At 33.5% G+C, this 57,671-nt stretch carries 37 protein-coding genes and 1 pseudogene (1 of these 38 only partly in view); 28 read left to right on the forward strand and 10 right to left on the reverse strand.

Translation table 11 applies throughout. The annotated features are described in order from the left end of the window. The 4 genes from PL77_RS01915 to PL77_RS01930 form a co-directional block, all read left to right on the forward strand. A protein-coding gene (locus PL77_RS01915; RefSeq protein WP_044201148.1) for an Hpt domain-containing protein crosses the window boundary here: on the forward strand, positions 1 to 214 show its 3' portion. The gene continues 134 nt to the left of window position 1, outside the view; the window shows 214 of its 348 coding nt (coding positions 135-348); the start codon falls outside the window, past its left edge; it ends in the stop codon at positions 212 to 214. A gap of 329 nt (positions 215 to 543) precedes the next feature. Beyond that, positions 544 to 1,926 (forward strand): MATE family efflux transporter, encoded by a 1,383-nt coding sequence (locus PL77_RS01920; RefSeq protein WP_044201151.1) that lies wholly within the window; start codon positions 544 to 546, stop codon positions 1,924 to 1,926. Positions 1,927 to 2,010: 84 nt separating this feature from the next. Further along, positions 2,011 to 2,526, forward strand: coding sequence for a hypothetical protein (locus tag PL77_RS01925; RefSeq protein WP_044201153.1), 516 nt, complete (start codon positions 2,011 to 2,013; stop codon positions 2,524 to 2,526). 34 nt (positions 2,527 to 2,560) lie between these two features. Next, positions 2,561 to 3,007 (forward strand): DinB family protein, encoded by a 447-nt coding sequence (locus PL77_RS01930; protein ID WP_052444097.1) that lies wholly within the window; start codon positions 2,561 to 2,563, stop codon positions 3,005 to 3,007. A gap of 53 nt (positions 3,008 to 3,060) precedes the next feature. Here the strand turns inward: PL77_RS01930 and PL77_RS31295 are convergent, their stop codons facing one another. Next, positions 3,061 to 3,984: a DUF4178 domain-containing protein gene (locus tag PL77_RS31295; RefSeq protein ID WP_063768987.1), complete on the reverse strand. Its 924-nt coding sequence runs from the start codon at positions 3,982 to 3,984 to the stop codon at positions 3,061 to 3,063. 325 nt (positions 3,985 to 4,309) lie between these two features. Further along, positions 4,310 to 5,764 (reverse strand): hypothetical protein, encoded by a 1,455-nt coding sequence (locus tag PL77_RS01940; RefSeq protein ID WP_253273950.1) that lies wholly within the window; start codon positions 5,762 to 5,764, stop codon positions 4,310 to 4,312. 317 nt (positions 5,765 to 6,081) lie between these two features. On the opposite strand from PL77_RS01940, the gene PL77_RS01945 reads away from it, so the two are divergent. The 10 genes and pseudogenes from PL77_RS01945 to PL77_RS30120 all read left to right on the forward strand — a co-directional run bounded on the left by PL77_RS01945 (position 6,082) and on the right by PL77_RS30120 (position 26,294). Then, entirely contained in the window at positions 6,082 to 7,236 is a 1,155-nt protein-coding gene (locus PL77_RS01945; RefSeq protein WP_082026355.1) for a 2-isopropylmalate synthase, read from the forward strand. A 1,097-nt stretch (positions 7,237 to 8,333) separates the two neighbouring features. Beyond that, a pseudogene (locus PL77_RS01950) lies at positions 8,334 to 8,576 on the forward strand (DUF423 domain-containing protein); the annotation flags it as partial. 127 nt (positions 8,577 to 8,703) lie between these two features. Next, on the forward strand, positions 8,704 to 10,401 hold the full coding sequence (recJ, locus tag PL77_RS01955; protein WP_044201157.1) for a single-stranded-DNA-specific exonuclease RecJ: 1,698 nt from the start codon (positions 8,704 to 8,706) through the stop codon (positions 10,399 to 10,401). Positions 10,402 to 10,473: 72 nt separating this feature from the next. Next, on the forward strand, positions 10,474 to 11,331 hold the full coding sequence (locus PL77_RS01960; protein WP_253273951.1) for a rhomboid family intramembrane serine protease: 858 nt from the start codon (positions 10,474 to 10,476) through the stop codon (positions 11,329 to 11,331). Between the two features lie 209 nt (positions 11,332 to 11,540). Beyond that, positions 11,541 to 12,458 (forward strand): rhomboid family intramembrane serine protease, encoded by a 918-nt coding sequence (locus tag PL77_RS01965; protein ID WP_044201162.1) that lies wholly within the window; start codon positions 11,541 to 11,543, stop codon positions 12,456 to 12,458. A 271-nt stretch (positions 12,459 to 12,729) separates the two neighbouring features. Beyond that, entirely contained in the window at positions 12,730 to 14,187 is a 1,458-nt protein-coding gene (gene gatB / locus PL77_RS01970; RefSeq protein WP_044201165.1) for an Asp-tRNA(Asn)/Glu-tRNA(Gln) amidotransferase subunit GatB, read from the forward strand. Between the two features lie 189 nt (positions 14,188 to 14,376). Next, positions 14,377 to 15,474 (forward strand): TlpA disulfide reductase family protein, encoded by a 1,098-nt coding sequence (locus PL77_RS01975; protein WP_052444099.1) that lies wholly within the window; start codon positions 14,377 to 14,379, stop codon positions 15,472 to 15,474. Between the two features lie 367 nt (positions 15,475 to 15,841). After that, the gene (locus tag PL77_RS01980; RefSeq protein ID WP_044201166.1) at positions 15,842 to 17,386 is read left to right on the forward strand and encodes a M28 family peptidase; all 1,545 of its coding nucleotides are present in this window, start codon (positions 15,842 to 15,844) and stop codon (positions 17,384 to 17,386) included. 916 nt (positions 17,387 to 18,302) lie between these two features. Next, entirely contained in the window at positions 18,303 to 18,608 is a 306-nt protein-coding gene (locus tag PL77_RS01985; RefSeq protein WP_156152211.1) for a hypothetical protein, read from the forward strand. A gap of 372 nt (positions 18,609 to 18,980) precedes the next feature. Next, entirely contained in the window at positions 18,981 to 26,294 is a 7,314-nt protein-coding gene (locus PL77_RS30120; RefSeq protein ID WP_052444100.1) for a fibronectin type III domain-containing protein, read from the forward strand. Between the two features lie 62 nt (positions 26,295 to 26,356). On the opposite strand, the gene PL77_RS02000 is transcribed toward PL77_RS30120, so the two are convergent. Then, complete coding sequence (locus PL77_RS02000) at positions 26,357 to 27,241, reverse strand: SIR2 family protein (protein WP_044201169.1); 885 nt, start codon at positions 27,239 to 27,241, stop codon at positions 26,357 to 26,359. Between the two features lie 302 nt (positions 27,242 to 27,543). On the opposite strand from PL77_RS02000, the gene PL77_RS02005 reads away from it, so the two are divergent. Continuing rightward, positions 27,544 to 28,293 carry a ThiF family adenylyltransferase gene (locus PL77_RS02005; RefSeq protein ID WP_082026356.1) on the forward strand — a complete coding sequence of 250 codons (750 nt, stop codon included), beginning with the start codon at positions 27,544 to 27,546 and terminating at the stop codon, positions 28,291 to 28,293. 9 nt (positions 28,294 to 28,302) lie between these two features. Here the strand turns inward: PL77_RS02005 and PL77_RS02010 are convergent, their stop codons facing one another. Beyond that, complete coding sequence (locus tag PL77_RS02010) at positions 28,303 to 29,229, reverse strand: M90 family metallopeptidase (RefSeq protein ID WP_044201172.1); 927 nt, start codon at positions 29,227 to 29,229, stop codon at positions 28,303 to 28,305. A gap of 235 nt (positions 29,230 to 29,464) precedes the next feature. Here PL77_RS02010 and PL77_RS02015 point away from each other — a divergent pair, with 235 nt between their 5' ends. Beyond that, positions 29,465 to 29,881, forward strand: a complete 417-nt coding sequence (locus tag PL77_RS02015) for a hypothetical protein (protein WP_156152212.1) — start codon at positions 29,465 to 29,467, stop codon at positions 29,879 to 29,881. A gap of 117 nt (positions 29,882 to 29,998) precedes the next feature. Here PL77_RS02015 and PL77_RS02020 read toward each other — a convergent pair whose 3' ends face one another. Together PL77_RS02020 and PL77_RS02025 are read right to left on the reverse strand one after the other, a co-directional pair. Continuing rightward, the gene (locus PL77_RS02020) at positions 29,999 to 30,877 is read right to left on the reverse strand and encodes a pirin family protein (RefSeq protein ID WP_082026357.1); all 879 of its coding nucleotides are present in this window, start codon (positions 30,875 to 30,877) and stop codon (positions 29,999 to 30,001) included. A 92-nt stretch (positions 30,878 to 30,969) separates the two neighbouring features. After that, entirely contained in the window at positions 30,970 to 31,758 is a 789-nt protein-coding gene (locus PL77_RS02025) for a helix-turn-helix domain-containing protein (protein ID WP_216595869.1), read from the reverse strand. 233 nt (positions 31,759 to 31,991) lie between these two features. Between PL77_RS02025 and PL77_RS02030 the strand changes: the two genes are divergently transcribed. The 3 genes from PL77_RS02030 to PL77_RS02040 all read left to right on the forward strand — a co-directional run bounded on the left by PL77_RS02030 (position 31,992) and on the right by PL77_RS02040 (position 34,995). Further along, positions 31,992 to 32,702: a Crp/Fnr family transcriptional regulator gene (locus PL77_RS02030; protein WP_044201176.1), complete on the forward strand. Its 711-nt coding sequence runs from the start codon at positions 31,992 to 31,994 to the stop codon at positions 32,700 to 32,702. Positions 32,703 to 32,818: 116 nt separating this feature from the next. After that, positions 32,819 to 33,472, forward strand: coding sequence for a recombinase family protein (locus PL77_RS02035; RefSeq protein ID WP_044201178.1), 654 nt, complete (start codon positions 32,819 to 32,821; stop codon positions 33,470 to 33,472). A 164-nt stretch (positions 33,473 to 33,636) separates the two neighbouring features. Next, the gene (locus PL77_RS02040) at positions 33,637 to 34,995 is read left to right on the forward strand and encodes an MFS transporter (RefSeq protein ID WP_253273952.1); all 1,359 of its coding nucleotides are present in this window, start codon (positions 33,637 to 33,639) and stop codon (positions 34,993 to 34,995) included. A gap of 1,212 nt (positions 34,996 to 36,207) precedes the next feature. Here the strand turns inward: PL77_RS02040 and PL77_RS02045 are convergent. Beyond that, a complete protein-coding gene (locus tag PL77_RS02045) occupies positions 36,208 to 37,683 on the reverse strand; it encodes a Do family serine endopeptidase (RefSeq protein WP_253273953.1) in 1,476 nt (491 codons plus the stop codon). Positions 37,684 to 38,417: 734 nt separating this feature from the next. On the opposite strand from PL77_RS02045, the gene PL77_RS02050 reads away from it, so the two are divergent. Together PL77_RS02050 and PL77_RS32445 are read left to right on the forward strand one after the other, a co-directional pair. Continuing rightward, positions 38,418 to 38,750, forward strand: a complete 333-nt coding sequence (locus tag PL77_RS02050) for a co-chaperone YbbN (protein WP_044201181.1) — start codon at positions 38,418 to 38,420, stop codon at positions 38,748 to 38,750. Beyond that, complete coding sequence (locus PL77_RS32445; RefSeq protein WP_256380322.1) at positions 38,740 to 38,871, forward strand: hypothetical protein; 132 nt, start codon at positions 38,740 to 38,742, stop codon at positions 38,869 to 38,871. The genes PL77_RS02050 and PL77_RS32445 overlap by 11 nt, the downstream gene beginning before the upstream one ends. A 57-nt stretch (positions 38,872 to 38,928) precedes the next feature. Here PL77_RS32445 and PL77_RS02055 read toward each other — a convergent pair whose 3' ends face one another. Both PL77_RS02055 and PL77_RS02060 read right to left on the reverse strand, forming a co-directional pair. Next, positions 38,929 to 39,198, reverse strand: coding sequence for a hypothetical protein (locus PL77_RS02055; RefSeq protein ID WP_044201182.1), 270 nt, complete (start codon positions 39,196 to 39,198; stop codon positions 38,929 to 38,931). A gap of 231 nt (positions 39,199 to 39,429) precedes the next feature. After that, the gene (locus tag PL77_RS02060) at positions 39,430 to 43,455 is read right to left on the reverse strand and encodes an AAA domain-containing protein (RefSeq protein ID WP_052444101.1); all 4,026 of its coding nucleotides are present in this window, start codon (positions 43,453 to 43,455) and stop codon (positions 39,430 to 39,432) included. A gap of 145 nt (positions 43,456 to 43,600) precedes the next feature. Between PL77_RS02060 and PL77_RS02065 the strand changes: the two genes are divergently transcribed. After that, the gene (locus tag PL77_RS02065) at positions 43,601 to 44,632 is read left to right on the forward strand and encodes an FAD:protein FMN transferase (protein WP_044201184.1); all 1,032 of its coding nucleotides are present in this window, start codon (positions 43,601 to 43,603) and stop codon (positions 44,630 to 44,632) included. An 86-nt stretch (positions 44,633 to 44,718) separates the two neighbouring features. On the opposite strand, the gene PL77_RS02070 is transcribed toward PL77_RS02065, so the two are convergent. Next, positions 44,719 to 45,846: a linear amide C-N hydrolase gene (locus tag PL77_RS02070; protein WP_044201186.1), complete on the reverse strand. Its 1,128-nt coding sequence runs from the start codon at positions 45,844 to 45,846 to the stop codon at positions 44,719 to 44,721. Positions 45,847 to 47,017: 1,171 nt separating this feature from the next. Between PL77_RS02070 and PL77_RS02080 the strand changes: the two genes are divergently transcribed. The 6 genes from PL77_RS02080 (at position 47,018) to PL77_RS02105 (ending at position 57,592) form a co-directional block, all read left to right on the forward strand. Further along, complete coding sequence (locus PL77_RS02080; RefSeq protein WP_044201189.1) at positions 47,018 to 49,375, forward strand: carboxypeptidase-like regulatory domain-containing protein; 2,358 nt, start codon at positions 47,018 to 47,020, stop codon at positions 49,373 to 49,375. 78 nt (positions 49,376 to 49,453) lie between these two features. Next, on the forward strand, positions 49,454 to 49,732 hold the full coding sequence (locus PL77_RS02085) for a class I lanthipeptide (protein ID WP_044201191.1): 279 nt from the start codon (positions 49,454 to 49,456) through the stop codon (positions 49,730 to 49,732). A 112-nt stretch (positions 49,733 to 49,844) separates the two neighbouring features. Continuing rightward, positions 49,845 to 51,050 carry a lanthionine synthetase LanC family protein gene (locus PL77_RS02090; RefSeq protein WP_156152213.1) on the forward strand — a complete coding sequence of 402 codons (1,206 nt, stop codon included), beginning with the start codon at positions 49,845 to 49,847 and terminating at the stop codon, positions 51,048 to 51,050. A 9-nt stretch (positions 51,051 to 51,059) separates the two neighbouring features. Then, positions 51,060 to 54,086, forward strand: coding sequence for a lantibiotic dehydratase (locus PL77_RS02095; RefSeq protein ID WP_044201195.1), 3,027 nt, complete (start codon positions 51,060 to 51,062; stop codon positions 54,084 to 54,086). A 1-nt stretch (position 54,087) separates the two neighbouring features. Beyond that, positions 54,088 to 56,277 (forward strand): peptidase domain-containing ABC transporter, encoded by a 2,190-nt coding sequence (locus tag PL77_RS02100; protein ID WP_082026359.1) that lies wholly within the window; start codon positions 54,088 to 54,090, stop codon positions 56,275 to 56,277. A gap of 1 nt (position 56,278) precedes the next feature. Further along, positions 56,279 to 57,592: an HlyD family secretion protein gene (locus tag PL77_RS02105; RefSeq protein ID WP_044201199.1), complete on the forward strand. Its 1,314-nt coding sequence runs from the start codon at positions 56,279 to 56,281 to the stop codon at positions 57,590 to 57,592. The last annotated feature ends 79 nt before the right edge of the window (positions 57,593 to 57,671 follow it).

Below are 57,671 nucleotides of genomic sequence, written 5' to 3' on the forward strand. Positions count from 1 at the left end.
CCAAGAAGACTGGAAGTCTGCGTATAAAAACCTTCATAACTTCAAGTCTACTCTTAACTTCATTGCTATTCAGGAGATCAAAGATCAAGTATTGGTGATGGAGAAGATTGCAAAAGAAGAGACATCTGTGAGTACATTAAAAGAGAAGTACAAAATACTTTTTAACGAGTGCAAGCTATTAGTTGAAGAAATTAAAGAAACTTTATCACAGTAAAACTAATTCCTCCCTTTTATTCTTACATTAGAGTAGAAGGGATTTTTGTTTTAATAAATCTTATCAAAAGGTGTGCTTTATTATAGTTTGTGATATATTTGCCTTCCGAAAAAATAGAAGTGTGTAAATTGTTTAAATTTCTCTTAATCAGAGAAATCATACATGCTTTGAATATAGATTTTCTAAACAACGACTTTATTATCTTGTGGAATGCTAGTTAAGTTTTTCACCTTAAAGCCCAGCTGTTCAGCTGCCAAAATAACTAAGCAGGAGAGGTAATAAAGGGGAAGGTCTCGTCTGTTTCAATTCAATTTTTAAAAATTAAGAAAATGCAATTGAAAAGACATTGGAAGGAATACAACCCTCTATTCTCAACAATTTTAAAACTCGGTTGGCCTGTAATTTTAGCCCAAGTAGGTCAAATCTCTGTAGGATTAGTAGACAACATGATCATTGGTCAACTTGGTAGAACACCATTGGCGGCAGCATCGTTTTCGAACACTATCTTCAACTTAGTCCTACTTTTTGGTATGGGCTTTACCTTTATTCTAACCCCCAAAATTGGGGAGGCAATAGGACTTAACAATTATAAGAAGGCAACGAGCGCACTCAAAAACAGTTTTATGGCTAATGGAATATTGTCATTGCTATTGCTGGTATTATTAGTAGTGCTCTATTTCTATATGCCCTATATGGGACAGCCTGAAACAATTATTGCCTCATCTCAAGCTTATTTGATCATTTTGATGATCTCTTTGATTCCACAGATGATTTTCTTGACTTTCAAACAACTCTTTGAAGGAATTGGAGACACTAAGATGGGGATGAAAATTACCTTAGTGGGTAATGTAGTAAACATTATTGGCGACTTTATTTTTGTCTTTGGTTTATTTGGAGCACCAAAAATGGGATTGATAGGAGCTGGTGTAGGAACGCTTTTAGCAAGACTTACAATGGCAGGAGGTGCAATTTATGTTTTTTATGCTTACGAGAAATACAACGCTTTTGCCTCACTGTTCAATGAAGTAAAATGCACACTGCAAGAGGTGAAGGAGTTTTTTACAAATGGTGTTCCTATGGCTTTTCAACTATTGATGGAAAGTGCAGCTTTTTCCATTTCTACAATCATGATGGGATGGATTTCGGAAGTAGGATTAGCCGCTCATCAAGTAGCCATAAGTTTGAGTACACTTGGGTTTATGGTATATCAAGGAATCGGAGCAGCAACAGGTATACTGGTAAGCCAAAGTTTCGGTAAAAGAGATTTTAAAGAGGTGAAAAAAGTGACTTATGCCTCGCTAATTATTGTGGTATTGATGTCTTTTGGAGCCGTGATATTTTTCCTTACAGGAAGATCTTGGATGCCGCATTTATTTACAGATGATCAAGAAGTAATACAATTTGCACAGTTATTTATGATTTGGCTGGCCTCTTATCAGACCTTTGACGCCATAGAAATTGCCTACGCTGGAGCATGTAGAGGATTGCACGATTTTAAAGTACCGATGTGGTTTATCTTCTCTTCTTACTTTATCATCGCAATTCCTTTTTCTTATATGTGTGCATTCCATTGGGGACAAGGTGAGCAAGGTATTTGGATGGGGTTCCCATTAGGATTAGGTATTATATGTTTATTCTTTGTAAAAAGATTCAGCCACAGACTCAAAAAAGTGGAAGAACAACATATTCCTTTTGAAAGAAAAATTGCTTAAAGATATTGAGGTCTGAAATGAAAGTTTCAGGCCTTTTTTGTAATCTGTTTTTTTATCTTTGTGAGTATAGGTAAACTATTAGTTATGGATTTCTATTTTAAACTTAAACATTGGCAAGTATTTTCTATTCAAGTTATTGGATTAGTACTATTGTATGTGTCATTTTCAGACCCTTTTCTGACTAAAGTTGTTCATTCTGTTTCTTTTCTTTTGATTCATCTTTGGGTAATTATTATTGGTTTAGAAACAAATAACTATGTTTCCGAGGCGGAGGAAAAAAGTAATGCCTTTTTTCTTATAAATGTTATGTTGGTTATTGGCGTTTATATCTTTTTGATAATGTCTGGAATTAATAATGTCACCTTGACTGGATGGTATGCATTAATAGGTTTTTATTTCATTTTTGCATTTCTTCAAATTTATATTTTTGGAGCAAATTCTTTAAATAGACTCTATAGATCCGCAGGTAGAAAAGAAGTAGAATCTTCAATATCATTATTTTTTATGTTACTATTTTGGCCTGTAGGAATTTGGGCCATTCAACCAAAACTTAATAGAGTTGTTGAAAAAATAGAATTGAAAGAAAGTGAGGAAGCTTAATTTTTTTAATTCTAGGGATAATCATTGACTAATTATGAAGAACATCACAACAAAACTGGAACAACTTGTTCACCAAGGTGTTGAATTTTTATCTAAAGCCTCAGTATTGGACTTGACAACAAAGACAAGTCCTGAGAAGTGGTCAAAAAAAGAAATTTTAGGTCATCTTATTGATTCGGGGGTGAATAACCTTCAGCGATTTACTGAAATTCAATTTGAAAATAAACCTTTCAAAATAGTAAGTTACAAGCAAGATGAGTTAGTAAAAGCAAATGATTATCAGAATGCCGATATTATGGAACTGCTTGCTTTTTGGAAAGCAATAAATAATAGGATTAAAATAATGATGGAAAAGCAGACTTCTGAAACATTGGCTTATCCTATTTTGCTTGGGAATGAAGAAGTAAAAGATTTAGAGTTTTTGATGAAAGATTATGTAGTGCATTTGGAACATCATCTTCATCAAATTATAGATAACTAGAACAAAAAATACCCTTGCAGTTTTGAAGAATTGCAAGGGTCTTTTTTTAGCTTCTAAATTTTATAAGGAAGAATATCTGTAATGTTATTTTCATCAATGACTTTTCCTTGGAAAGCTTTGAGTTTATTTCTGTACGATTCTATTTTAAGTGTAAGTGTACGATCTTCATTAAAGTAGTGCCATGTTTTCATGGATTCTCCCACAGGTTCTGAACTAGCTTTAGAAACCTTGAAAACTAACCCTTTTTCAACGTTATCTTTAAAGAATCGGTGTCCATTGAAGTAGAGTATATTGGCAGGGGTGCTTTGCACTCTAATTTTCTTTTCTAACTCTGGGTCGATTTGGAAAACATTCACGGCTTTACTCCAAAGTACTTTTTTGAAATAACCTTCGTTCGAATACCTCAGGAACTTTTCTTCTAAGTCATGCTGACAGATAAAGAAACGCTCAGAGTTTTTGTCTTCAAAATCTTGTTGATATTCATCTACAATCTGCCATGTTTTTCCATCAAGGTCAAACATAAAACCTTCTTTTAAGTGATCTAATGTAGGAAGCGTAGGATCAAACTCTGGTAGATTTAACGCCTTAGGTTTGATGCTTACTTTAGTTGGAGAGTACTTGTACTTTTTCTTCTTAATACCATACTTCAGGGCAATATCTCTAAATATTTCCTGTGCTACTTTCCGGTTGAATTGCTTCACTTCTGATGGAATTGTAAATAGTAATACAAGCCACCAAATACCAAAGCCACCTCCTGTAATCCAGAAAAGAAATTGCTCTAACCATTTTCCAACATAACCTAAGGATACATTGAGTGGAAAAAAATGCAATAAATACATAATCACTTTAGAACGCTTAAACTTCTTCATCTCCTGATAGAATTCATATTGAGCCTCTTCAGGCATATCTTTAAATTCTAGAATCATGGAGTAAGGAAGGTATTTTAGGTCTTTTTGTGATAAAATTAAATTTGACATCTAGTATTGTGTTTTGATAGTGATTTTTCCATGTATGTGTTCATAAGAATTAAGGTGTCACTTATTTGAAATGTATCTAACTTATTATTAGGTAATTAAACAAAAAAATGACTTAATGTAAAATGAAAATAATGGAAATGTAAGTTAATTGTATAAATAAACTAGACGTGAAAATGTTTCATGGAGTTTCATAATAGTACTACAAATGTACTTTGTGATGAAGATAAATAAAGGGTGATGTAATTTGAGTAAATATTCAGTGAGTGGATCACTAAAACTTCTCAAATCATATCACCCTTATTTTGTGCTTTGATATTAGCATAAATTAGGCAGGATAATCTTCACCGATTAGTATTCTGGCTTTATCCTGAATTACCTCTTGAACTGTCTTTTTCTCAATTTTTCCCTCTAGCCAAGAAATAATATCAAAATACATAAATGGATGTTTTTCGAATTGATCATTTTCCAAGGGCTTCAATAAGTCTTTTAATTCAATAAAAGCATTGGTTAGCTCATGATCATTCATATTTCGGGATAGCTTTTTCAAGAATTTCATAATATAAATCTGAAACTTGAAAAGGTTGTCTTTACGCAACATGAAACGATAAGTCGACTTTACATAATAATCAACCAAGTCAGTATTTCCCATTTCATAATGACAGATTAGATTGACGATTCGAGCATAAACGTGTACATCTTCACGCACATCCATTTCTAATGCGTCAGAATTAATAATTCTATTAAGCCACTTAGAGGATAGTCTAAAATCACTTGCTCCAAAATAAAGGCAGGCAATTTTGTAATATAAAATTAGTCTAGAGTGCTTGTTGAGCTTTTCAATAAAGAACTCGATGTTATTTAGAAGTAAATTGACTCTTTGAACACCCCCTGTAAAATCACCCAGCATAAACAAGCGGTTAAACTCATGTACGTAAGAGTATTTTAAAAGCTTCATTTTGATATTCTCACTCAATTCAATCTTATCGTTGGAGCGGATTTTTCTGAAGAGTGATTTGGTCTCATTGAACTCTTTATATTTATAGAGTTTGTATTGCCCTATTAATAAGTTGTTGATGGTTCTGATATAAACGTCTAATCGAGATGGGATCAGATCAGTATCATTATGAAAAATGTTAAGGCATTTTTGAGCATAATCATAGCCTTTTTCTACCTCATGTGTAAAATAGTAAAAGCCGATATATAGTTCATAAAGTGATAATTTCTCATTGATGGAAAACTTATCTTCATCAATAGAAAGGATATCATTGTTGACGAGGTCATTGACTTTCTTTAAATCCTTTTCACTTTTTACATAACCAACCTTAAGATAGAAGGCATTTAACTTTGCTGAAATGTTAGAGAACTTGTTGATTTGATTAATGCGATCGTTGGTATCTTGTACTTCTTGGATTAATTTATTTACCCTTCTTTGATTGTGTTTATCCAAAGTGTGCGTGAGTAAACTTTTTTCCCACCTTAGTATTTCCAAGAGTAACTCCAAGTGATCACTTTTCTGAGCTTTCTTTTTACTCTTTCTCAAAATATCCGCACACTGTTCATACAACCCTCTATTATATAATAGTTCAGCATGATCAATCATTTCTCTGATTTCGGCATCTTCCATTTTTGTTAGATGAAATTGCCTTAATGCTTGTAGAATTCTTTTGTAGAGATGCGCTTTTAAATTGGAGAACTGAATAGGTTTTAACTCAGGAGTGGAAGCTAATAATTGCTCCTCATCAAAAACATCTTGCTTGTCAATTAGTTCAAATAGAAGCATAAATTTTTTTGAAGAATTATTCTTCGATTCGTTAGAAACAAGTTTAAAATAACGCTTCTCACTTCTCGACATTGATTTAATTAACTGATATAAGTGATTTGATCTTTCCTTAGGCATCGTATTTATTATGATCTTTAATAACCTTACACATTGCCAAATTTACATTCTATTCACATAAATATTAAATTAAACATCGTAAAATGTATTTTTTTTTGTTTTTGATGCTTTTAATCACCCTTTACATTAGCAAAACAATACCAATAGAATTGTTTTAAAAATAGATTATAACAGACACCTTTCAAGAAGTGTTTAAGCCTATGAACGATAAAGTATTTATTTTCGACACAACGTTGCGAGACGGAGAACAGGTACCAGGGTGCCGTTTGAATACAGAGGAGAAGTTAGTTATTGCACGTGCTCTCGAAAATCTTGGCGTTGACATTATAGAGGCGGGTTTCCCAATTTCAAGTCCTGGTGACTTTGAAGCAGTTAATAGAATTGCGAAAGAAATTAGAAATGCGACAGTCTGTGGTCTTACTAGAGCGGTTAAAAAAGACATTGAGGTTGCAGCAGAAGCGTTAAAGCCTGCGGCAAAACCAAGAATTCATACAGGGATCGGGACATCTGATCAACATATCTTCACTAAATTGCGTTTGGACAGAGATCAAGTGATCGAAAGAGGCGTAGAGGCAGTGAAGTTGGCAAAAACTTTTGTAGAAGATGTTGAATTTTATGCAGAAGATGCAGGTAGAACAGATAATGTCTATTTAGCTCGAGTCGTAGAGGCTGTCATCGCAGCCGGGGCCACAGTGGTAAACATCCCAGATACTACAGGATATTGTATCCCAGAAGAATACGGAGCTAAAATCAAGTTCTTAAAAGAGAACGTAAAAAATATTGACAAAGCGATCATTTCTACACACTGTCACAATGACTTAGGAATGGCAACAGCCAATTCGTTAGCAGGTGTAAGTAATGGAGCAAGACAAATTGAGTGTACTGTAAACGGCATTGGCGAACGTGCAGGTAACACTTCAATGGAAGAGGTAGTGATGGCAATGCGTAAGCATAACATGTTGAACTTCGACACTGCTATTCACACTCAAAAGATTTATGAAATCAGCCGTTTGGTATCTAGTACTATGAACATGCCAGTTCAACCAAACAAAGCAATTGTAGGTGATAATGCATTCTCTCACTCATCAGGTATACACCAAGACGGTGTGATCAAGAGTAGAGATAACTATGAAATTATCGATCCTGCAGAAGTAGGCGTTTCAGAGTCTTCTATTGTATTGACTGCAAGAAGCGGTAGAGCGGCGTTATTCTATCGTTTACAGAAATTGGGTCATACTTTAGATCACGATGTTTTAGAGGAGGCTTACAAAGCGTTCTTGAAAAAAGCAGATACAGTACAAACTGTAGAAGACGAGCACCTAGAAGAATTGCTTCAAGTGCTTAAGGTTGCCTAATGGTAACTTATTAAAGAGAATTTATGTTTATATGTGTTTATATATGGTTAAAAACCATTTATGGTTAGTATGTGGTAAGTGCGGCTTCCGATTGGAGGCCGTTCTTTTTTTGTCTTGTGATTTTTAAGGTGATTATAGAAGGCTCATTTGATGGGCTTTTTTGTTTTAAAAATGTTAAAATAACACTTGTCTTATTACTGTACTTTTTCTTTGGCAGTACAGCTCAAAAACTGTCAACTCAAAAGAAATCTTCGATTATTTCTAACTTTTTATAAAATATTACTCTTTTTTTTAATTAAATGTGATAAGTGTTGTTGTGTTTTTTACAAATAAGTCAGATCATTTTACTAAAAGTTTAATACATATCTGTATTTAAGTCGTTATTTTTTAATATTAATAAAAACTGACTTTTAGCAGTTAAAAGTGTGGTCAAAAAAATACTTAAAAGGTGTTCATATCCCATAAATTGATCTTAAGAAACCTCCTACATTTGTAATGTACAAAAACAAAAAATATGTATTTCATTTCATACTAGATAGATTTATTGATAATAATAACAACAACAATCGGAATTAATTTAACAGTAATGTTCTCATACTTTTTGCCATGTAAATAGTTTGAAGCGTTTATTAAAAACGTGTTTTTATTCCAATTCAATTATTTATTAACTTATCATCAAAATTGTTCCAACATAAGTATTACCAATAATGACACTCTTCAAAATTTGAAGGGTGTCATTTTTTTTGCCTTTAAGGTTTAAAACTAAAATTCCCTACTTCATCCTTAAATTTTGAGTTCCTAACATGCACTTAATAAATTTCCAATTACATTTGTCTTAAGTACTATGTAGAATAAAAAAGTCTACAGGCTTTTTGAGATATTGGTCCAAGTCACGCTTTTAGCTCAAGATTTGAACCATTTTCAGTTTTTTATGAAAAACCCTTTTACATATCTATAAACCAACAAACAAAATGGAGAAAAGAATTATACAAATTGGAGCTATTTTTTGTGCACTTGCCGTTGCTATTGGAGCATTTGGAGCGCATGGATTAAAACCTACCTTAGAGCAATTTGGTAGAATATAGACATTTGAGACAGCAGTGAAATATCATTTTTATCACGGATTGGGCCTGCTTATTTTAGGTGCTTTAGCGAGTAAACTAGAAACGAGCTGGTTGAAATGGTCTGCTGTATTTATGGTGCTGGGTATCCTTATTTTCTCCGGAAGTTTATATATATTGTCATTGACAGGAATTACATGGTTAGGAGCTATTACTCCTATAGGAGGTGTGGCTTTTATTGCTGCTTGGGTTGCATTGGTTTTTGGGGTAAAAAAATAAAGGTGAATCATAGCTCCTCTATAACAGAAAAGTAGCGATCGCCCCTTGAATTGATCATCAATAAAAATAATTGGTTTGAAGTCGGTAGGTTGTAAATTAGTACTACCATCAAAAGAAGAAAGAAAAGATGAATAAGCAGTGGAAATTACTCCCTGAACCTAAAGAAGAATACGTCAAAGCTTTATTAAAGCAGCCCAATGTACCTAAAGTCATTGCTAGTTTATTGGCACAAAGAGGTGTACATACCATTTATAGTGCGCGTGACTATTTTCGACCAACCTTAGAAAAGTTACACGATCCGTTTCTAATGAAGGATATGGATGTGGCAGTAGCACGTCTTACGTTGGCGATTGAAAAAGGGGAACGTATTCTTTTTTACGGAGATTATGATGTAGATGGAACGAGTGCTGTTGCTTTATTTATGCATTTCTTTCAAGACTTTTACCCTAATATCGATTTCTATGTGCCTGATAAGTACACTGAGGGGTATGGTGTTTCATTAAGAGGCATTGAATATGCGGCGACAACCAATTGTCAATTGATTATTTCGTTAGATTGTGGTAGTTTGAATCATGAAGAGATTGCAGAGTCAGTCCATAGAAATATAGATTTTATAGTTTGTGATCATCATCAAGTAGGAGATGAATTACCCAAAGCTACAGCCGTTTTAAATCCTCAAAGAAGTGATTGTAACTATCCATTTAAAGGACTTTCAGGATGTGGAGTAGGCTTTAAATTGTTGCAAGGGTTTTGCCAGAAACATGGTATTGACCCAACACCATTATGGCAACACTTGGATTTGGTGGTATTGGGCACATCTTGTGATGTTGTCCCTATGTTGGATGAAAATCGAGTGTTGTGTAATCAAGGTATCCAATATTTAAGGAATACAGATAAAGAAGGTTTAAAGGCATTATTTACAGTATTAAACTTAACGCCCGCAGATCTGAAGTTACAAGATTTGGGTTATAATTTTGGTCCTTTGATTAATTCAGCGGGTAGAATTGCTCATGCTCAAATTGCGGCAGAGGTCTTATCGTCCAAAGACCCTAAAGAAGCTTTGGAGCAAGCCAAAGAGTTAGGACGTATCAATGATTTAAGAAAGAAGTATGATACCCAAAATACCAAAGAAGCATTAGAAATTGCAGAGGCAGAACAAAATCAAAGTGCTTTAGTTTTATACAATGAAAACTGGCACAAAGGAGTTTTAGGTATTGTTGCTTCCAGGTGTGCTGAGAAATTGGGGAAGCCCACCGTGGCTTTAACGCTATCAAGAGGAGAAGTGACAGGTTCGGCGAGAGGTATTGGTGATTTTGATATTCATGCCGTATTGTCTAACTGTCAGGATTTACTTTTGAAGTTTGGAGGTCATACCTCAGCGGCAGGTGTGTCATTAAAGGAGGAAAATTTGTCAGCTTTTAAACAAAAATTTGTGGCGGAAGTAGACAAATTTACGAATGGAAAGGAATTTGTATCGGAGGTAAAAGTAGATTTAAATGTAAATCTATCCGATCTAGATCTTACTACCGCCGGGATAATTGAGAAAATGAGGCCTTTTGGGCATGATAACCCTCCACCTGTTTTTCAAGCCAACAATGTTGTTGTTGACGGTACTCCAAGAGTGTTGAAAGACAAACACCTTAAGATGAAAATTAGCCAGGGAAAAGGAGAACAAAAATTTGACGCTATTGCTTTTAATCAGGTAGAACAGATAGAAGCATGTGTAGGAGGCAAATTAGATATACTTTTTAGATTGGAAATCAATGAGTTTAGAGGAAATAAAAATCTTCAACTCAATATTAAAGAAATTAAGCCGTCAGAATAGTTTTTTGAGGGTGAAGACTAAATAATAAATATGGGACAGAACTTAACACCTTATGTTAAAATACTCCTGATTATGAATTTAGTAATTTTTGCATTGCCGTTTTTGGGAAGCATATTACCAAATTTATCACCAGGGTATATCGAAGCTTTTATTTTTGATTCATTAGCCTATCATCACCCTTGGTCTGAGAAATTCCAAATATTTCAACCTGTCACATATATGTTTGTGCATAGTGGTTTTGGGCATTTGTTTTCCAATATGTTTGCTCTTTTTATTTTTGGGCCAATGTTGGAAAATGTTCTTGGTTCTAAGCGTTTTCTAGCACTTTATTTCTTTACAGGAATCTTTGGAGGAGCATTATATGGTTTAGTCAACTTTTATGAGGTTTATAATATAGAACTATTAGGGGCTGAATATATGTTGAATCAGACTCCAGAGAATTTTTATAATTTTGTTTCTAATGTGCCTGACTATCAGTTGTTCCAAGGAGAAGGAGTACTTAGTATATTGAAGTATGGAAATCAAAATTACTTACCGTATGTTAGTTCTGTAGGGAATGTGTCATTGTATGATTTTGCTGAGAATACATTTTTCTCTGCTCCGGCAAATACAGATTATAAACAAATGGGAGATTTGATTGTGAAATTTTTCCATGATAGAAAAATCAACACTCCAATGATGGGTGCTTCAGGAGCAATTTTTGGTATTCTTTTCACATTTGCCTTTTTGTTCCCTAATCTAAAATTGATGCTTTTATTCCCTCCTATTCCAATCAGAGCAAAGTACTTGGTAGGAGCATATATATTGTATGAAACGTATGAACTTTTGAATCAAAATCCAGCTGACAATGTAGCGCATTTAGCCCATTTGGGAGGTGCTTTGTTTGCCTATATTTTGATGAAAAAATGGAAATACCAAAGCTATCAATAGTGGCATATCAATGATAAAATAACCATAGGTGAAGTACTTGTAAAAGAGGACTTCATCTATCTAATATAAAAATGTAAAAAGGGATGAATAATTGGGAACATTTTTAAAAGTAAGGGATTTTCCGTAAATTAAAATACCTAATACTTAAACCTTTGTGATTAAAGTAGGTTTTCTAATTATCACCCATTAAACCTTTATTTTAACTTCTTATGAATGGCTTTATCTCCGATTTAAAGTATACATGGAACAAACCTGGAAGTGGGCTACTTCGACTGATTATCGTTAATGTTGTCGTATATGTTTTTATGAGCTTATTGATGCTTGTATTTAAACTATCAGGTTTACATGGTATTTATGATCAATATATATTTAGCAATGTAGCCTTACCACCTTATATCTATGACGCTGTCGTGAAGCCTTGGACGTTGATCACGTACTTCTTTATGCACAGTATGAGTGACTTCTTTCATATCCTTTTCAATATGTTAATCATGTATTGGTTTGGGATAATATTCACGGAGTTTTTAGGGGATAAGAAGTTAGTTGCTCTTTATTTTCTTGGCGGTATTGCCGGTGGCCTAGCCTATTTATTAATGTACAATGTGGTTCCTTATTACAGAGGTCACATGGAAATGGTCAGCGGATTGATTGGTGCCTCAGCTTGTGTATATGCAATTGTAGTAGGTGCCGCAACGATTGCCCCTGATTATAGAATAAACCTTTTGTTTGTAGGTCCTGTAAAAATCAAATATTTAGCTGCAGTTTATATCTTCTTGTCATTGATTCAATCAGCAGGAAGTAATGCAGGAGGGGAGATTGCTCATTTAGGTGGTGCTTTGATGGGATTTTCTTATGTCTCTCTATTAAAAAGGGGAACAGACCTTGGTAAGCCGTTGTATGCTATGACCAATTTCTTTACCAACTTAATTAAGTCTGATAGAAAGTTGAAAGTGGTTCATAGATCAAAAGGCAAGGCAACCAATAAAACACAAACTACTAAAACAACTAATCAGCCTACACAAGACAGTGTAGATGAGATTCTTGATAAAATTTCAGAAAGAGGGTACGAAGGCTTGACACAAGAAGAAAAAGAAATTCTTTTCAAGGCAAGTCAACGTAAACACTAAAAATAATTTGTGAATAGGTAAAATGAGGAGTATAATTTTATCATTCTGTATAGTGTAATTCCCTTTATTTTATTAATATTGTAATGAAATAGCTTAAAAGTCATTTTTTCTTAAAAGAATGACTTTTTTGTTTGTGAAAATTAAAAAGTAACAATCGAGCACAATTGAAAGTGTAGTATTATAAACAGCAGAATAACCAGGCATTGATAACCTATTATTTTTTGAACTGCTCTACACTGACTACCAACGCTTTGAAATAAATACATAGCATATGGATAAGGCAATTTTAGACAAATATGAACTTGTAGTAGGATTGGAAGTTCATTCACAATTACAGACTAAAAGTAAAATTTTTGCTTCAGACCCAACAACCTACGGTCAGGATCCTAATGTTAATGTCAGTACAATTACTCTTGCATTGCCAGGTACATTACCCAAAGTGAATAAATCTGTTGTGGAATATTCTATTAAAATGGGATTGGCATGTCATTGTAAAATTTCAGAATATCAATTCTTCGATAGAAAAAACTATTTCTATCCAGATTTACCAAAAGGATATCAAACAACTCAAGATAAAACACCAATCTGTATTGGTGGCCATGTAGATGTAGTGACTAAAGCAGGTGATAAATTTACAGTGGTCTTAAACCGTATTCATATGGAAGAAGACGCTGGAAAATCAACACACTTAGAGGGGTCACCTGATACTTTGGTGGATTTGAACAGAGCAGGAGTGCCATTGATGGAAATCGTGACAGAACCTTGTATTCATGATTCAGCTGTAGCAGCAGCCTTTGTAGGTGAAATCCGTAAGATTGTTCGCTACTTAGAAGTATCTGATGGTAATATGGAAGAGGGTTCATTACGTTGTGACGCCAATGTTTCTGTACGTTTGAAAGGCGATACTAAGTTGGGGCAAAAATGTGAGATCAAGAACATGAACTCCATGCGTAACATTCAGAGAGCAATCGACTATGAAATGCAACGTCAGATTGGCATGATTGAGAAAGGAGAGGAGATCATTTCAGAAACAAGGACATTTAATGTTGAGACTGGTAAAACTTATGGTATGAGAACCAAAGAGACATTAAATGATTATAGATATTTCCCATGCCCAGATTTACCTCCAATGATTGTTAAACCTGAATGGGTGGAGAAAATCAAGCAAGAAATGCCAAGCCTACCTTATGAGTTGGTAGAGAAGTTCATTGCAGAATATAAGCTTTCAGAAGCAGATGCCTATCAACTGACTGAAACAAGAGAGACGGCTTCTTACTTTGAAGCTTTATGTAATGCTACTAAAAACTTCAAGTCGGCTGCGAATTGGATGAACGGTCCATTGAAATCGATGGTAAATGAGAGTGGTACTTCTTATGCAGAATTACCTGTTCAACCTGCTCAAGTGGCTGAAATTATTGGATTGGTAGATGATAAAAAAGTAAGTCATGCAGCAGCAACACAACAATTATTGAAAGCAGTGGCGGAGCGTGAAGGAAGCAAGCCTGAGGAAGTAGCTAAAGAGTTGGACTTGATTCAAGATAGTGGAGACGACTTCTTGGTACCATTAATTGAGCAAGCAATTGCGAAATTCCCGGATAAAGCGAAAGCGTACAAAAAAGGAAAGAAAAACCTTTTGGGATTATTTATGGGAGAGGTGATGAAGTTGGCAAAAGGTAAAGCTGATCCTCAAAAAACAAATCAATTGCTAAGAGAAGCATTGGAAAAATAAAGATCTGTGTATATTGCATAAGGAAGTAGTACATCAAACCTGATGGAATACTTAGAAAGCACCTTGTTTTGGATTGAACAAGGTGCTTTCTCAGTAAAATATTTATTTTATTTATGCTTTGAAGAAGGTGGGTAAAGTAGACATTATTACTGCATAATAAAGAACATAGCAACTTGTAAACGTATAATTGTGAAGACATTACACAACATTTTTTTTCTATTACTTGCTTTTATAGTAGTAAGTTGTGGTGGGGCTAAAGAAGAAAAAAGAACATACCCTGCTTCCGTAACAATTTCAGGTACCCTTGAAGGACAATCAGAAGGAACAAAAATCATATTATATACTATTCAAAGTGTTGGAGGTAAGAAAAATGTAGCCGAAGCAACGACAGATGCTAAAGGGGCTTTTGCATTAAAATATACCGTGCCTAAGATTGGTTTATATACTTTGAATATTGGAAATCAAGCAGAAGAACTTGTAGTACTTGAAACAAAGGATTTAAAAGTGGAGAACAATGGAGAATTCTTCAAAATAACAGGTTCTAAAGAAAATGATCAACTAAATGAATTGAAAGACATGTATGATTCATTTTCTGAAAAAGGAAATGAATTACAGCAAGAGTATGCTACTTCTGAGCACAAAGAAGCAGTCTTGGAAAAGTTCAAGAAGTTACAAGATGAGCAGAAAGAAGCAGTAAAAGCAATGCTTAAAAAATTGGATGGAGCTTATGTTACTTTAGTCGCTCTAAACTTTATTCAAGATAAAGAAAGTAGCTTTGAGGTAATTGCTGAAACAATAGAGAAGTTAGAAACAAAGTTTCCTCAAGATAGCCTAGTGATGGAAGTAGCAAAAAGCTACAACGCTTTAAAGTCTACGATGGTAGGTTCTGAAGCAATGCCTATTGCCTTAGCGAGTCCAAAAGGAGAAACGATTGCTTTAGAATCTTTCAGAGGAAAATATGTAATGATTGATTTCTGGGCATCATGGTGTAGACCTTGTCGTATGGAAAATCCAAATGTTTTGAAAGCTTATTCAAAGTATAAAGAAAAAGGTTTTGAAGTATATGGAGTATCTATCGATAGAGATGCAGAAGCTTGGAAGAAGGCTATTGAGCAAGATCACATTTCTTGGACACAAGTGTTGGATGAAGATGGTTCTGTAGCAACACAATATGGAGTGGAAGGAATTCCATTTACTTTATTGTTGGATAAAGAGGGTAAGATCATTGCTAAAAACCTAAGAGGTGATGCTTTAGAGAAAAAGCTTGAAGAACTTCTAGGAAAATAAGAAATATCATGACTGAGTAAATTCAGTTCTAATTTATAAACCCCAAAAATGTTGTTATGACTTTTTTTGGGTTTATAATTTTTAAGCCTATTTTCGAAATGAACTATATAAGCAGTTGCACATTTAAAATTGGGATACGTTGGATTATTATTTTTTAGTCTAATCAAGGCAGAATAGAAGAGCATAGCCGAAGCTACGTGATGATATTCTAACGAAGAGTAGGCTAAAAAAGACAATCCAAAACTTCCGATTTTAATTGTACAACTGCTTAAACACGTATGATTAAAACTTAAATCCAACTAACTGTAATTAGATAATAAGCTTCTTCATCGTGAAAAAATTAAAATAAATTAAAGCGAAACTATTTATGAATTTCAAACTAAATATCATTGCCAACCTATTGGCTCTATTCAGCCCCTGCTTTTTATTTGCTCAAAATGTTACTTTATCTACCACTGCTTCAGAAATGAATAGTGTGTTAGGTTATTTATCAAAAGATGCTTTAGAGAAGCATACCAAAGTATTGGCAAGTGATGACATGAAAGGTCGTAATATGCTGGAAGGAGGACATAAACTAGCAGCTGCCTATATCAAATCTTTTTATAATCTTAATAATATTCCAAAGTATAATGAGGAACGAACTCTTCAATTTCCAACTTTTGTCCCTCAATACACAAAGTTTAAAGTGTATAATCAGAATGCAATTTTGACAAAGGATCACTTTGACTTACTTCCATTTCACAGTGTTGATCTAAATGGAGATATAGAAATTTTGTATGTAGATAAAATTGATTTTAAGAATCTATACAGAAGGTATACTAGAGATAAAGGAGTCATATTTCATCATTATGACCCTTTTGATAAAATGAATACAGTGAAAATAGAAGATATAAATGCAAAAGTTTTTTTCTCAATCAAGGACAATGAACACAATTTAAATCGTAAAGACTTTAGGTCAATCAGTAAACAACTACCAATTGCTTATTTAAGAAAATCGGAATATGAAAAATGGATTGCTAAAAACGATGATTCTTCTTCTGAGTGGGTCGGTGTAAATTGGAATACAATTCTTTCTTTATTTTCAGAGGAACAACAGGAAATGATTAGTAAGTACAATATGCTTAAGAAGAAAGAACAAAGGCAACTAAAAACCGAAATACATATAGAATCAAAATATGAAGTTTTGGAATATGAAAATGAGCATATCCTAGGGTTTATTGAGGGGACTGATTTAAAAGATGAAATAATATTGGTGAATGCAAACTATGATGGAATTGGAATTCAAAAAGGTGTAATTTATAATGGAGCAAATGCAAACGCTACAGCAACTGCTGCAGTGATGGAATTAGCATTGGCATTTCAAAAAGCAAAAGAAGCAGGTTATTCACCTCGAAGGTCTATACTTTTTGTAAACTTTACCGTCAATGAGGTTTTACCAATAGGGGAGTTTTTCTTCTGTGAGTATTCTGGCTTGCCAATCGATAATATTGTAGCCAATATTACTTTTAAGCAATTGGGGAGAAAACATAAAGAGGTAGAAGATGAGAACTATTGTTATTTGCTTGGTACACAACTACACTCTTCAAAGTATGAGAAGATCATTCTTGAAACGGCGAATACCTATGAGAAGGACCTGAAAATCTATACCAAAACTTCGAGCAGTACCTATTATGATAATAATCGAGTTTCTAATGCTTTAGTGTTTAGAAATATACCAACTACTGTTCTAACAGATTATTGTCAAGAAGATTTATATGCCCCCACAGACGATGTTGATAGAGTTAACTTTGACTTAGTCTATAAAAGAACAAAACTAGGAATGAAATTAATATGGGAAATGGCTAATCGTTCGGATACTTTAGAAAAAGATCTATTTGTACCGAATAAGCATTACCCTGAATATTATTGGTAATAAAAAGTATTTAGTAAAAGGAGAGTTGTATAAAGTGTTCATGTAATGATTGGGCATACTGTTTAATACATTGTAAACTAAGTTTTCGAATATTTATGATTTTTAGAAATCAGGAGATTTCTGTTGATCTGTAGGACACGAATGCCGCTAAAGCTTAACATTCGCGCCAGTGGACATTCTGTTTGACAGTACTTTCCCTTCAAGGCCGGGGGTGTTACTATTAAATGGTTGCCTGATTACATGTCAAAAGACTAAGGTTTTATACTCATCTTCTAAAAGCAGTTCTGTAGGGTCGTTGCAATGCAACGACCTCACGAACCACAATACACTACCATTTCTCCTTCACAAAAGGAATTGTATGAATTGACGAAAACTTAGTTTACAATTCATTTAATACACTGTAAACTAAGTTTTCGTTATTTATATTGTTTAGAAATCAGGAGATTTCTGATGATCTGAAGGACACGAATGACGCTGACGCTTAACATTCGCGCCATTGAGTTTTCTACCATTTTAGTTGGGTAGTTTTCCCTCTGGCATTGAAGGGAAAAGCGTTAAGAATTTCATGAAGTGAGCCGTTAAAAATGATTTTCTTGTTTGAGCTTTAGCGAGTTTAAAATCATTTAGGCGAGAGAAATGGAATTTAGCTTTTGACTTCTAAGCCTAGATTTTTTGCTTTGTTTTTCATCAATGGAAAAATGAAGAAGAAAGAAGCTTTAAAGTAGAGCCTATAAATACTTGAAGAAAGGTCGATTAAAAGTTGACGATAATTTAGTTTACAATATATTTAATAGTCAGTAAATCAAGTAGTAGTAAGTAATTTGCCTAAAATTGAATGATGGGTAATCTTCTATCTGAAATAGATTCGTTTTTCGGGAGATTTACAGTATTAATAAAAATTATAACGCTCTCTGATATGAAAAATTATTCTAATGTATATTTGTCGTTAACTGAGGATAACAAATTTTCCGTTGAAAAAGTTCAATGGATAGAAAAAATTAAAAAGTTATATAAAGTTTGTGTCAATTATGTTGAAAGTGAATTGATTCCGTCAGTTGACAGCATTAAAAATGTTCAAAAAAAATATACACCTTTATATCCATCTACATTAGAAACAGACGTTCCAGTTGTTGTTTCAAACATTCTTGCCATTCCGTTAGAATTACATTATAAGAAAAGTAAAAAGGATAATAAAGAGGAGAATTTAGATTATTCCGGTTAGATAAAATCCTTTATAATAAAAATGATAAGAGGTAGTAAAATTCTCAAAAATTAAACTATAGGTATAGCAATTTATCAATGTTAGGAGAAATGAAGTCTTTATATTACTTTCTAAAGTTATACTGTTAATAGACTACTTTCTGAAAGGCATATTTACTATATTCATATAAACCTAATAAATGAGGAAAAAATGATTTACCCGTTAAACCAATTTCTAAATATATAATTTCTATTTACAGCTATTCATTGTTGTAGTCTCAATCGCTTTATTCTGTAACACTGCACCTTTGAATGCTATTTATTGTAAGATCACTCTTTAGACCTAATTTTATTTAGAGTGATTGCTATCTAATGCAATACCCCATTATCACTCATGAAACCACTTACTATTTCAGTATTTTTTAATCAAAAAATACTGTCCATTATCGCTACATTCCTTTTCTTAAGTTTCCCCATATTTGGACAAGGAGTTATTGAAGATATCACAGGAGAAGAGCCTGTCTATCACAAGTTCAAAAGATTAAAAGATGACCCTATTGCTCGACAACAGTTTGAGCATTTGATGTTGGAAAATCCAATCACACATGAAATTCCAGCCAATATCTTTGAACAGGAAAAAGCTTTTATTCAGAATATTCACTTTCAAAATGCAAAGCGCTTAAGGCTGTTTTCTACTACTACACCAGCTATAAAATGGCACAAAAGGGGCCCTTTTAATGTAGGAGGAAGAACAAGAGCCTTGGCTATTGATAGAACTAACGAGAATATCATTTTAGCCGGTGGCGTTTCAGGTGGATTGTGGAGGTCTATTGATGGGGGTAGTAGTTGGACGAAGGTAACTGCTCCAACAGACCGTCAAAGTATCACATGTATTACCCAAGATCCAAGACCTCATTTCTCCAATGTTTGGTATTATGGTTCAGGAGAAGTATATGGTAATTCGGCATCAGCAGGAGGAGCAGCTTACAGAGGTAATGGTATTTATAAATCAATTGATGGAGGTGTTTCTTGGACTTCTCTTGAAGGAACTACTTTTGATCCTACCGTTTCCGGAGGTGATTTTCAATACATGTCAAGTATCGTAGTACAAGAAGATGGGGGCATTTATGTAGCTCACCAAGGAGGTGTTTCTAAATCTTTTGATGATGGCAATACCTGGATCAAAGTATTGGAAAATCAAAGCTCGCTTTACACTGAAATAGTCTCTAATGGATCAGGTCAATTATTTGCTACAATTTCTAATTATGGTTATTTCACATCAGCTGATGGCGAAAACTGGACAGACATCACCCCTTCGCAAGTTGCATCTATTTCATTAAGTAGAACAGTATTATCTGCAGCACCTTCCAATCCTGATGTAGTATACTTTTTTGCACATACTCCAGGAAAGGGAACCAATGCACATATGTTATTGAAGTATACTCTTTCGACTAATACATGGGAGGACCGTACTGCCAATTTACCAGCTTACGGAGGGTATGTAGGTAACCTTTCTCAAGGAAGTTATAATCAATATATCAAGGTTAAACCAAACAATGAGGATGTAGTTTTTATAGGAAGTACTAACCTTTATAGATCTACGAATGGTTTTACGGATACTTCTGAAACCTCATGGATTGGAGGATATTCGCCAGCGAACAATGTAAGCCAATATGAAAATCATCACCCAGACAATCATGCGATGGTTTTCCTTCCTTCTAACTCGGATATCGTGATTACAAGCCATGATGGTGGGGTATCAAAATCCAAAAATATAATGGCAGAAGCAGTAGAGTGGGAGTGTCTTAATAATGGCTACTACACCACTCAGGCTTATGCGATTGCCATAGATGAAGAAACAACAGGAGATGCAAGAATATTGGCAGGCTTTCAAGATAATGGAAAGTGGTATACAGATGCTTCAGCAACAGACGCTGATTGGATAGAAGAGTATGCAGGTGGTGATGGTTGTTACGTTGCTATTGTGCCAGGAGAACACATCCGATATACAAGTACTCAAAACGGTAAAATTTTAAGATTTAAAGGAGATAATCCATCACAACCTACAGACTATGATGGTATACAGCCGACGAAAGCATCAGGACAATTATTTGTTCATCCTTACATCCTTGATCCCAATGACAGTGATGTGATGTATTATCCGGCTAAAAAGTCGTTATGGTTTAATTTGTCTCTATCAAGTATCAACTCAGGCTATACTTTTAATGGTACTTCTAAAGGTTGGGATACTTATTCAAATGTGGCAACATCAGGAACTATTACAGCCGTTGCAGCATCGAAGAGCCCTGAAAATATTGTCGTTGTAGGGACGGGTAATGGCCAAATTTATAGAGTCAACGATTCTAGGTCTAAATCTTCAAGTGTTGATCATTTAACCGCCAATAAAAACTTACCGAAGGCTTATGTTTCTTGCGTGGCAGTGAATCCAAAAGATGCTGACCATATTGTAGTGATTTTTTCTAATTATCAGACAAAAAGTATTTATCAAACAAAAGATGGAGGTACTACATGGGAGCATGTGTCTGGTAATTTGGAAGAAAATGAGGATGGATCAGGGGCAGGGCCTTCAGTACGTTGGGCAGAGTTTCATCAGCCAACAGATGGAGAAGAAGGTCTGTTTGTAGGGACGAGTGTAGGACTTTATTATTCACCGCTCTCAAGCATCTCTGAAAATACACATTGGATGCAACAAGGCGAGAAGGAAATTGGTGATGGAGTGGTGACAATGATCAAAACTAGAGAAGATGGTTTGGTGGTTGTAGCAACACACTCAAATGGTATTTATTCAGCTTACTATGGAGTGGATTCAATGCCTCCGTTAGTAAAAACAACAATTGAGGAACGTACTTATTCGTTGGGTGAGATCGTTGAAGCAATTGATCTCAATGATATTTTTGAATCACAAAATCAGAATAATTTAGTCTATGAAGTGATCACTTCTGATACGAGCGTGATCAAAACATCTATTTCAAATGACACTTTATACATTGCAACCAATGTAGCAACAGGAACTGCTAAAGTAACACTCATTGCTTATGAGGGAGAACTTTCCTCTAAGGTGAAATTTGATGCAAAAGTAGAGAATATAGTTCCCGCATTATATGCTCAAACTAATCAATCAGGTGAAATCTATCGATCGCAATATTTTACGGATTTTGGGAAGCCAGTTTATTTAGCGGAAGATATTTTAGTACCTGACGGTAAAAATTGGATCATTTCGAAAATAAAAGCCTATGGACAAAGCACGGGAGCTGATGTGCCAGTAATCGAGGTATTTATTTATGAAGATAATAATGGACAACCATCTGAAAATATCATTTATAGTTCAGGTCAAGTTCCGATATCAAGTTATGATGATGGAGCGATCACTCATAACCTGTCAATGCCAGTAGAATTGACTCCAGGGACATACTGGGTTTCTGTTGCAGCAGTGATGTCGTATAGAACTGAAGGGAGTTGGTTTTGGAGAGGAACAGGTGCTAAAGAGACCAATGGAGGCTCTTTTTACTTGATCGATCCAGACAATTTATTCGGTAGAGGGTATACCTCTTGGACACATCCTACAACATTTGCAGCAGAAGATACCAACCTAGCTTTTGAGGTTTTTGGAGCAACTACTGGAAGTAATTCTATTGAAGAAGTTGAGGTTTTAAATGCTTCTTTATTGCCAGATGAGAACATTGAAATTGATTGGGAGAGTGTGAACCATATTTCTGGCTATAGTATTGAAAGAGCACAAAATATGGAAGGTCCTTTTCTACAAATTGCAAAAGTGGCCTCTGATAAAGTGAGTTGGGTAGATAAATCTCCGAAAACTGACGACTCTACTTATTATTACAAAGTAAAAGGATTTAGTGCAGAAGGAAGTGCAAGTAATTCACCTATCGCATCAGCTACAATTAAAGACATTCCTGATCCAGTTGAAAATCTTACAGTAGAACTCCAAAATAGAACGAGGTATTTATCGCTTTCATGGGAGGATAATAGTGAAACAGAAGAGGGTTTTTATATAGAGTACTCATTAAATCCTGATAAAGGTTTTGTTCCATTAGCGATTGTCGATAGAAATACGACAAGCTATGAATTTACCAATAATACTTTAGGGTCTATTCGGTATTCATTTAGAGTAACAGCTTTTAATGGAAGTGGAAAATCGACCCCAGTTACTGCATCTATCTTTACCCGTTTAGAGGCTCCTGTAGAGGTAGAATATAAGGAGTTGACATCAAGTTCTTTACAATTTACATGGAAAGATGTTTCGGCTTTGGAAACAGGTTTTCTAATAGAATATTCTACAGATTATGGTAATACATTCCGTCATTCTTTCGTAACGGACGTGAATCAACAATCTTTTCTGATTGAAGGATTAACCAAAGGTTTTACATATTATTTTAGAATCCGTACAATCAATGGACTATTAGATGGAAGTTTAAATAGCGAATTTCTATTGTTTGTACATACGATGAGTAATAGTTCGAAACCAAAAGCTGTAGAAGAAATCAATGTGAGTCCATCTGACAGTTCTATTGTATTGTCATGGAAAGATGATATTGAGAATGAGTTGGGTTTTGAGGTTCTTAGAAGAGAAGTGGGTGAAGAAGATTATTCATTAGCTGCATCGTTGGAATACAATGATACTACTTTTGTGGATTTGGAAGTAGAGAAAGGTAAAATGTACGAGTATGTGATCAAGAGTTATAACTCTTTGGGTAATTCGATCAGTAATGCTGTAAAAGCTCAAATTCCGATAGCAGCTCCATTACTTACTACCCTCACAAAAGTCGAACAAGGACATTTAATTGAATGGGAGGATCTTTCTGATCTGGAAGAACAATATGTAGTCTACCGTCAGGAAAAGGAAGGTGAGTTTGAGGTGTTAGCTGTATTGGATTCTTCAACAGTTAGTTATGTCGATTCCCTTTTTGAATTAAATACAATATATAGTTATAAAGTAGCAGCGGAAAAAAATGGAGTCTATTATACTTCAGAAACTAAAACGATTTCTACAGTGCCACCTGTTCCAGTGGGGTTATTCAATTTTGTATTAGATACAGCAACACAACATACATTGACTATTTCATGGGAAGACACTCATGCAGATGAGCATGGCTACATGATTTATAGACAATCAGCCACTGAATTAGAATCGCAATTGGTAGCAGTCGTAGAGGCAGATGTAAATGTATTTAGAGATAGCCTTCTATCTGAAAATACCACATATACTTATAGCATTGTATCTTATATTTTTGATATCTATGGTACTAGTTTGGAATTGGAGGCCACAACGTTGGAAAGAATTATTCCTTTACCAGCAGTTCCCTATAACTTAGATTTAAATTTTGATTCTTTAGATAATTCATTGCGTTTAACATGGAGTGATTCATCGGAAATTATTGATGGTTATGAGGTATTTAGAAGAGAGACTAATGATACGACACAGACATTAATTGCATCTTTAAATGCAGGTGAATTTCAAATTATTGATAGAGAATTTAATATATACCAAGATTATAGCTATAGTGTAATAGGGTATAATGAAAGAGGTCGTTCACCTTCAGGAATCATCAATTTTGTAGGACACGAAATCCCAAAACCAATAGCTGAGGAAGAAGAACCTGATGAAGATAATTCTTCAGATGAAGACCCTGCAGGTGAAGAGGAGGACGAAGATTCCGACGATGACGCTAGTTCCGATGAAGACCCAATAAGCGGAGATAATGAAGAGGAGGATACTGATGAAAGCGATTCTGATTCTGAAGATGCTAGTTCTGATGAAGATCCAATAAGCGGTGATGAAGAGGAAGATACTGATGAAGGTGATTCTGATTCCGACGATGATGCTAGTTCTGATGAAGACCCAATAAGTGGAGATAATGAAGAGGAAGATACTGATGAAGGCGATTCTGATTCTGAAGATGCTAGTTCTGATGAAGACCCAATAAATGGGGATGATGAAGAGGAGGATACTGATGAAGGCGATTCTGATTCCGATGATGACGCTAGTTCTGATGAAGATCCAATAAGCGGTGATGAAGAGGAAGATACTGATGAAGGTGATTCTGATTCTGAAGATGACGCTAGTTCTGATGAAGATCCAATAAGCGGTGATGAAGAGGACGATACTGATGAAGGTGATTCTGATTCTGAAGATGACGCTAGTTCTGATGAAGATCCAATAAGCGGTGATGAAGAGGAAGATACTGATGAAGGTGATTCTGATTCTGAAGATGACGCTAGTTCTGATGAAGATCCAATAAGTGGTGATGAAGAGGAAGATACTGATGAAGGTGATTCTGACTCCGATGATGATGCAAGTTCCGATGAAGACCCAATAAGTGGGGATGATGAAGAGGAAGATACTGATGAAGATGACTCTGATTCCGACGATGATGCTAGTTCCGATGAAGATCCAATAAGCGGTGATGAAGAGGAAGATACTGATGAAGATGACTCTGATTCCGACGATGATGCTAGTTCTGATGAAGATCCAATAAGCGGCGGTGATGAAGAGGAAGATACTGATGAAGGTGATTCTGATTCCGATGATGACGCTAGTTCCGATGAAGACCCAATAAGTGGTGGTGATGAAGAGGACGATACCGATGAAGGTGATTCTGACTCCGATGATGACGCTAGTTCCGATGAAGATCCAATAAGCGGCGGTGATGAAGAGGAAGATACTGATGAAGGTGATTCTGATTCCGATGATGACGCTAGTTCTGATGAAGATCCAATAAGCGGCGGTGATGAAGAGGAAGATACTGATGAAGGTGATTCTGATTCCGATGATGACGCTAGTTCTGATGAAGATCCAATAAGCGGCGGTGATGAAGAGGAAGATACTGATGAAGGTGATTCTGATTCCGATGATGACGCTAGTTCTGATGAAGATCCAATAAGCGGCGGTGATGAAGAGGACGATACTGATGAAGGTGATTCTGATTCTGAAGATGATGCTAGTTCCGATGAAGATCCAATAAGCGGTGGTGATGAAGAGGACAATACTGATGAAGGTGATTCTGATTCTGAAGATGATACTAGTTCTGATGAAGATCCAATAAGCGGCGGTGATGAAGAGGAAGATTCTGATGAAGGTGATGCTGATTCAGACCCAGATGGAGAAAATCAATCTGAGCAAGACAGTGTAATAGTTCAAGCACCATCTCAAATCAGTGCAACAATGGTTGATGATTATTTAAGAATATCATGGACGGATAATTCTCAAAATGAAGAAGGTTTCCATATTTGCTATTTTGATTCATCTTCTAATAAAAAAGTACTGATAGGTACCACGAATGAAAATACAAATGTATTCAGAGATCGAAGACAGTTTGCAGAAGGAAAACACACTTATTACATCAGTGCTTTCACGGCAGTAAAATCAAGTGATGAAGTCAAGTTTGAATATACGCATGAGTCCACTTCTATTTTGAGCACTTTTGTAGAGCAACTAGACGTTAAGATTTACCCTAACCCAAGTAACGGAATCTTTGCGGTGGATTTAGATAATAGTTGGTCACATGGAGTAGAGGTAAACGTATTCAGTTCAAGTGGTAGAAAAGTATACCAAGGTTCATTCAATAGTAATCATATACAATTGAACATCTCCCACCTTTATTCTGGACAGTACATTGTTCAGTTTTCAGACGGAGAAAAGAGTATAAGAAAATCGATAATAAAGCGATAGTAAGTAGTGATTTGAGGGTCAGGTACTAGTAACCTGATCCTCTTTTTTTTATGACCGGAACACTAGATTTGATCAAGAATGCGATGGTAGTGTTCTTCCCAATTATGATCAATGACAGGAACTTTGATCACAGTTACTTTGAATGATTGAAGTAATTCTTCCTTTTCTTTTGATATTGAGCTATCAGTATAAAAATAGATGTTATTTTTGATGAGTTTTTTTCTACCATTATACATTGTTCGAGCTCTCTTGTTAAGAACCCACCAAAGGTCTGTTTCACTGTAATCCATGGATAACCCCACAATATGAATATCAGTAGTAAAAAATAATTCTATCCATGAGTATCCATCAAATTTTTTTTCATTGACTTTTTTGAATAGTGATTGTACTCTAATTTTTTGTTTATGCTGAATGAACTCGTAAGTGCCTTTCAAGTAACCATCCAATTTGCCAATAGTACCGCAGTAATGATCTAAGCCCAACATGATTGAACTGGGCTTGTTGATCTCGCCATGGATATTCCAGATCTTGGCTACTTCTTTATTATTTTTTAAGATAGAAGTATTTCTTCTGATGTTATAAGCTTCTTCAGTACTATTATTTTTGATTTCAAATGTATCATCCAAGCATTTTATAAAAGCATAATCATAATTGGTAGTCATGTAGTTTTTGCACCCTAATTCAAATAGTTTTTTGTAAAAAGGATTGGTAGGGATTTCTCTAAAATTGATAGCAATTTTATCCTTAATATTTTTCTCTGCTAAATGAGCACTTTTTAAGTCTACTTTGTCCTTTTCTAAAACAATTCTTTCAAAAATCAACGTGTTGGGTAAATTTCCATTTTCAAAAATTCGAGCTTCTTTCAGTTCTTCCAAAAGACTATTCCAGTTTAGAGCATTTTGAGAAAGAAGATTGATGCCGTTTCCGAATAAAATTGTTTTTTCCATGAAATTGAATTTGTTGTCGCTTCGTCTACTTTTAGTTGAAATAACTTCCGGTCTCAAAGTTAAGTACTAGTGTAGATATAAATAGATTTTCTCTTTTCTTTTTTGATCATTCTTTATGTTTGAGTTTAAGATTTGATTGTCGAAAAATGGATTTTAGACTATAAGAACTATTTTTAGTGGTGTCACTTATCTAAAAAATTATTTAAGTTATAATGAAATTGACAAGCTGTCGGTGATATACAAATACAGGATAATCTATTAATTTAAGATAACTTTTCAATAACAACCTCTTCAATACCATTATGATGAACTTTAACAGAAACCTTTTTTTTATTTCAACTGAGCTTCAACAAACACTCAGCAACACTACCGTTTTACTTTGTGGTGTAGGAATGGGTAGTGTCGTTGCAGAAAACCTAGTTAGAACAGGGGTAGGAAATCTCATCATTGCTGATGGAGATACTATTGAAAATAGTAACCTGAACCGACAAAATTTTACGTTAGCTGAAGTAGGGGAGATGAAAGTTACGGCTTTAGAAAGGAGGCTGAAATCTATTAACCCAACTATTAATCTGAAGGTTATTCCTGCTTTTTTGGATGAAAAAATGTTAGAAGAGTGGATACCCAATGCCGATTTTGTAATCAATTCGATCGATTTTGATTCTCCCATCTTTCTGTCTTGCCATCAAATAGCCAAGAAGTATGAAAAAATTGAGTTGTTTCCAATTAACTTGGGATTTGGAGGTGGACTAATTGTGAACAATAAAAATACACCGGAATGGGGATCATTTTACAAAACAGAAAACGCTTTAGCTTTAAAAGGGGTGTTATTAAATCACATTTGCCAAAGTACTGAGCTAAGTAATTTTTCAATACAAAAGTTTGAAGAATACAAAACAGCTCCACCAGAACATGACCCTCAATTACATAATGCATCCATTGTTTGCTCTTCTTTGGTATTATCTTCTATCATTTCTCTTTTAAAAGGGGAAAAAGTAAAAGTTTTCCCAGAGACCATTGTCTTTGATCCTTTACTACTTATAGGTAATTAGGAGAAGAAATTATTCCTCGTATTTTCCATGGCACTTTTTATATTTTTTACCACTACCGCATGGGCAGGGATCATTACGTCCAATCTCTTTTTCTTCCACCAAATTATTCAAATAGTTTCGTTCCTGTTCTGCCATATCTTGGTTGAATATCTTTTCCAATGCATTATAAAGTTCAGGATGCTTCTTTTCTAGAAGTTGTGGTCTTTCGAAAAAATATTCAGATGTTACGGTGATAAACTCTTGTACTTTTGTTGCTCCATATTCATCAATACTCGATTCTTTATTAATGATCTTTTCGGTTTCCTCTTGCATCAATTTCATCCATGGAATCGAATAACTTTTTTGGAGTAGTACTTCAGGAATACCATCGGTTTTACCGTCAGCCATGTCTATCAGGTGAACAAACTCATGAATACCCACATTTTTTTTGTCATTATCATTTCTAAACCCTTCTCTCAAGGCACCCTTTGATAACAGCATTTTATTTTTCAATTTCCCTTCTCCAACCATTCCTAATACATGTCCATCTGTAAACTGTTGTCCAAATTCGGTGTCATTGAGATCGGATTCCAAAATAATGACTTCATTAAGGTTGGGGTACTCCCAATTTGGATAACCAAAAATTGGAATAATAGCACTACTCGCAACTAATAGCCGATCAAGATCTTCAATTTCTGTGGCTACAGGGGTGATCGTTATGGTATCGAGAAATCTTAATATTCTCTGTTCAAATTCTTCTTTTTTAGGATCTGGAATTTCATTGTAGAAAGTGACATTTTCCCTTAATATGACCTTCCATTCCTTCTTGAAAGGTCTTTTTTTGAGGCGAAGTTTTCGGTTGTTTTCTTTCTTTTTAGCATTCGAAATCAAAAGGTAAATAAGGCCGCCGATGATACTGAAACTAAGTAATGTTAGTATAATAGTTGTTGAATTCATAAGTGATAAAAATAAGCTCTATTATTTTAGCTTTGAAAAGTAGCTTTATTTTGGGGAAAAACAAAAGGTGTTAGAAATGTCAAAATAGTACAAAAAAGAATCATTCGTTGAAAAAAAAGGACTGTTGGTTTAAAAAGTAATTATCGGTGAGTACTTTTTTTCAATTTCCCCTTTCTATTAGTATAAGCAAATAGATGCTTATGATAATTCAAATAAAATTTCAACGTATAAAAAAATGAATTTAAAATTACCATTATCGATCATTTTTATGTTTCTGCTTTCTCAAGTATATGCACAGGAAGAGACTCAAAGGCAAAAACTAACAGCAGAAGAAAGGGCTGTAGAAATACTAGGTAAACTAGAAGAGAAAATAGAATTGGATGATCAGCAGCGAAAGAGTGTTTACGATATTCATGTTGATTTTTTCAACGATGTACATGAAGTCATGAAACAAAAAGATCGTGAAAAAATGGAAGAGCTAGTGGAGGCTCGAAATCAAAAAGTACAAGAAGTTTTAGAGAAAAAACAGTACAGAAAATACCTTACTGTCATGCAAGAAAATAGACCTCAAAGACAAGGAGGCCCTGGTGGAAGAGGCGGAATGAGAGGTGGCGGAAGAGGAGGCATGATGGGCGGCGGCCCAGGTATGTGATAGTAAAGTTATAATACAACCTTGTCAATCAAAGTAGTAATATGAAATTAATCTGATTGAACAGTAAACCCACTTCTCGATTGAAAAGTGGGTTTCTTTATCTTATGAAATTGAAGATTACACTTCCATGGGAACTTCCATCAATAATAATTTAGAACCTTTTTCAGCTTTGATATTTAATTTGTCAATGTTCCAAACTCCAAATCCATCTCGTTTCTTTAATTCTTGTCCATCAACGGTTACTTTTCCTTCTAAAACAAAAAGATAAGCCCCATTGTCAGACGCGTTAAAATTATAAGAGAAATCTGTATCCTGGTCAAAATCTCCTAGATTAAACCAAGCATTTTGATGAATCCATACCCCAGCATCTTCTTTATTAGGAGAAAGCACTTGGTTCAGTTGATTTGGTTTAGAAATATCACTAATAGAAATTTGATCGTAACGTGGTTCTACCGATTTTTTATTAGGGAAAACCCATATCTGTAAAAACTCTACATTTCTATCTGTGTTTTTATTGTATTCGCTATGGTAGATTCCTGTTCCGGCACTCATCACTTGTATATCCCCCTCCTTAATAACGGCTTTATTTCCCATGCTATCTTTATGTTCCAAATCACCAGAAAGAGGGATAGAGATAATTTCCATATTGTCATGAGGGTGGGTTCCAAAACCTTTACCTTCTGCCACAGTATCATCATTCAAAACCCTTAAAGCACCAAAATGTACTCTTTCAGGGTTGTAATAATTTGCAAAACTAAAAGTATGATGAGAGTTTAACCATCCGTGATTGGCGTGTCCTCTTGTGTCGGCTTTATGTAATACAGTATTCATAGTTTTATTTTCTTCGTTTGGTAAATGATTAAATCCAACTTGTTCCATCAATTTGTCATAATCAGAGTTTTTAAGTCTCACATTAGATGCTTTGACCATTGAAGGAATAACAGTGCTCGCAGCAGCAGCTTTTAAAGAAGTGGAAATAAACTTTTTTCTGTCCATGACTTTTTTTGATTTTGATGTATTACAAAGGACGGAAGAATATCAAAGGCAGGGAATATGAGAAAAAGTGAAAAACTTATGAAAATCCGAGATTAGGCGTTTTTTCTAAATTGAGAAGGTGAAACACCGACGCATTTTTTAAAGAATGCACTAAAATTCGCTGGTTCTGAAAAACCTAATTCGTGTCCGATTTCTTTATTACTTAGTGCACTGAAATAGATCATTCTTTTAGCCGCAATGATAATTCTACTTTGAATATGTTCCTTGGCCGACTTTCCGCTGTTTTGTTTTACCACCTTATTGAGGTGATCAGGACTGATATGTAAAAGTTCAGCATAGAAGTTGGTATGATGGTTTGTTTTATAGTGTTGATTAATTAGTTGCTTGAATTTCCTAAAAATAGTATTTACCGTATTAATATCATCTTGAGGAAGAGAACAAACATTATTACAAAGTATTAAAACCAGTTTTAATAATGCACCAATCGCCTCTTGTTTATAGGACATTTCAGCATGAAAAATAGTATACATTTCTCTCAGGTATTTCTGAATTGTAATAAAATCACTTTCGTTAGGTTCTAATGGAGGAGTTTCACTAAAATCATTGAAAAGGTTGAGATCTTCTATAAATGTAAGGGGAATATTATTGAGTAGTAAAAAGTCGTAAGAAAAGACAACAGCAAAACCAAAAGACTTCTCCTCTTCAATAATTTGATGGACTTGCCCAGGGGAGATAAAATAGATCTGCTGTCCTGATAAGGGATAGGACCTAAAGTCAACTTTATGTTCTCCTTTTGCTTTTTCTGTAAAAACTAATGTAAAAAAATCATGGCGGTGTGGATCGTCTTTTTTTCCGTTTCGCTTTTCATAAATTTCTTCCATTTTTGAAATGCCAAAACTCAGCTTTTTATCCCTTTTATTAACGTTTTTGTATGTTTTTACAGATTCCATCAGCTCTAAACTTTTACCTTTAACTGAAGTTATGATATTAATGTTTATAAAAAAACATTAGAGATCTATTGGTAGAGAGATTGACCTTTTTGTATATTGTAATTTACTTTTTACAATAAAATTACGTAGATTTACTTAAACTTAAACGGAAAAACTACTCACAAATGAATTCTAGCATCGACTGTAAAAGCTGTCATAATGATCAGTGCCTAATTAAAAAAAATTGTCTTACAGAAGAGGCGATTCCTTATTTAGAGCAGAAATTAATGGTGAGAGCCAAAAAAAATCAACCTTTTATTTTAGAAGGAGCTCCAGTACATGGTTTATATTTTATCTATAAAGGTAAAGTGAAAGTAGCCAAAACAGGTATTAATGGAAAAGAACAAATTGTGAGGTTATGTCAGGATGGTGAAATCATTGGACATAGAGGTTTTGGTGTTGGACAATTTTACCATATTAGTGCTGTAGCAATTGAGGATATAATGCTGTGTAATTTCTCTAATGAAGTAATTAATAGCATGTTGCAAAAAGTACCTCAGTTATCTTATAATATGATGCTTTTTTATGCTGAAGAACTAAACAGAAGTGAGAATAAAGTACGTAAGATTGCCCAAATGACCGTACGTGAAAAAGTGATTGATGCAATTTTATATATGAATAGAAAATTTGGTCAGACGAATTCACTTTTAAATATTCAATTATCAAGAAAAGAAATTGCAGATTTTGCAGGTACGACTGATGAACAAGTGATTAGAGTGATTTCATCCCTTAAGAAAGAAGGTATTTTAATCGCACAAGGTAAGCGCTTGGGAATTGTTAAACTTGATAAATTGAAGAATGAAATCAAAGAACATAACTTCTTTCTAGATAGCTGAACTTTAGTGTATTAGATTGGTTTTGTTTTTTATTTGACCTCAATTGTTGCTTTTTTATCTTAAAATGTGTTTACTTTAAAGTGTGTACAATCATTTTTTTAGTATAACAAGTAAACATGTCAGTTATAACATATATACGCGTATCTACAGTTGCACAATCAAAATTTAAACAGCAGGCAAAGATCAAAGGTAAGCCTTATATTGATAAATGTCCTGTCACTTTACCGTTTATAGAGCGTCCTAGGGCACAAGAATTGTTGACAACACTAACAGCAGAAGATACATTATATATCGAAGATATTGATAGATTAGGTGATAATCCTAAAGACATCTTGGATGGTTTAAAAGCCTTGCTTGAAACCAATGCCAATGTAATCATTAATAAGTTTGGTTTAGAAGAAGGAACTTCGGCAGCTGCATTAAAAGCAGTTATATCAGCATTTGAAACGATGATTAATATGAAAGAGTATCAAATGCAAGAAAAAACCGTTGAAGGTATTGCTCGTGCTAAAGCAGAAGGTAAGTACAAAGGAGGTAAGAAGGGAAGAAAGATGAATGTTGAACGTTGGATGGAAAGAAATAAAGAAGTTATTCAAGGTTTAAAAGATGGTTTAACAACCTATCAAATCTCAGATCTTACTGGAGTAGGTAAGACTCAAGTTTCACGAGTAAGAAAGCGTTTACGTGAAATTGAGGCAGAGCAAATTGAAGAGAAAGATCAGGCTCAAGAAGGTGTTGTTAATAATGATACACTTTTAGAAGAAGCTTAAAAATATAATGCGTTTTTACGTATTTATAGGACTACTTTATAATAAAGTAGTCTTTTTTTATGCGAAAAATACGTAATGTTTTTGAAAAGTAAGTATAAATACGTAGTATTGCTGTGTAATTATTATATAGCAACGTGAAAATACTTAGTGGTATGAAGCCTAACATGACATCAAACGAAAAAGCAACAAGTATCAACTTGTTTGACTTTAGTAGCATACAAATGAGAACATTTCATTTGAGTTGGATCGCATTCTTTTTGTGTTTCTTCGGATGGTTCTCTCACGCACCTTTGATCAAGTCTACTATTGGACCGGATCTAAACTTAACAAAAGAACAAGCAACGCTTGCTTTTATTGCTTCAGTAGGTGTAACAATCTTTGCAAGATTGGGAATTGGTAACCTTTGTGATAAAATCGGACCAAGAAAAAGTTATGTATACCTTTTGGTATTTGGTGCATTTGCAGTAGCAGGATCTTCTTTCGCTAATACTTGGGAAACTTACTTACTTTCTCGTTTAGCTATTGGTGTAATTGGTGCATCATTCGTAATCACTCAGTACCATACTTCAGTGATGTTCGCTCCAAACGTGATTGGTATTGCCAATGCAACAACTGCAGGTTGGGGTAACTTAGGTGGTGGTGTTACAAACGCTACAATGCCATTGATCGCATCAGGTGTAGCTGCATTTGGTTTAGCAGAAGCAGCAGAGTCATGGAGAATTGCAATGTGGGTACCAGCAGCTATCATGTTATTAGTAGCTTACTTATACTGGAAATATACAACGGACTGCCCTAAAGGAAATTATGATGATCTTCCTGAGGAAAGACCACAAGTGAAAAAAGGAGAAAAGAGCTTATTCTTAGCTGCTGCGTCAGACAAAAGAGTTTGGATCTTATTCTTAATGTATGCTGGATGTTTCGGTATGGAATTATTCGTAACAGGTAAAGCATCAACATATTATCAAGAGAAATTTAGTTTGAGCCAAGAAGCTGCAGGTTTTGTAGTATTATTCTTTGGAGCAATGAACTTATTTGCTCGTTCAACTGGTGGATGGATCGCTGATAGATTCGCTAAAAACTCTGGATTGAATGGTAGAGTAAAAATATTAGTATACGTAGTTATCGCAGAAGGTGTAGCATTATTACTATTCTCGCAGATGAACGTATTAGAATTCGCAATCTTAAGTATGGTATTCTTCTCACTATTTGTACAAATGGCAGAGGGAGCAACTTACTCAGTAGTACCTTTTATCAATAGAAAAGCCTTAGGAGCTGTTTCAGGTATTGTAGGTGCTGGTGGTAACGTAGGTGCAGTACTTTATGCTCAGTACTTATTAAGAACAGGAGCTTCATTGCAAGATGCTTTCTTCACTTTCGGTTTCGTAGTATCTGCAGTAGGTTTCTTAGGACTATTAATTAAGTTCTCAGCAGCAGACGAAGCAGCAGCCGTAGAAGAACAAAAGAAATTAGAAGCTTTTAATGCTTCATTAAAAGATCAAGCAGCGGGTGTACCTGCTGTATAACAAACGACTTCATACTAAAAAATATACCTATAAAATAGAAATATGTGATTTATAGTGTTCCGATATAAAAACTCTTATTTGCAGCAGTCTTCTTCTCTTGGAGGAAGACTGCTTTCTATTTCTAAATACTTGAGTTTACTTTTTAAAATTGGGAATGGTAAAGGGAGTGATATTTCGTAAAGAAGACTTTTCAATACTTTTTATGTAAAGTCAAAAATGAAGAAGAAGGAAGTGTGGAAGTAAAGATCTCGAAAGTTTGTAGAACTACCGATTAATAGTTGTTGAAAATTTTGTTGACATTGGTTCTCAAAGATGGACTATAGAAAAAAGAATATTAGTATATTGTAAACTAAGTTTTCGAATGTTTATGCTGTTTAGAAATCAAGAGATTTCTGATGATCAGTGGGACACGAATGACACTTACACGTAACATTGGCGCCAATAGGCTTTCTATCCAATTAGTTTGGTAATATGCCCTCGGCCTTGAAGGGAAAAGCGTTAAGAATTTCATGTATTGAGCCGTAAAAAATTATTTTGCTGTTTGAGTGCAACGAGTTTAAAATCATTTAGACGAGAGGAATGAAATTTAGCTTTTGACTTCAAAGCCTTGACTTTTTTGCTTCGTTTTTGTGTTAAGACAAAAATGAAGAAGAAATAAGGTTGAAAGTAGATCCTATAATTGCATATAGTAAAGCTGATGGAATGTTGATGATAATTTAGTTTACAGTGTGTTAGTGATGAATTATACTACAACGGGATATATGTAGTTAAGATTTCTTTTTACCCGTTGAAAAAGGATCATATTGACTTATTGCTTCCAATTCTAAAAAAGTTTAGGCAAAAAAAGAAGGGATCAGATAAAATCTAAACCCTTTCCCCATTACTTAAAGCAAACTATTGTTCTTTTTGTAAGTCGAATGAAATATTTAATTATTCCCTTCTATTACGAATTTCTTTTTCGTTACAACCTTTTCTTCGTTGCTTACACCCTTATAAACGTGAACTAGGGGGTAAAAAGTTTCATTAAAAACGTTAATGAATGAAAATAATTGTAATGAAGTTTAAATTAGTACACGGTGTTATATGAATTACTCTCCGTTACACTGCAAATTAAACGGTTTTTCTTGAATAATTATGTTAACAAGCAGAATTAGTTTCAAAGAAAAACAGAGTTGTTGCGTTTTTTAACAACAACTCTGCAAATATAATACCTTAAAGTCCTAATCCAATATATTCTTTCTCTCCATTTGGATACATACCTTCTAACAAGATACCTCCACTCTTACCTCTTAAGGCTGTACCAAGGTCATCAATAGAGAGAACAGCTTCTCTATCCACATACATAATGATGAATCCTTCTTGTATCCCAGCTTTCGCTAATTTACTATTAGGATCTAGCTTAGTAATTTCTAAACCGCCATTAATACCTAGCGCTGCCGCTTTTTTATCAGATAAAGGTTGAACTTCAGCATTTAGGGCTTCAATAGCTTCCGCTGAGTTTTTAGGAGCTGAGACAATATCAGTTGTATTTTCTTTATTTTTCAACTTTACATCAAATGATTTGTCTTTACCATTTCTGTTCACTGTTACTTTTACAACGTCACCAGGTCTTTTTCTAGCAATATATTCTTGTAATTCAGAAACAGTACTCATTTCTTCGCCATTAATATCTGTAATGATATCACCTGTTTCAATCCCAGCTTCACTTGCAGCACCTTGAGGATTCACACCCATTACAGCAATACCTGAAATTTTTTCTAATCCAGCCTCATCAGCAATTTTTTGATCAATATCTTGAATTTGTACTCCAATTAATGCTCTTTGAACAGCACCGTACTCTTTCAAGTCTTCCATTACTTTTTTAACAAGCTCAGAAGGAATCGCAAAAGAGTAGCCTGTAAATGAACCTGTTCTTGATGCAATCGCTGAGTTAATTCCGATCAAGCTACCGTTTAGATCAACTAATGCTCCACCAGAGTTACCTGGGTTTACAGCGGCATCAGTTTGAATAAAAGATTCAACGGCCAAATTAGTTTTCGACCTTAAGATATTAATGTTTCTTGCTTTTGCACTGACAATACCTGCAGTCACCGTAGACGTTAACTCGTAAGGGTTACCTACTGCTAATACCCATTCACCTACTTTTACATTGTCTGAGTCTCCAAACTTTAAGAAAGGTAAATTTTCTTCTGGTTCTACTTTTAATAAGGCTAAGTCTGTGGTAGGGTCAGTACCTACCAATGTAGCAGTAAAAGTATGCTTATCTTCTAAAACAACTTCTATTTTTGATGATCCTTCTACTACGTGATTGTTGGTTGCGATATAGCCGTCCTCACTGATAATAACTCCAGAACCTGAACCTAACTGACCACCTTCCGCACGGGGATCGTTAAAAAAGTCATGGAAAAAGCGAGGTGTATTTCTTCTCATTGAAGTGGCATCTGCATAGGTTTTAATGTGAACTACAGTTGGTGTTGTTTTCTCAGCTGCACTCACAAAGTTCAACCCATCAGGTACGCTATATTCAGGCCTTGCTGCTGTAGTTTCATATTTTGTAAACGTAACTGGTTGTTCGCTTTGTATTTTTTGATCATTAAGATCTTCTTGAATAAATGTTGTGTAAGTTCCTATTGAAATGATGCCACCTAACATCGAAGCAGCCACCATTGATATGAATTGTTTTTTCATAATTAGATAGTAAAAATTAAGTTTTGTAAGAGAACTATTAATGGAATAGACTTTTTCCACTATTCCTATAATTCTTATTTGCACTAGTATTTCACTAATTAAATCAAACCTTGTGCGAAAAATAAGTTTATTCTACTTTTTTATAAAATAATAAGAGATGCATTTATTCTTTAATTTTTTTTAAAACAGTGAACTATCATAAAATCATGATGATAACAGTCAACTTTTCTTAAGAAAAGATTAAGCACCTTTGTAATGTCATAAGAGAAAAGGATACAAAATACTTATGGTAAGTATCCTTTATAAAGTGATTCTAATACTCTGATATAGAGTGTTTTAATATAAGAACTGAGAGTTTCTATCCTAAGGGATAGATCAATTTTCATAGTGTTTAAAGTTTGGGTGTAAATTGAAACGGGGCTCGTCCATGACGGGCCTTGTTTTTTGTATATACTTTTTTTGAGAATATGACAATATTTCATGACTTATGACAAACTGACTTCCTCATTCATAATAATATCGAAATATTTCCTTAACACTCCACTTATTTTAACTTTGGATCTATATTTACGTAATATACTGTAAAATCAAATTGATAGATAATCTATTGTATTGATTTTCAAATTTCGATACTTAGTCAATTCTATTTTATCCGATCATGTGATAATCTATTTAATTCAGGCTTCGTATCCATCATTGTTGAACTCATCATAATAACAAGAAGTAATCTCAGAATGTTTACACTTCCAAATGACATTTTAGAAATTCAATCTAAAAGTGAATTAGAGCACTTTATGAATACAACAGATAAGTTAATCTTGAACTTTTCTACCGAATGGTGTCCACCTTGTCGTGTGATGGAAGGAACAATTTCGAACTTGTCATTTGAATTAAACGGAAAAGCAAAGGTAATCAAAATAAACCCTGAAAAACTTCCAGAGGTTGCAAAGGAGTTCAATATGAAAACGATTCCTTATTACATTGGTTATGTTGATGGAAAATTTAATAAAAAGGCTCAAGGAGTGGTGCCCATTAAAATGTTGAAAGAATTAGTCAATGAAGTATAAATTATTAAAAATGCTGAAAGCCTTATACGAAAGTAAAAAGAAGGCTAATCAAGGTTGTTGTACAGCCTCCGTGATGCGTTTTGAAAAAGATAAAAAAAAGTCACTAACCAATGCAGGTTAGTGACTTTTTAGTTTCCACAAAATGTGGAAGTTTATTTATACACGTTTTAATGCGATCTTAATGCTTCTGGAAATTTCTAGTTGAAATCAAATGGCCACAATCTGTCTTGTGATAATTCACTTTTGCTTTGTATTCCACTTTTCCAACGATCTCTGGATCTCTGTAGATCTTTAATACATGACCTTTCGGAAAAGTACCTACCTTAACCATTTTTCCTTCTACTAAAATATACTTTGGCGTTTTGCTTTTTGTTTTAACAATTACCTCATTAGCCATTGTCATCAGTGGCAAAACTAACATTGATAGTATAATTAATGCTTTCTTCATAGCCTCTCGTTTTAGTTTAGATGATATATAGCGAAAAAGTAGCAAGAAAGGTTCTTTCTCTTATATATTGTTAACTCAACGCAGTAAATATATTAAATAAAATAGTATAAATAATATTTTATACGTAAAAAGTACATTTATTAATTTGCACTTCTCTTATTATGAGTGAATTAAATTTTGAGAGTTGTTCGAAATTTAATCTACATCACCTAAAGTTCATCTTGAGGCCATTTACTTACTTTCCATATAGCGGCCGTTTTCTGTTAGCTCAATATAATCTTGAACGGCACTTCTGAACTTTTTACCATTTTTCCAGAGGTTCCTACTATAGAATCTTTGATAGGTCCAGTGTTTATTTTGCAGTTCAATAGGAAAGTAGCCATGTGCTTCTTTTACTGAAATAAATTGATGATAGGCTTCGTCATCGGTCATTAGTAATCCTATTGGAGCTTCTTTATCCATAATGGTCAAGGCGGCAAACGGAATCATTTCTTTGATTTCATGACTGTTTTGTATGGCCTGTTTTAATGTTTTTCCAAATGACCAAGCATGATTTTGCTGCACTGAAGGTTGATACCCATTGTCTTGAATGTCCTTGGCATAATACAGGAACTTCTTCAGTAATTTAGGACCTTCATTTTTGCTTTCTTCGGTATTGAGTTGGTGTGAAAGAATACTACTTACAACATACATTTTCTTTCTCGCCCTTGTAATCGCCACATTCAGGCGTTTTTCACCGCCCTCTTGACTGAGCGTTCCAAATTGTAAGTTGATTTTACCTTTTACACTAGGTGCATAGGTTACAGAAAGTATAATGTGATCTCTTTCATCACCTTGTATATTTTCAATGTTTTTGATAATTAATTCTTCAGGCCAATTGATCTCTAAGCGATCCATGATTTCTTGAATTAACTCTTGCTGTTTATGGTTGAAAGTAATGATGCCAATGCTCTTCTCACCTCTTTCTACCAATCGCTTTGCTAACTTTACTACCTTAATAGCCTCTTCCTGATTAATACCTTTTTTCCATACGCCGTCATCGACTTTTATAAATTCAATGCCATTTTCTCTGGAATCTAGTTTGTCGAAATAAGGAATAAAACGAAGCTTATTTTTATAGAAATGTTGGTTTGAGAAATCAATTAAATCAAAGGTTTGACTTCTATAATGCCCAAGAAGATAGTGTTCCGACAAGTATTGCTTTCCTAAATCTAAAAGGGAGTTGACCTCTAATGCGGGGTCTAGGTCATATTCTTCATCTTCTTCCCATCGTGGCTTATAAAGGTCAAAAGGAGGAAGCTGCTGCGAGTCTCCTAAGATTGCCACCTGTGTACCTCTATACATTGCTGGAATCCCTTTCTCTGCAAAACATTGAGAGGCTTCATCGAAAATGACTAAATCAAAAAATGGCACTAAAGGGAAAATAGCAGAAGCAGCCTCAGGTGAGGTTAACCAGCAAGGAAGTAAGTCCAATACTTCATCCTGAAACTGATGAAACGTTTTCCTAAGAGGCCAAACACTTCTTTTTTTATTGACTTGATGGTATAAATCTCTATAAGTTACTCGGTTGTTGAGACGGTTATATTCTACTTTGTCGTAAGTACGTTCTTTGAGTCTTACTAAAGTCATATCCGCAGTAATTGACCTTTTTTCTAGAATAGCTTCCTGTAAATTTTTCTCTAACTGCTCAATCGCACCATTCGAAACAATCCTTAAGACTGGATGTTTCATTTCAATATGATACAGCCAGCTTATATTGAGGCTGTTTTCGAGGTAGACCACAACTTCATCAATAGGGTGATTATGTACTCCCTCTAGGTGGGTGTCAATCATACGAAGTGCCGCCCATTCATGAGGAGTAAATGATTCTTTTAATTTATCAAAACGACAAATTTCATCAAAATCATCTTCTAGTACTTCTTTGAATTTTTCTAGATCAATTTTATTATTGATTATATCTTCAATCTCAAGAGGGGACAAGTAGTCTTCCCACTTCACTCTTTCTTGTGGGATTTTATGAATGGTCTTGAAAAGTATATTGATTTTTGTCCAGAGTTCATCATAACTATAGTTTTGAAGTTCAATGAACTGAACACTTGATCGTAGTGAGGTGTAAAGCTTACGGGCTTCAATTGCTTTTCTGCCTGCTGCAAACCATTCTTCCCAAACTTTACTTTCTAATTCTTCAGGAAATTCTACCAACCATTCATATTTCTTACTCATATCATTTTTCTGATGTGTAAGATTCATCCTGTTTTCAAGTCGGTCTCGAAGGTCTTGAAGTCCTCTAGCAGTATTTGCAAGGTTGTTTTTTTGGAGAAGTTGATCAATAAATTTCTTTTTAGAAGAGAATTGCCACTTCATTAATGTGACTGGGTTGCTTCTGGCACCAATGGCCATTGTTACTGATTCAACAGCGTCTCCAAGCTCTTGATCTGCTAATGTTTTTTCAATTTCAGTTCCTCTATTATCAAAAGAACTCATGCAGCCCCTTTTATGATTTTGCCAGTCTTGAAGTGTAGGAACTCTACCTCTTTTCTTAATGATGGAATTGAACATTCTGTAGACATCAGGGTCGCTGATGATCTCCATAAACTTTGTAACTTGTTCCTCTTGTCTTAATATCCAAAGGCATTCATCAAAAGAAAGTTCAACCTGAATATTATCAGTTATTTCACCAAGAATTTTATTTTTGAAAGGAATGATATTATCCAAAATCTCATGGATAGTCATAATAGCACTACTATCAAAATGAGTGAAAGGAATACGGTCTTTCCATATATAATCTTCGTCATCCAATTTAGAAGCAAACTGAAGGTAGGTCTGTAATCGATCTTTATAATAGTTGACTTCTTTTAAATCAAATTGCTGATAACAACCCTTTAGATGAGTATGTGGTAACTTTCGATTACATTTTAGATAAAGTTCTTTGGCAGAAATTCCACATTCTGAAGTATCATAAAGAGCTTCTCTAAATTCTTCCAATTGTGTGATTGCACTATCAATATGCTTGGAAAGTTGAGCAAAGCTTCTTTCCAACTGCATAGCACCAAGACTATTATTATCTTCTTTAAACTTATCTAATGCATCAATCTGTTCATGCATTTTATTGTAGATATAGTTCCTGTCATAGCGGTGATCATGTACCATACCACAAAAAGTACCCAAAGAGATATCTTTCATTCTTTGGTAAACCACCTCCAAAGCGGCCCTTTTTTGAGAGATGACCAATACATTTTTGCCTCTTGTAGTGAAATCAGCGATTAGGTTACAAATTAATTGTGATTTACCACTACCTGGAGGCCCTTGTACTACAACAGAGTGCCCTCCTTTGACTTTCTTGATTACTTTTTCTTGAGAGGCGTCAATTGGATAAGGTGAAAGTAATTCTTCTTCTTGATTGGCTTTGCCGACATAGGTCTCTCTTAGACCTAAAACATCAAGATGTTCTTCAGCACTTCCAAAGAACCCTTCTAAGTCTTTGATTTGATCACTTTCAATCAGGCGATCATAATCAGGCATTAGATAAGAGTCGGATTGTGGAAAAATACCAATAAGTGCTTCAGAAAATAGTTTCATCTGTCCTTCTTCAAAATGCTCTAAGAAGTAGGCTTTATTTTGTGGATCAAATCTTTTAATCCATTCTCCAAATGTATCTTGGTTGAAATTGAGTTCTAGATTAGAATCCTCTAATGTGTGGTATAATTTTGTAAGAAAAGCGGTAATATCTTTTGGGAAATCTTCAAAATTCATTTCCAAAAAGTCATCATCAAATAAGACGCCGTTATGATGTGATATGGCTAATAGTAGCGTTTTATTGAAAGTAACTTCAGTGTCTTCACGCAGTTGTAAAACCCAATTGCCATTTTCCTGCTTTAATTCTATAGGAAAAAACAGTAGAGGAGCTCTTAAATTACCACCATTAATGAATCGTCCTTGTACAAAAGGGTACCCTAAAAATAAATCATGACGACCGCCTTCTTCCAAAACAAACTTTGCCGCTTTGGCTACTCTTCTGATCTGCGTACTAATTTTATTGGCAGAAGCATCTCTACTATCAGCTGTAGGGCAGATCGGAATTGTTTTATAGCCTTTAATGACTTGACGGATAATGTCAAAAGCTGGAAGTTGCATTAGCTGATCCAGGTCTGCAATATCTATATATTGACCAGAATATGCTCTTGGTAAGTACAAAGATTTATTTCTTGCAGACAAATTAGCAAGCCTTTTTTGGTACGTCTTAAGGGTCTTTTGCACAGTTCACTTTTTAATTTTGGTTCTAACCCCAGAATCTTTCTAAAAAAATGTAAAACAAATAGGAGTAAATCGTTCTCTTACTCACCTTTGCAGGAAAAGATTCTGAATTATAGTATCAAGATACGCAACGAAAATTAAAATCGTAATGGATAACAGAAAGAAAAATATAATTTATTCATTTATTCTCATCACTCTTGTTGGTATTGTGTGGGTTTATAGAAAGTATAATCCTGAATTACCAACCCATTTTCATGTGAGAGGCACCACTATGGGAGTCGTGCCTTATAATGTGAAATATATCGATTCAGAAGGAAGACCATTGGATGAGGAAATCAAAAAAGTACTCGTAGACTTCAATCAATCATTGTCTACTTATATTCCATCGTCAGAAATCTCTCGTTTCAATTCTGGAACAACATTTACGTATGAATCTTCTTTTTTCTATCCTGTACTTCAGGAAAGTAAAGATGTTTATGAAGCTACTGAAGGGTCTTTCGATCCAACTATTCAACCTTTGGTAAAAGCATGGGGGTTTGGACCAGGTAAAACACCAACAATTAAAGATGAAGAAGTAGACTCAATCAAGTCGTTTGTCAATTTTGCAGAATACATTTCATTCGATACCCAAGAGGTAAAAAAGTCGAAAGAAGGTGTTGAGTTAGATTTTAGTGCAATTGCTAAAGGGTACGCCGTGGATGTAGTAGCGGATTTATTAAGAGAAAAGAACATCCATAACTTTATGGTTGAAATAGGAGGAGAGGTTGTTTGTGAAGGGCACAACGAAAAAGAAAAAATATGGAAAATAGGGATCGATAACCCTCGTTATGGTGAGGGAGGACAAGAAGAACAGCTTTCATTGATTGTAGAATTACCAAACAAGGCTTTGGCTACTTCTGGTAACTATAGAAATTTCTATGTGAAAGATGGAAAAAAGTTTGCTCACACATTAGATCCCCGTTCTGGCTATCCAGTACAACATAGTCTGTTAAGTGCATCAGTATTTTCATCAAGTTGTATGCGTTCAGATGCCTATGCAACTGCTTTTATGGTAATGGGTGTAGAGAAATCGATTGAGGTAATTGAAGCTCATGCCGATTTGGAAGCAATCTTGATTTATGATGATAATGGGGTGATGAAAAATTATATTTCTGAAGGGGCTGAGAAGTTCATTCTGTAGAGCCATTTTTCTAAAAATACCGGAAAACCGCAATTAGTTCAGTATTAAACTAATTGCGGTTTTTTATTATTTTTTTGAGGAAATTTTTATTTCAGTTCCGCAGTTCTATTTAAAATATCTTGTTTTCTTTCGATATCAAGAGGGATTCTTTTGATTTGATCACCCATGTTAGAGAAATCAATATCGTTCAAATCAATTTGTTGTACTCTTCTATTATGTTGAGTATGATAGTTGAATACTTTGTTTGTTAAATCCCATGAAGTAGTCCAGATTGTTGAACTTTTCATCGTACTGTGATCTTTACCAAACATTTCACCAGTACCTTCTGCTTGATCAGCACCAAGGGTTAAGTTGAAGTTATCTAAGATTCTAAACATCTCATACAATGCTTCATCTGAGTTAGGCATTGGTCTTGTAGTTTGTGTCCATGCCACCGCTCTTACAAAACGTGAAGGAGGAGTCATATCACCTGGAAGACCAACCATACCAGAACCTACACCAATTTGAGAAAATGTATCTCCGTTGATTGTTTTAGGTTTTGCAGCATCAAAACTTAAGTTGATGTAGTTTTTAAGGTTTGTAAGGTGCCAATCATAAGAAGGAGCGTTTGTAATTACACCTACATTGGCATCGTATAGATTAAGTTCTCCTTTTGTGTATTCAATTACGATAGATGCACCTGAAGCATCTGTCACCATCCAGTGTGAATCTACCACAATCCCCAATGAAGATTCAATAACACCTACAACATTTACTTTTTTCAATCCTTCTTTTACCTCTTCTACATTAGCAAATTGAGCTAAGATATAATTTGGTAAACCTTGAGAGGAAATAGTGTTTGCGGCTTCATCTGGATTGTATTCAGGATACTCCGCATAGTTAGGGAAATAGAAGTTACCTACTGTAAGTCCCATTTCGTTCATCCCATCAACGATAAGGTCTTTTCCCATCCAGTCTAACCCCATAAAACCATATTTGGCTTTAAATTCTTTACCATTTTGTCCTTCTGGAGTTAAGCCTCTAAATTGATATCCTTTTGGAATGACAGCAACTTGTGAATGAATATCGAATGATCCCCATTCCATCGATCTTCCGTAACGAACAGAGCCATCTTCAGCAATAAGTCTAATGCCTGTACAGGCGAAAACTGTAGAGTTTAATAGTAGTGCAAAACATAATGTTAAGATTGTTGAGATTTGAAATGATTTTTTCATGATGTCTAAATGATTAATAGATTAATTTTTTATTACACTACAAATATCATCGATAGCAGTACCAATCATTTATACAAACAAATAAGGTATTTGTACAAAATCGTCAATCAGTTATGTGATGTAGTTAAATACATGATTATTAGAGAGTTGTTGTTTTAGGGAGGGGTTGTAGGTCGTTTATTATTGATTTTTTTGGTGAGTGATTGGAAATTTTACCTCATCAATTCCACAAAATTAGATTAGATAAATTGGATTTAGAAATCAGGAGATTTCTGATGATCTGTAGGACACGAATGACGCTGACACTTAACATTCGCGGCAATGGATCGTAACACTTCACTAGCGCAAGAGTTAAGCGATAGCGTCTCTTGTGCTTTGAAGATTTTTAGAAGTCTCTGACTTCTAGTTTAGAAAACTACCTATTCTTCATTATACCACTCTACGTTAGCTTTTTATCAACCAACTTTGGTTATGCTCTGCAAATCTGCCTTGATAAGAATAAAAAAAACATTGAACAATTGGATGAAACCAATTATTCAATGTTTTTTGAATTTACTAATTCTAATTATTTACCTATTTCAAATTTGGAGTTCTATCCAAGATATCTTGTGTTCTTTCGATGTCTAGTAGAATTCTAACAATTTGATTTACTTGTTGCATCAGTAACCATCCAGTGACAATTGACTTCAATTCCAATTACTTCTTCGACAACTCCCACAAATCAATATTTGGAAGATTTGCCTTTATTTCATCTTTAGGTACTGTGTCAATAAGTAGTAGACAAGGTCTTGTAGAATAGCAACCAAAAAGGAATATGATCATTTGTAGGATATAAGTACCAAAACAAAATGATTTAATACTAATTCTGTTTATTTTTTTGCGATTACTTCCTTCAAAAAGACTTTCAATAGAATCACTATTCATACGTTTTTTAGCGTTGTACTCACAAAAAATAAATTAGAATTAACTATGATTTATTTTTGGCTTAGTATCTAAAATATAATAAAGTTTTTGGAATAGCTTTGAGGTATTGAAAATTAAAAAGTGGAAAATATCTTAGAATAAAAATAAAAAAATCACCGAATTATCTTTTTTTTAATAAAATATCTTGTTAAGATTACATGAATTTCGACTAAACCAAGAAAAACTATACTATTTAAATAATGATTCAATGTTACTTAATCTAACTATTAAAAGAGTATTTATACTCCTAACTTTTTCTATAAATATTGGCAAACTATATTCTCAAAATATATCCCCTCAATTCTTACAAGATTTTGATAAAATCATTGAAGGAAAAAGAATTGTTCTGCTTGGTGAAATGTCTCACCGAGAAGGTAATGTAATACAAACTAATACTGAACTTGTAAAGTATTTACATGAACAGAGAGGTTATAATCTGATCTTATTTGAATCAGGGTTTATTGATTTGGGATTTATCCCAAATACTGATACAGTGTCTCTTTATAGAGATCATCTTTCCGATGCTATTCTACCTATTTGGTCTCAATCAGAAGAATTTCAACCTCTATTGGATTTCTTAACAGAGAAAAAAAATACTTTAAAAGTTGGTGGTTTTGACCTTCAATTTTCATCAGGTTATATGTATTCAAATTTTACGGATACATTAAGACACTTTATTACTAAGAATAAAGAAGAAAAGTGGGAAAAGTTCTTTTATATCTTTGAAGACGTTGTCAACGAAGGAACCTATCCTTCAAAAGCCTTTCCCTTACCTCTTCATCTTGCTGAAATAAAGAAGCTTAAAAAGTTAGTCAATAATGATTTTATAGAACAAGGTTTAGAAAATTACAAGCAGTATTTGTTAATGCTCAAATCGGATGTATATGAAGTTGAGGAAAATGATTTCAAAGCTGAAATGAGTAACCCAAGAGACCTTCAAATGGCTAAAAATGTAATCTATTACGCCAATAAATACCCTGAAGCTAAAATTATTTGTTGGGGAGCTTCCGGTCATTTTGCTAATGATTTTTCTAGTTTTGAAAATGAAGAAATCAAGGCGTTTAAGCCAATGGGTGGTGAAGTGATCAAAGAATTAAAAGAGGAGGTAATTAATATTGGTTATACTGTAGGTGGCGGAAGTTATAAAGCTTGGTTTGAAGATACTGAGGAGGCAAATAGAATTGCGTTAAACTCACTTGGTCAATTTGAAAGCTACCATTACAAAAAGGATGACAGCTTAAGTATTATTGATCTTCACTCTACATCACTAAAAGACAGCCTCTTTACTACTTCTCTAATAGAATATACTAGACTCAAAGGAAAATGGGCTGAAGTTTTTGATGCAATTATTTTCCAAAAAGAAGTAACCCCGATGCATACTATCAATGTAAAAAGAGCTATTGCGTTTGATACTTCATTTGTGATAAACAACTACCCTATCTTACAGAAAAATAGGATTATCAAAAAAAGAGGAAGATATAAAAGAGGAAAGGTGGTAGACAGAATAAATAATGAACCTATTAGTTACTGTTTACTTAAAATCAAAGGTACCAATCAGGGGACTGTTTGTGATGAAAATGGTCAATATGAGTTAGCAGTAAACAAAGGCGACACTATTTTACTTTCTTCAAGTGGTTACGAGAAAAAAGAAATAGTTTTTGATGGAAATGAAATCGAATTTAAGCTTTCACCTTCCACTGTTACTCTTAATGAAATTACCATTTTTTCTGAAGGTGATATCGCAAAACAAATTTTCAAAAAAGCTATTGAGAACTTGGATAAGAACTATGACCTTGATCCCAATTTGATTAATTTTTATACTTATCAAACCGTTCATAGAAATGGAATCAAGAAGCTAGAAACGGAATACTGCGGTGAGTATTATTTTTCTTTTTATCCTAATAAAGAAAAAAGCAGAATCACACAAACTAGATTTTGGGTTTACGAACCAGTAAATAATTGGTTTCGTGGACCTTATCGATCTCATTATTCTTTTGCTGATCAAATTCAAACGCATCCTATTTTCCACAATGGAAGAATTAATAAGTACAAGTTTGAACTAATAGAGAATCCAGACCATTATGTTATTAAATTCTATCCAAAAAATCAAAAACCACAAAACTTCAAAGTAGAAGAAACATTTGTAACGATTGATGCGACAAACTATGCCATTTTAGAAATAAAAACTGTAGAGAATAATAACATTGAAAAATTTTCAAAATTATTAGAAAATACATATAAAAAATTTAAGCAAAACGAACCCATCAATTTACATTTTTCAGAAAGAATATTAACTACAATATATAATAAAAATTATCAGGATAAATATGAGGTTATATATAGTACTAATTCATATATTAATAAAGGTGTAAACACAGTAAGAAACGAAAAAGTTGAAATGAATTCAAATATGATCTATATCCCATACAGCAGAAGAAAAGTGGGAGCCCAAGAAAAAACATTTAAAAAGGAATATGACCATTTTTGGGATATAAAATACAATAAAGACTTTTGGGAGAATTTTTCTATCCCAAAAATATCACCTCAAGATAAATTAATTTACTAAAAAGCAAGCTTTAATCTTAGGTGTGTTTTCAATATTAAAATAGGACCTGATCAATTCTATTTTATGCATTTTCTAACTATGAAAAAGTTAAAGTTAAACAAGGAAGTATTGTCAAGTCTTGACAAATCAGAAATGTCTCAAGTTAAGGGTGGATTTACTTACATAGTAACTCTTGGCAGTAGGTGTAGACAGTCTAAAGGTTATGGTAAATTTTGGAATTATGAACAATGTACCAATGCAATGATAGAAGCTACAGACACACCTATGCAAGAACGTGATTACACTTTTAACGGAGTGAGCAGTCCTAATTCTCCTACTACACCTTCTATTAAACCTCCATCACTTAACTTAAAGTAAATTGTATCAACTGATATTTTTTATCGTATAAGTTAATCAGCTTAAAAAACGCCTTCAGTCACCTATCTATTTGACTGGAGGCAAAAAAATCTTAAAACCATATCAAGTATCAATGGAAAGTAAACTATTAATAAATAACATTCAAGATAAAGTTAAAACGAGATATAAAGAACTAGATTCTACTCTTTTCAAAGGAAAATCCGGGTATAGCTTATTTTTAGTATATACAATTAAGTTATCAAAAAATAAAAAAGAACAAAATATATATATTGAAGAACTAAATAAAGTCAATGATTTAATTCTTGAGAATTGCCTAGAATCGAAATTACCAGAAATTTTACTTGGAGGAAAAGCTGGGATTTTGATGAATTTTAACGAATTATTTGAAAACAAATTGATAGACCAAGAGGATCACCAAATAATATCCTTGAAATTACAAGAACATTTTCCTAGTAATATTAATGACTTTTTGTCTTCTAAGAATTATGATTTATTCTATGGCACTATTGGATGTCTTGTCTCAACTTTAACATCTAATACTTATGACAAACACCTCATTTCATCAGTGATAGACCAATTAAATCAACATTGTTCTAAATCAAGCAGTTTTTTATTATTTGAAGGAGAAAAAAATGAAAAGATGTTTACTGGATTAGCTCATGGTTTTTGTATGTTAATAGCCTTTTGTTTGAAATGTTATGAAAAAGAAATATCTCAAGATAAATGTAAAAATATTATCTACGGTTTCATCGGGACACTAAAACACCTAAAAAATAAAAATTCATCATCGATTTATAATTTCCCTCAAGAATTTGATAAAATTGACGAAAAAAATATGATATACCATAATCGATTAGCTTGGTGTCATGGCGATTTAGGAATTTCTGTTACTTTAGTAAGATGCGGTATAACTCTTAATGATCAAGAAATCTTTAATCTCGGACTTGAAACTGCTTTAAAATGTGCGGACAGAAGTATTAATGAAGCTTTATTAGTGAAATATGAAAACACTGAAATTTATGACATTGGTCTTTGTCATGGTTTATCAAGTATAACTCATCTATTCTTCCGTCTTTACTATTACACAAAAAATAAAATAATTAAAGAAAGGTATATCTTTTGGAAGGAAACTTTGATTCAAAATACAGAAATGGTATTAGCAAACTTTGATAGTATTGAACAAATAATGAAAAAAAATGATGACTACTCAAACGACATATTTTCAATGTTGAATGGCATCATTGGAGCGGGTTTAGTCATCGCCAGCCATGAAACTGAAGAAAACTTTTCATGGGATGAAATTATGTTATTGTCTTAATTTTTTACCATGAAAAATAATACTCTAGAAAATATTCCTTTTGGTTTCATCAGAACACCACTTCTTCCTTTTAAGGAAAATATTGAAGATTGGACCAAACATTTTAATAACGATTTTGTCAAAAAAGCAATTTACTTTGCTTCTCCAAATCTTTATGACCTCCTTTCTGAAGATATTAATCAGTTAAGTGATGCGTTAAAACAAACATTTTTGAAGTATTATCTAAGGATGTCTTATCGATGTACTCCTTTTGGATTATTCTCAGGTGTATCTACATATAGGTTGAATCACGAAAATACTAAAATAGAGTTGAGTGAATTTCCAAAAGCAAACATACGTCTAGACACTTATATTCTTGGCTTATTATATAGAAAGTTAATTCGCAATAAAAATGTAGTACAATTATTAAAATTTTATCCTAATGACACTATTAGGTGTGAGAACAGCATTTACAAATATGTAGAACAGGTATTTGATGAAAACGAACTTAGAAACTACAAATTAAGTAAAGTAGACTATTTACCAATCCTTGATAAGATTCTTACTTCATCAAATAGTGGTTTATCAATTGATGATATTGTGAATATTTGTACTAAGGAGGGGTTTGGGGACGAAGATTCATTAGAATTTGCAGAGGAACTTATTGATAATAATTTACTTATCAGTGAATTTCATTTCAATGTTGTTGGTGATGTATATCATAATGTCATTAGAAAGTTAATTGTATATCTTGAAAAGAAAAAAATTAATATAAAACATCTCAACTATTATAAAGATGTTTTATCAGATATAGAAAATATTCAACATAGTATAAATAGTGACATTCAAGAAAAACTTGAAATGATTCTATCGAAAAAAGTTGATCCTCAACTTATTTTCCAAGTTGATAGCTACTTTTCAGCCAATAAATCGATGGTCAACAATAATAATTTTGATGAAATCGAATCACTCTATAGACTATATATGGGGATAAATCCTAAAGAAGAAAAAGTGTTAGGTTCATTTATCGAAGAGTTCAGCCAAAAATATGAAGAACAGTATATTGACCTCTTAGAAGTCTTAGACCCAATTAATGGAATTAACTTCCCTTCCAACAATGGTTTAAACATACTCCCTAAAGAGGGGGAATTTTATGGCACTAACCATTCGAGTAATTCAACCTTTAAAACCATTAATTTCAACCCTGAATGGGAAAGTTTTATATATCAAAAACTAGAAGAGAAAAAAAATATTACACTAACAGATCAAGATTGTATTAGATTTATGTATAAAGGTAATATAGATTCTTCTATCATTGGGGTTAAAGCTTCATTATTAAAATATAAGACTTTCGTTGAATTTGTTCATCATTCTAATCCAATTAAATTTATTGGGCGATTTTCTCATCTAGATGAAGAAATCTCCAAAGGAATAGATCAGTTAGTCAGCATAGAAGATGATTATTACAAAAACAGTAATACTTTACTCGCAGAAGTTGCCTTCGTTCATAATAATTTAAGAGCATCAAATGTATGTCACAGAAGTAAGTTTAGACATTACACTATTCCTATTATTCAACCTACTCAAAAAGATGATTCTCATATTCTACTGAATGATATTATTGTTGGTATTCGAAATAATGAGGTGATATTACGCTCTAAAAAAACAAAAAAGAGAATTTTACCAAGAATTAGCAATGCTCACTTTATCAAGGATGATCATCTTAATATTTATGCCTTCTTTTCTAAAATTGAACAACAAGGCATGAATAAATACCCATTATGGAATTGGGGAACTTATGGTTTATTGGATCATTTACCTAGAGTAACATATAAAAATTACATTTTAGCAAAAGAGGAATGGGCTATTTATCTAAATGAAGTAAATAGCTTGAATGAGTTAAAAGATTATCTTTTGAAAAAAGAAGTCACAAAAATTATAACTTTTGCTGATGGTGATAGAGAAATGCCTATTAGGATAAACCATCAAGATTCTCTAAAAGTATTATGGGATGAACTCCAAAAGAAAAAGCGACTTAGAATTAAAGAGTGTTTGTTTAATGAAAACAATTTAGTAGTTAATAAAGACGGGAAATACACCACCAATGAAACTTTATTATACTTTAAAAATAAAAGTAAGCCAGCCACTCAATTGGATGAAGAAGTTATAGTAGATCAAGGTGATGTAAAAAGAAGTTTTAATCTTGGCGAAGAATGGTTATACCTAAAAATATATATGGTAGACAGTTTTGCAGATGAGAAGTTTCTTACTCAACTCTACCCCCTCATTCATGAATTATATGAGAGCAAAGTAATAGAAGACTGGCATTTTATAAGATACATTGACCCTAAATTTCATATCAGGTTACGTTTCAAAGGGCAGGAGAATTTCTATGAAAAAGTAATCCAAGCTTTCAATGCTTATTTTGGTCATTTATTTGGAAAGGAAATTCACAAACATATCTATGATGTTTATAATAGGGAATTAGAACGTTATTATTTTCATAATATTGAGCTGAGCGAAAGACTATTTAGCATCGATAGCACAACAATTATTCAACTACTACCACTTGTTCAAGAAAAAGACCATAATGATTTGAGATGGAATCTTTCTTTTAAACTGATTGATGATTTACTAAATGCTTTCGATTTTCATTTAAACTACAAAAAATATCTTTTGATGCAACTTGCTGATGGGTTCAAAAGAGAATTTAATTTCACTTCTAAAAGTGATAGAAAACAACTTGCTCAAAAATTCAGAAAAACAAAGACAGCAATTTATAAAGTAATTGATGATCAATCTTATTCTGAAGAGATCGCCTATGTATTAAATAGAAGGTATTTAGAATTGTCACATATTTCAAATGGAGTTAAAGAGAATTTAAAACATAATCAAAATGACATTGCCCAATTACTTTCTAGCTATATTCACATGCTCATGAACCGTTGGAATTCAGCTGATTTCAGACGTACAGAAATGATAATCTATGATATGTTATCTCAATTTTACAAGGAGAAAGAAAATAGAATAAAGCATCTTCAACCTCAAACTAACTAGCATGAGCATCTTTAATACTATACCGGAAATAAAACAGCCCGACTTGATGGATTGTGGTCCAACCTGTCTGAAAATAATAGCTCAATATTATGGTAGGAAATATCCTATTTCTTATTTAAGAGATCTCACTAATGTAAATAGAGAGGGTACATCTCTTTTGGAATTAAGTGATGCTGCAGAAGAAATTGGTTTCCACACCGTAGGCGTAAAAATCTCCTTAAAACAACTAAAAGAAACACTTCTACCAGGTATTGTTCATTGGGAGCAGTCACATTTTATAGTCGTCTACAAAATTACGAAAAAAAAGGTCTTTGTTGTAGACCCAATGGTGGGTAAGGTGGTTTATTCATTAGTTGATTTTTGCAAGGGATGGACAGGACAGAAAAGTACTCAAAGTACAGGTATTGCTTTACTTTTAGAACCTACTGTTGAGTTCATGAAAAAAGAGTATGAGAAAGAATCTATAAATAAAAAAAGTTTAAGTATTCTATTTGATTATATCAAACCTTATCATCGCTTCATTATTCAGCTATTTATTGGTTTGTTTGTAGGAAGTGTCATACAACTAATACTCCCCTTTCTTACTCAATCCATCATTGATATTGGGATTAATAATCAGAGAATCAGTTTTATTTATCTAATTCTTTTCGCTCAACTTACGCTCTTTTTCAGTCAGAGTAGTATTGATTTTATAAGACGCTGGATTCTTTTGCATTTGAGTATAAGAGTAAATATTGCTATTATCAGTGACTTTCTTGTAAAGTTGACTCAATTGCCTTTATCCTTCTTTGATTCTAAATTAATAGGTGACCTTTTACAAAGAATTGATGACCATGAAAGAGTAGAAAGTTTTTTAAGTTCATCTACTTTAAATATGCTTTTCTCAATATTTAACTTTATAATATTTAGTATTGTTTTAGTGTATTATAATATTACTCTCTTTCTAGTATTTTCTATTGGTAGTACTTTCTATATCCTTTATCTCTTATTGTTTTTAAAAATTAGAAAAGAGATAGATTACAAAAGGTTTGGTCTATTATCGAAAAAGCAATCCAATACTATTCAATTGATCAATGGTATGCAAGAGATCAAATTGAATGGTTGTGAAAAGCAAAAAAGGTGGGAATGGGAAGGTATTCAAGCATCTGCATTTAGACTTACATTGAAATCAACATCTATTGATCAGTACCAACAAATTGGTAGTATGTTCATCAATGAATTTAAGAATATTCTAATCACTTTTATTGCTGCCAAATCTGTTATCGATGGAAATATGACTTTGGGTATGATGCTTTCTGCTCAATATATTATAGGACAAATGAACGGCCCAATTCAGTCTTTTGTATCCTTCATAAAAGAATGGCAAGATGCAAAATTAAGTATGGATAGAATAGGGGATATTCATAATAAAGAAAATGAAGAAAAAGAAAATTCATTAAAAGATATTCCTTTTAATGAATCGCTTATTTTTGAGAATGTTGATTTTAGATATAATTCAACTTCTGAGCTTATTTTAAAGAATCTTTCCTTTATAATTCCTAAAAATAAAACAACTGCCATAGTTGGAAGCAGCGGGAGCGGCAAAACCACAATACTGAAACTACTTTTAAAATTTTATGGTGTTGAAAATGGTAGTATTTCCTTTGGCAATAATAATATTGAGAATCTCAGTGAAAGAGTATGGCGGGCGAAATGTGGCACTGTAATGCAAGAAGGATATATTTTTTCTGATACCATCGAAAAAAACATCTCGATTGCAGATTCTGATATCAATTACAATAAGCTTTATCATTCGGCCAAAATGGCAAATATCCATGAGTTTATTCTCTCCCTTCCTTTAGGTTACAAATCAAAGATAGGTGAAGACGGAATTGGTATTAGTGCAGGTCAAAAGCAAAGAATTCTTATTGCAAGGGCCATTTACAAAAATCCAGATTACTTATTTTTTGATGAAGCAACTTCTGCACTGGATGCCAATAACGAAGCAATTATCACTGAAAACCTAAATAAATTTATGAAAGGTAAAACTTCAGTGGTGATCGCTCACCGATTAAGTACTGTAAAAAATGCAGATCAGATAATAGTACTGGATAAAGGCGAAATCATAGAAATTGGAACACATGAAGAACTAACCCAAAAGGAAGGTTTTTATTTTTCATTAGTAAAAAATCAACTTGAATTAGGAGCATAAGATGGAAAACGACGATTTAAATGAAAATGACTTATTAGAAAAGTCAGAAGAATATGAAGATATCATCTCGAGAATGCCTAATTCACTAATTATGTGGGGGTCGACGTTTATATTCTTTTTCTTCCTAATGATTTTAATACTCTCCTATTTAGTGAAATTTCCAGATATAATTAAAGGAGATGTTACCATTACTTCTATACCAAGTCCACAAAAAGTAATTTCAAAAACAACTGGACAATTAAATATCTTTGTAGAGGAAGGACAATTGGTAGAAAAAGATCAGGTGATAGCTACCATTGATGATGTTGAAAATATATGGAACGAAGTTCTTTATCTTGACGGAGTCTTAATAAAGTTTTTAGCTGAAAATGATATCTCAAAGTCGAGTATCAAAAAGGTACTAAACGAAACCGATAAAATGTCACTGCTCGGAGAGTTAAATCAAGAATACTCCCTATGGAGAAGGGCTCTAAGAGAATATGTTATTATCAATAATAATAACTTACTAAAGAATAAAAAGAAAAACATCAGAACTCAAATTAATGAGTATAAAAACCTTAATAACAATCTTTTAAGTCAAGTAGACATACATTCTAAAGAGATGGAGATCTCCGATAAGTTGTACCAAAGAGATTCATTGCTACGCCAAGAAAAAGTTATTTCTGCATCTGATTTTGAAAATGCAGAATATAAACATCTACAGATACACAGGCAAAAAGTAGCTTCTGAGGCTCAGATTATCTCCAATGAAATTACTTTAAGTGAATTAAGTAATTCAATCAATGAACTATCTATACAAGAGAGAAAAGAATCTCTTAAACTCATCAATGAAATAATTAATAGAAGTATTGCACTAAGAAATGCTATTATTGATTGGAAACAGCGGCATTTACTCACTTCAAAGATTAATGGACACGTTGCATTTCTTGACTTTTTGATCAATCAACAATTCGTACAAGCTAACAACAGTCTTTTTTCAGTGATTCCACTTGAATATTCTCTTAAAGCAAAGGTGAAAATTCCATCTACTAACTTCGGAAAAGTAAGTCAAGGTCAAAAAGTAAATATTAAACTTGAAGCCTATCCTTTTGAAGAATACGGGATGGTAAATGGAGAGATTAGTCACATCTATCAATTTACTAAAGATGACAAATACTTGTGTGAAGTAAAACTTAGAAACGGAATTAAAACTTCCTATCAGAAAGAACTTAAATATAAACAAGATCTTGTAGGTACTGCACAAATCATTACTAATGATTACAATTTAATAGATCACTTTTTTTATCAGTTTAGACAAATCGAATTTACGGAATAGACCACACGGTTCTGATTTATTTTGTAATAGTCTCATAGGTAAATTATTAAGAGTTTATTATAATATATTTTAGTAAGTT

Source organism: Flammeovirga sp. OC4 (assembly GCF_000812565.1).
GTDB lineage: Bacteria > Bacteroidota > Bacteroidia > Cytophagales > Flammeovirgaceae > Flammeovirga.

Coding starts and splice junctions, on each gene's coding strand:
- PL77_RS32445 (WP_256380322.1), top strand. CDS start 38,740: ATGAAGTATAAATTATTAAAAATGCTGAAAGCCTTATACGAAAGTAAA.
- PL77_RS02105 (WP_044201199.1), top strand. CDS start 56,279: ATGGAAAACGACGATTTAAATGAAAATGACTTATTAGAAAAGTCAGAA.
- PL77_RS02030 (WP_044201176.1), top strand. CDS start 31,992: ATGAATTCTAGCATCGACTGTAAAAGCTGTCATAATGATCAGTGCCTA.
- PL77_RS02095 (WP_044201195.1), top strand. CDS start 51,060: ATGAAAAATAATACTCTAGAAAATATTCCTTTTGGTTTCATCAGAACA.
- PL77_RS01920 (WP_044201151.1), top strand. CDS start 544: ATGCAATTGAAAAGACATTGGAAGGAATACAACCCTCTATTCTCAACA.
- PL77_RS02065 (WP_044201184.1), top strand. CDS start 43,601: ATGGATAACAGAAAGAAAAATATAATTTATTCATTTATTCTCATCACT.
- PL77_RS01925 (WP_044201153.1), top strand. CDS start 2,011: ATGGATTTCTATTTTAAACTTAAACATTGGCAAGTATTTTCTATTCAA.
- PL77_RS01945 (WP_082026355.1), top strand. CDS start 6,082: ATGAACGATAAAGTATTTATTTTCGACACAACGTTGCGAGACGGAGAA.
- PL77_RS02025 (WP_216595869.1), bottom strand. CDS start 31,758: ATGGAAGAAATTTATGAAAAGCGAAACGGAAAAAAAGACGATCCACAC.
- PL77_RS01960 (WP_253273951.1), top strand. CDS start 10,474: ATGAATTTAGTAATTTTTGCATTGCCGTTTTTGGGAAGCATATTACCA.
- PL77_RS02100 (WP_082026359.1), top strand. CDS start 54,088: ATGAGCATCTTTAATACTATACCGGAAATAAAACAGCCCGACTTGATG.
- PL77_RS02005 (WP_082026356.1), top strand. CDS start 27,544: ATGATGAACTTTAACAGAAACCTTTTTTTTATTTCAACTGAGCTTCAA.
- PL77_RS01985 (WP_156152211.1), top strand. CDS start 18,303: ATGAAAAATTATTCTAATGTATATTTGTCGTTAACTGAGGATAACAAA.
- gatB (WP_044201165.1), top strand. CDS start 12,730: ATGGATAAGGCAATTTTAGACAAATATGAACTTGTAGTAGGATTGGAA.
- PL77_RS02020 (WP_082026357.1), bottom strand. CDS start 30,877: ATGGACAGAAAAAAGTTTATTTCCACTTCTTTAAAAGCTGCTGCTGCG.
- PL77_RS02050 (WP_044201181.1), top strand. CDS start 38,418: ATGTTTACACTTCCAAATGACATTTTAGAAATTCAATCTAAAAGTGAA.
- PL77_RS01930 (WP_052444097.1), top strand. CDS start 2,561: ATGAAGAACATCACAACAAAACTGGAACAACTTGTTCACCAAGGTGTT.
- PL77_RS02035 (WP_044201178.1), top strand. CDS start 32,819: ATGTCAGTTATAACATATATACGCGTATCTACAGTTGCACAATCAAAA.
- PL77_RS02080 (WP_044201189.1), top strand. CDS start 47,018: ATGTTACTTAATCTAACTATTAAAAGAGTATTTATACTCCTAACTTTT.
- PL77_RS02085 (WP_044201191.1), top strand. CDS start 49,454: ATGAAAAAGTTAAAGTTAAACAAGGAAGTATTGTCAAGTCTTGACAAA.
- PL77_RS31295 (WP_063768987.1), bottom strand. CDS start 3,984: ATGTCAAATTTAATTTTATCACAAAAAGACCTAAAATACCTTCCTTAC.
- PL77_RS30120 (WP_052444100.1), top strand. CDS start 18,981: ATGAAACCACTTACTATTTCAGTATTTTTTAATCAAAAAATACTGTCC.
- PL77_RS01940 (WP_253273950.1), bottom strand. CDS start 5,764: ATGCTTCTATTTGAACTAATTGACAAGCAAGATGTTTTTGATGAGGAG.
- PL77_RS02040 (WP_253273952.1), top strand. CDS start 33,637: ATGACATCAAACGAAAAAGCAACAAGTATCAACTTGTTTGACTTTAGT.
- PL77_RS01965 (WP_044201162.1), top strand. CDS start 11,541: ATGAATGGCTTTATCTCCGATTTAAAGTATACATGGAACAAACCTGGA.
- PL77_RS02055 (WP_044201182.1), bottom strand. CDS start 39,198: ATGAAGAAAGCATTAATTATACTATCAATGTTAGTTTTGCCACTGATG.
- PL77_RS01980 (WP_044201166.1), top strand. CDS start 15,842: ATGAATTTCAAACTAAATATCATTGCCAACCTATTGGCTCTATTCAGC.
- PL77_RS02090 (WP_156152213.1), top strand. CDS start 49,845: ATGGAAAGTAAACTATTAATAAATAACATTCAAGATAAAGTTAAAACG.
- PL77_RS02000 (WP_044201169.1), bottom strand. CDS start 27,241: ATGGAAAAAACAATTTTATTCGGAAACGGCATCAATCTTCTTTCTCAA.
- PL77_RS02015 (WP_156152212.1), top strand. CDS start 29,465: ATGAATTTAAAATTACCATTATCGATCATTTTTATGTTTCTGCTTTCT.
- PL77_RS02070 (WP_044201186.1), bottom strand. CDS start 45,846: ATGAAAAAATCATTTCAAATCTCAACAATCTTAACATTATGTTTTGCA.
- recJ (WP_044201157.1), top strand. CDS start 8,704: ATGAATAAGCAGTGGAAATTACTCCCTGAACCTAAAGAAGAATACGTC.
- PL77_RS02045 (WP_253273953.1), bottom strand. CDS start 37,683: ATGAAAAAACAATTCATATCAATGGTGGCTGCTTCGATGTTAGGTGGC.
- PL77_RS02010 (WP_044201172.1), bottom strand. CDS start 29,229: ATGAATTCAACAACTATTATACTAACATTACTTAGTTTCAGTATCATC.